Annotated in this window: 51 protein-coding genes and 1 tRNA gene (2 of these 52 cut by a window edge); 17 read left to right on the forward strand and 35 right to left on the reverse strand. The window is 70.5% G+C overall.

Annotation, left to right across the window (positions count from 1 at the left end; translation table 11 throughout):
* The 5 genes from rhaI to IE250_RS06615 form a co-directional block, all read right to left on the reverse strand.
* Positions 1-689, reverse strand: partial view of an L-rhamnose isomerase gene (rhaI, locus tag IE250_RS06595; protein ID WP_189668509.1) — the 5' portion only. Its footprint begins 487 nt before the window's first position; only the first 689 of its 1176 coding nucleotides appear in the window; it begins with the start codon at positions 687-689; its stop codon lies off the left edge, out of view.
* 226 nt (positions 690-915) lie between these two features.
* Positions 916-1935 carry a rhamnose ABC transporter substrate-binding protein gene (rhaS, locus tag IE250_RS06600; protein ID WP_189668510.1) on the reverse strand — a complete coding sequence of 340 codons (1020 nt, stop codon included), beginning with the start codon at positions 1933-1935 and terminating at the stop codon, positions 916-918.
* Positions 1936-1946: 11 nt separating this feature from the next.
* On the reverse strand, positions 1947-3011 hold the full coding sequence (locus IE250_RS06605) for an ABC transporter permease (protein ID WP_229872210.1): 1065 nt from the start codon (positions 3009-3011) through the stop codon (positions 1947-1949).
* Positions 3008-4084 carry an ABC transporter permease gene (locus IE250_RS06610; protein WP_229872211.1) on the reverse strand — a complete coding sequence of 359 codons (1077 nt, stop codon included), beginning with the start codon at positions 4082-4084 and terminating at the stop codon, positions 3008-3010. Before IE250_RS06610 ends, IE250_RS06605 begins: the two co-directional genes overlap by 4 nt.
* On the reverse strand, positions 4081-5598 hold the full coding sequence (locus IE250_RS06615; RefSeq protein WP_189668511.1) for a sugar ABC transporter ATP-binding protein: 1518 nt from the start codon (positions 5596-5598) through the stop codon (positions 4081-4083). Before IE250_RS06615 ends, IE250_RS06610 begins: the two co-directional genes overlap by 4 nt.
* A gap of 204 nt (positions 5599-5802) precedes the next feature.
* On the opposite strand from IE250_RS06615, the gene IE250_RS06620 reads away from it, so the two are divergent.
* Positions 5803-7248: an APC family permease gene (locus tag IE250_RS06620; protein ID WP_189668512.1), complete on the forward strand. Its 1446-nt coding sequence runs from the start codon at positions 5803-5805 to the stop codon at positions 7246-7248.
* A 58-nt stretch (positions 7249-7306) separates the two neighbouring features.
* Here the strand turns inward: IE250_RS06620 and IE250_RS06625 are convergent, their stop codons facing one another.
* A complete protein-coding gene (locus tag IE250_RS06625; protein WP_189668513.1) occupies positions 7307-7681 on the reverse strand; it encodes an L-rhamnose mutarotase in 375 nt (124 codons plus the stop codon).
* Positions 7682-7769: 88 nt separating this feature from the next.
* Between IE250_RS06625 and IE250_RS06630 the strand changes: the two genes are divergently transcribed.
* The gene (locus IE250_RS06630; RefSeq protein ID WP_189668514.1) at positions 7770-8786 is read left to right on the forward strand and encodes a LacI family DNA-binding transcriptional regulator; all 1017 of its coding nucleotides are present in this window, start codon (positions 7770-7772) and stop codon (positions 8784-8786) included.
* A gap of 37 nt (positions 8787-8823) precedes the next feature.
* Here the strand turns inward: IE250_RS06630 and IE250_RS06635 are convergent, their stop codons facing one another.
* Entirely contained in the window at positions 8824-9711 is an 888-nt protein-coding gene (locus tag IE250_RS06635) for an alpha/beta hydrolase (protein WP_189668515.1), read from the reverse strand.
* 330 nt (positions 9712-10041) lie between these two features.
* Between IE250_RS06635 and IE250_RS06640 the strand changes: the two genes are divergently transcribed.
* From IE250_RS06640 to IE250_RS06660, 5 genes are all read left to right on the forward strand, one after another.
* Positions 10042-11022: an ABC transporter permease gene (locus tag IE250_RS06640; protein WP_189668516.1), complete on the forward strand. Its 981-nt coding sequence runs from the start codon at positions 10042-10044 to the stop codon at positions 11020-11022.
* Entirely contained in the window at positions 11019-11954 is a 936-nt protein-coding gene (locus IE250_RS06645) for a carbohydrate ABC transporter permease (RefSeq protein WP_189668517.1), read from the forward strand. The genes IE250_RS06640 and IE250_RS06645 overlap by 4 nt, the downstream gene beginning before the upstream one ends.
* 69 nt (positions 11955-12023) lie before the next feature.
* Positions 12024-13598 (forward strand): ABC transporter substrate-binding protein, encoded by a 1575-nt coding sequence (locus tag IE250_RS06650; protein ID WP_189668518.1) that lies wholly within the window; start codon positions 12024-12026, stop codon positions 13596-13598.
* A 90-nt stretch (positions 13599-13688) separates the two neighbouring features.
* On the forward strand, positions 13689-14645 hold the full coding sequence (locus tag IE250_RS06655) for a hydroxyacid dehydrogenase (protein WP_229872212.1): 957 nt from the start codon (positions 13689-13691) through the stop codon (positions 14643-14645).
* Between the two features lie 59 nt (positions 14646-14704).
* Positions 14705-15739: a LacI family DNA-binding transcriptional regulator gene (locus IE250_RS06660; protein ID WP_189668519.1), complete on the forward strand. Its 1035-nt coding sequence runs from the start codon at positions 14705-14707 to the stop codon at positions 15737-15739.
* A gap of 90 nt (positions 15740-15829) precedes the next feature.
* Here IE250_RS06660 and IE250_RS06665 read toward each other — a convergent pair whose 3' ends face one another.
* From IE250_RS06665 to IE250_RS06710, 10 genes are all read right to left on the reverse strand, one after another.
* Positions 15830-18157: a rhamnogalacturonan lyase gene (locus tag IE250_RS06665; RefSeq protein WP_189668520.1), complete on the reverse strand. Its 2328-nt coding sequence runs from the start codon at positions 18155-18157 to the stop codon at positions 15830-15832.
* Between the two features lie 203 nt (positions 18158-18360).
* Positions 18361-18804, reverse strand: a complete 444-nt coding sequence (locus IE250_RS06670) for an SRPBCC family protein (RefSeq protein ID WP_189668521.1) — start codon at positions 18802-18804, stop codon at positions 18361-18363.
* 76 nt (positions 18805-18880) lie between these two features.
* Positions 18881-19537, reverse strand: a complete 657-nt coding sequence (locus IE250_RS06675; RefSeq protein WP_229872213.1) for a Poxvirus protein I5 — start codon at positions 19535-19537, stop codon at positions 18881-18883.
* Positions 19538-19545: 8 nt separating this feature from the next.
* Positions 19546-20421 (reverse strand): carbohydrate ABC transporter permease, encoded by an 876-nt coding sequence (locus IE250_RS06680; protein ID WP_229872214.1) that lies wholly within the window; start codon positions 20419-20421, stop codon positions 19546-19548.
* A gap of 8 nt (positions 20422-20429) precedes the next feature.
* Complete coding sequence (locus tag IE250_RS06685) at positions 20430-21419, reverse strand: carbohydrate ABC transporter permease (protein WP_373301611.1); 990 nt, start codon at positions 21417-21419, stop codon at positions 20430-20432.
* A 2-nt stretch (positions 21420-21421) separates the two neighbouring features.
* Complete coding sequence (locus IE250_RS06690; RefSeq protein ID WP_189668524.1) at positions 21422-22747, reverse strand: ABC transporter substrate-binding protein; 1326 nt, start codon at positions 22745-22747, stop codon at positions 21422-21424.
* A 229-nt stretch (positions 22748-22976) separates the two neighbouring features.
* Positions 22977-23852 (reverse strand): cupin domain-containing protein, encoded by an 876-nt coding sequence (locus IE250_RS06695; RefSeq protein WP_189668525.1) that lies wholly within the window; start codon positions 23850-23852, stop codon positions 22977-22979.
* A 69-nt stretch (positions 23853-23921) separates the two neighbouring features.
* Positions 23922-25031 (reverse strand): Gfo/Idh/MocA family protein, encoded by a 1110-nt coding sequence (locus IE250_RS06700; RefSeq protein WP_189668526.1) that lies wholly within the window; start codon positions 25029-25031, stop codon positions 23922-23924.
* Positions 25032-25167: 136 nt separating this feature from the next.
* Positions 25168-27057, reverse strand: coding sequence for a rhamnogalacturonan lyase (locus IE250_RS06705; RefSeq protein ID WP_189668527.1), 1890 nt, complete (start codon positions 27055-27057; stop codon positions 25168-25170).
* A 448-nt stretch (positions 27058-27505) separates the two neighbouring features.
* On the reverse strand, positions 27506-28999 hold the full coding sequence (locus IE250_RS06710; protein ID WP_189668528.1) for a mannitol dehydrogenase family protein: 1494 nt from the start codon (positions 28997-28999) through the stop codon (positions 27506-27508).
* 183 nt (positions 29000-29182) lie between these two features.
* Here IE250_RS06710 and uxaC point away from each other — a divergent pair, with 183 nt between their 5' ends.
* Complete coding sequence (gene uxaC / locus IE250_RS06715) at positions 29183-30610, forward strand: glucuronate isomerase (protein ID WP_229872215.1); 1428 nt, start codon at positions 29183-29185, stop codon at positions 30608-30610.
* Positions 30611-30734: 124 nt separating this feature from the next.
* On the opposite strand, the gene IE250_RS06720 is transcribed toward uxaC, so the two are convergent.
* Entirely contained in the window at positions 30735-31340 is a 606-nt protein-coding gene (locus tag IE250_RS06720) for a hypothetical protein (RefSeq protein WP_189668530.1), read from the reverse strand.
* 217 nt (positions 31341-31557) lie between these two features.
* On the opposite strand from IE250_RS06720, the gene IE250_RS06725 reads away from it, so the two are divergent.
* Positions 31558-33678, forward strand: coding sequence for an alpha-glucuronidase (locus IE250_RS06725; RefSeq protein ID WP_189668531.1), 2121 nt, complete (start codon positions 31558-31560; stop codon positions 33676-33678).
* A gap of 22 nt (positions 33679-33700) precedes the next feature.
* Here the strand turns inward: IE250_RS06725 and IE250_RS06730 are convergent, their stop codons facing one another.
* The gene (locus tag IE250_RS06730; protein ID WP_189668532.1) at positions 33701-34213 is read right to left on the reverse strand and encodes a pyridoxamine 5'-phosphate oxidase family protein; all 513 of its coding nucleotides are present in this window, start codon (positions 34211-34213) and stop codon (positions 33701-33703) included.
* 172 nt (positions 34214-34385) lie between these two features.
* On the opposite strand from IE250_RS06730, the gene IE250_RS06735 reads away from it, so the two are divergent.
* Both IE250_RS06735 and IE250_RS06740 read left to right on the forward strand, forming a co-directional pair.
* Entirely contained in the window at positions 34386-34628 is a 243-nt protein-coding gene (locus IE250_RS06735; RefSeq protein WP_189668533.1) for an AbrB/MazE/SpoVT family DNA-binding domain-containing protein, read from the forward strand.
* Entirely contained in the window at positions 34625-35020 is a 396-nt protein-coding gene (locus tag IE250_RS06740) for a type II toxin-antitoxin system death-on-curing family toxin (RefSeq protein WP_229872216.1), read from the forward strand. The genes IE250_RS06735 and IE250_RS06740 overlap by 4 nt, the downstream gene beginning before the upstream one ends.
* On the opposite strand, the gene IE250_RS06745 is transcribed toward IE250_RS06740, so the two are convergent.
* The 7 genes from IE250_RS06745 to eda form a co-directional block, all read right to left on the reverse strand.
* Positions 35017-35355 carry a YnfA family protein gene (locus tag IE250_RS06745; RefSeq protein WP_189668534.1) on the reverse strand — a complete coding sequence of 113 codons (339 nt, stop codon included), beginning with the start codon at positions 35353-35355 and terminating at the stop codon, positions 35017-35019. The genes IE250_RS06740 and IE250_RS06745 overlap by 4 nt on opposite strands.
* Before the next feature lie 48 nt (positions 35356-35403).
* Positions 35404-35670 (reverse strand): hypothetical protein, encoded by a 267-nt coding sequence (locus IE250_RS06750; RefSeq protein ID WP_189668535.1) that lies wholly within the window; start codon positions 35668-35670, stop codon positions 35404-35406.
* A 126-nt stretch (positions 35671-35796) separates the two neighbouring features.
* Positions 35797-36717, reverse strand: a complete 921-nt coding sequence (locus tag IE250_RS06755; RefSeq protein WP_189668536.1) for a hypothetical protein — start codon at positions 36715-36717, stop codon at positions 35797-35799.
* A gap of 87 nt (positions 36718-36804) precedes the next feature.
* Positions 36805-37512, reverse strand: a complete 708-nt coding sequence (locus tag IE250_RS06760; protein WP_189668537.1) for a DUF624 domain-containing protein — start codon at positions 37510-37512, stop codon at positions 36805-36807.
* A 22-nt stretch (positions 37513-37534) separates the two neighbouring features.
* Positions 37535-38527, reverse strand: a complete 993-nt coding sequence (locus IE250_RS06765; protein WP_189668538.1) for an SDR family oxidoreductase — start codon at positions 38525-38527, stop codon at positions 37535-37537.
* 58 nt (positions 38528-38585) lie between these two features.
* Entirely contained in the window at positions 38586-39686 is a 1101-nt protein-coding gene (locus IE250_RS06770) for a sugar kinase (RefSeq protein ID WP_189668539.1), read from the reverse strand.
* Positions 39686-40363, reverse strand: a complete 678-nt coding sequence (eda, locus tag IE250_RS06775; protein WP_189668540.1) for a bifunctional 4-hydroxy-2-oxoglutarate aldolase/2-dehydro-3-deoxy-phosphogluconate aldolase — start codon at positions 40361-40363, stop codon at positions 39686-39688. Before eda ends, IE250_RS06770 begins: the two co-directional genes overlap by 1 nt.
* 69 nt (positions 40364-40432) lie before the next feature.
* On the opposite strand from eda, the gene IE250_RS06780 reads away from it, so the two are divergent.
* Positions 40433-41182 carry an IclR family transcriptional regulator gene (locus tag IE250_RS06780; RefSeq protein ID WP_189668541.1) on the forward strand — a complete coding sequence of 250 codons (750 nt, stop codon included), beginning with the start codon at positions 40433-40435 and terminating at the stop codon, positions 41180-41182.
* Between the two features lie 155 nt (positions 41183-41337).
* Here the strand turns inward: IE250_RS06780 and IE250_RS06785 are convergent, their stop codons facing one another.
* Positions 41338-43899 (reverse strand): ATP-dependent Clp protease ATP-binding subunit, encoded by a 2562-nt coding sequence (locus IE250_RS06785; RefSeq protein ID WP_189668542.1) that lies wholly within the window; start codon positions 43897-43899, stop codon positions 41338-41340.
* Positions 43900-44205: 306 nt separating this feature from the next.
* Between IE250_RS06785 and IE250_RS06790 the strand changes: the two genes are divergently transcribed.
* From IE250_RS06790 to IE250_RS06800, 3 genes are all read left to right on the forward strand, one after another.
* A complete protein-coding gene (locus IE250_RS06790; protein WP_189668543.1) occupies positions 44206-44826 on the forward strand; it encodes a hypothetical protein in 621 nt (206 codons plus the stop codon).
* Positions 44827-45004: 178 nt separating this feature from the next.
* Entirely contained in the window at positions 45005-45700 is a 696-nt protein-coding gene (locus IE250_RS06795; protein WP_189669196.1) for a hypothetical protein, read from the forward strand.
* Positions 45701-45816: 116 nt separating this feature from the next.
* Positions 45817-46395: an alpha/beta hydrolase family protein gene (locus tag IE250_RS06800; protein ID WP_189668544.1), complete on the forward strand. Its 579-nt coding sequence runs from the start codon at positions 45817-45819 to the stop codon at positions 46393-46395.
* A 9-nt stretch (positions 46396-46404) separates the two neighbouring features.
* Here the strand turns inward: IE250_RS06800 and def are convergent, their stop codons facing one another.
* Positions 46405-47094, reverse strand: a complete 690-nt coding sequence (gene def, locus IE250_RS06805) for a peptide deformylase (RefSeq protein ID WP_189668545.1) — start codon at positions 47092-47094, stop codon at positions 46405-46407.
* 178 nt (positions 47095-47272) lie between these two features.
* A complete protein-coding gene (locus IE250_RS06810; protein WP_189668546.1) occupies positions 47273-48892 on the reverse strand; it encodes an FAD-binding oxidoreductase in 1620 nt (539 codons plus the stop codon).
* 319 nt (positions 48893-49211) lie between these two features.
* Here IE250_RS06810 and IE250_RS06815 point away from each other — a divergent pair, with 319 nt between their 5' ends.
* Positions 49212-49424 (forward strand): tyrosine-type recombinase/integrase, encoded by a 213-nt coding sequence (locus tag IE250_RS06815; protein ID WP_229872217.1) that lies wholly within the window; start codon positions 49212-49214, stop codon positions 49422-49424.
* Between the two features lie 162 nt (positions 49425-49586).
* Here the strand turns inward: IE250_RS06815 and IE250_RS06820 are convergent, their stop codons facing one another.
* Positions 49587-50132: an RDD family protein gene (locus tag IE250_RS06820; RefSeq protein ID WP_189668547.1), complete on the reverse strand. Its 546-nt coding sequence runs from the start codon at positions 50130-50132 to the stop codon at positions 49587-49589.
* A gap of 243 nt (positions 50133-50375) precedes the next feature.
* Here IE250_RS06820 and IE250_RS06825 point away from each other — a divergent pair, with 243 nt between their 5' ends.
* Positions 50376-51269, forward strand: coding sequence for a nitroreductase family deazaflavin-dependent oxidoreductase (locus tag IE250_RS06825; protein ID WP_189668548.1), 894 nt, complete (start codon positions 50376-50378; stop codon positions 51267-51269).
* A gap of 349 nt (positions 51270-51618) precedes the next feature.
* Here the strand turns inward: IE250_RS06825 and IE250_RS06830 are convergent.
* The 5 genes from IE250_RS06830 to IE250_RS06850 form a co-directional block, all read right to left on the reverse strand.
* Positions 51619-51691 (reverse strand) — tRNA-Thr (locus IE250_RS06830).
* Between the two features lie 126 nt (positions 51692-51817).
* The gene (locus tag IE250_RS06835; protein WP_229872218.1) at positions 51818-53362 is read right to left on the reverse strand and encodes an alpha/beta hydrolase; all 1545 of its coding nucleotides are present in this window, start codon (positions 53360-53362) and stop codon (positions 51818-51820) included.
* A gap of 63 nt (positions 53363-53425) precedes the next feature.
* On the reverse strand, positions 53426-54079 hold the full coding sequence (locus IE250_RS06840; RefSeq protein ID WP_189668549.1) for a hypothetical protein: 654 nt from the start codon (positions 54077-54079) through the stop codon (positions 53426-53428).
* A gap of 192 nt (positions 54080-54271) precedes the next feature.
* The gene (locus IE250_RS06845) at positions 54272-55942 is read right to left on the reverse strand and encodes an enoyl-CoA hydratase-related protein (RefSeq protein ID WP_189668550.1); all 1671 of its coding nucleotides are present in this window, start codon (positions 55940-55942) and stop codon (positions 54272-54274) included.
* A 148-nt stretch (positions 55943-56090) separates the two neighbouring features.
* Positions 56091-56837, reverse strand: partial view of a DNA polymerase III subunit delta' gene (locus IE250_RS06850; protein WP_189668551.1) — the 3' portion only. The gene runs 390 nt beyond the window's last position; only the last 747 of its 1137 coding nucleotides appear in the window; its start codon lies beyond the right edge, outside the window — the gene reads right to left on this strand; the stop codon is at positions 56091-56093.

Below are 56837 nucleotides of genomic sequence, written 5' to 3' on the forward strand. Positions count from 1 at the left end.
ATGAACTCGATGTTCGTGCCGGGGGCGTGGTGGCCGGTGTCGAGCACCACCTTCGCCCGGTCGCCCAGCGCCATGACGTGCAGCAGCGAGGTGCCCCAGTCCGGGACGTCGGTGACGTAGAACGCGGGCTCGAAGAACTTGTACTCGAGCACCATGTGCTGGTCGTCGTCGAGCGCGTCGTAGATCTGGCGCAGCGACTCGGCGATCCGGTCCTGGCGGGCCCGGATCGAGTCCTGGCCGGGGTAGTTGAGGCCGTCGGAGAGCCAGACCTTGAGGTCCTTGGAGCCCGTGGCCCGCATCACGTCGATGCACTGCTTGTGGTGGTCGACGGCCTTGGCCCGGATCCTGGGGTCGGGGTGCGCGAGCGAGCCGAGCATGAAGTCCTCGTCCTGGAAGACGTTGGAGTTGATCATGCCGATCTGCACGCCGAGGTCCTCGGCGTGCCGCGCGAGGGCCCCGAAGTCGTCGACGAGGTCCCAGGGGATGTGCAGGCTGACCCGCGGCGCGACGCCGGTGTACTGGTGCACCTGAGCGGCGTCGGAGAGCTTCTCGAACGGGTCCCGCGGCACGCCCGGCTGGCTGAAGACCTTGAACCTCGTGCCCGAGTTGCCGAAGGCCCAGGACGGCAGCTCGATGGTCTGCTGCCGGAGCGCGGACTTGGCCGCCTCGACACGTGTGGATGCCGCCATGGCGTTCTCCCTCTCCGCGCACGCCCTCGTGCGCACCTTGAAACGATTCAGTTGGAGCCTATTCCGCCGACGCCGGACGGTCAAGGCGTCGGCTCGAGCAGCACGTCGCCCCGGAGGGCCACGACGCCCCGCGGTACTGGTCCGACGGCAGGATGGGAGGCAGACAGGTCGGACGTACGGGTCACCGGAGCGACCCGTACGTCCGACACGCAGCCTACCGATCAGGTCAGAAGTCGAAGTCGGCGATGTTGCTCTTGTCGAACACGTACGGCTCCCCGAGCAGCACCTCGCCGTCGGCCCCCACGGTGAACTCGCCGAGGCGGCCGGCCTCGAAGGTGTCGCCCTCCTCGCCCGTGATGTCCCCCGCCGCGAGGGCGGCGGCGGCCTGCGTCGCCAGGTAGCCCAGGTCGTTCGGGTTCCACAGCGCGAACGCCTCGACGGTGCCGTCCTCGACGTACTCGCGCATCTGGTTCGGCGTTCCCAGGCCGGTGACCGCCACCTTGCCCTTGTACTCCGACGTCGACACGTAGCGCGCCGCTGCGGCGATGCCGACGGTCGTGGGCGAGACGATCCCCTTGAGGTCCGGGTGCGACTGCAGCAGCGCCGCCGTCTTGTCGAACGAGGTCTGGTCGTCGTCGTCGCCGTAGGCGGTCTCGACGAGCTCGATGTCCGGGTAGTCGGAGGCCAGCTTCTCCTCCATGAGCGCGATCCACGCGTTCTGGTTGGTCGCGTTGGCCGAGGCGGACAGGATCGCGATCTCGCCCTCGCCGCCGATCTGGTCCGAGATCAGCTCGAGCTGCTTGTCCGCGATGCCCTCGGCGGAGGCCTGGTTGACGAACAGGTCACGGAACTGGGGCTCCGTGTCCGAGTCGAACGTGACCACCTTGGTGCCCGCCGACCGCGCCTCCTCCAGCGCGTCGCCGATCGCCGTCGGGTCGTTGGCCGAGACCACCAGCGCACTCACGCCCTGCTGCGCCGCCGTGTTGATGAACGGCACCTGGGCGTCCGGCGAGGCGGCGTCGGGCCCGACCTCCTCGACCGTGGCGCCCAGCTCCTCGGCCGCCTCCTCGGCGCCGGCCGTCGACGCCTCGAAGTACGGGTTGCCCAGGTTCTTGGGCAGCATGGTGATGGTGACGTCGTCGCCCCCGCCACCGCCACCACCACCCTCGTCGCCGGAACCGCATGCGGTCAGGCCCAGCGCCAGCACGGCGGCCGTGCCGGCCGCGAGCACAGATGTGAACTTCATCGTTCGTCTCCCTATGTTCCTTGCCCGACGGCGGAGCCGCCATCGGGGTCCCCGTGAGCCCCCGCAGCGAAGCGAGGAGGCTCGTGGGGTGCGATGGCGGCGCTCCGCCGTCGAACTCTCAGTCCGCCCGCTATGCGCGGTGCGACAACCGACACGACGAGCGCCGAGCCGATCACGATGTTGATGACGTTGACGGTGACGCCCTCCAGGCGCAGCGCGCTGCCGAGGACACCGATGAGCAGGACTCCCGCGACCACGCCATGGATCGCGCCCCGCCCGCCGAAGATCGAGACTCCGCCGAGCAGCACTGCCGCGACGACCTGCAGCTCCATACCGGTCGCGTTGTCGCCGCGGGCGCTGCCGTAGCGGAGCGTGTAGTACACGCCCGCGAGCGCCGACACCGCCCCGGACAGCACGAACAGGATCAGCAGGGTGCGCTTGACGTCGACGCCGGAGAACCGGGCGGCCTCGCTGCTGCGGCCGATGTCCAGCACGTCGCGACCGAACGGCGTCGCGTGCAGCACCACCGCGAACACGGCGATCATCAGGAGGAGCCCGAGGGTGATCACCGGGTAGGGCGACTCCCCCAGGTTCTCCGTGGCACCGTCGGTCCAGGACTCGGGGAACCCGGTGACCGCCGTCGTGCCGAGGAGGCCCACGGCGAGGCCGCGGTACAGGGCGAGCGAGCCGATGGTGACCGCCAGCGAGGGTAGGCCGGCGTATGCGACCAGGGCCCCGTTGACTGCCCCGCACACCGCTCCGAGCAGCACCGATACCAGCAGCGCCACCCACAGGCCGAGCCCTGCCTGGTGCAGCAGCCCGAACGTCACGCTGGAGAGCCCCACCACGGACGCCACCGAGAGGTCGATCTCTCCCGTGGCGATGATGAGCGTCATGGGAAGCGCGATGAGCAGCACCGGGGCGACGTCCAGCACCAGGTAGGTGATGGTGAGCGGGCCGTCGAAGCCCTGGACGGCCGCGGACGCGACCACCCAGGCCACGACCAGGATCAGGATGGTCAGCATCTCGCGGGTGAGCAGCGCACGCTGCCACCACGGGCGGGCGTGGGTTCTCATGCGGTCGCCTCCTCGCGGTCGTCGGGGCCTGCGTCGTTCGGGCCGCCTCCGGGCGGGGCGGAGCCGGGCGGGGCGGAGCCGGGCGGCGGTTCGGCGTCTCGCGCGGCTGCCAGGCGGCGCGAGCGGCGGTTCGCGAGCACCCGGTCCAGAGCGATCGCGCCGATGATGAGTGCGCCCACCACCGCGCGCTGCCAGAAGTCGGGGATGCCCACCACGGGCAGCGCCCGGTTGATGGTGAGCAGCAGCATCGCGCCGAGCGCGGCGCCCACGGCGGTGCCGCTGCCGCCGAAGATCGCGACGCCGCCCACCACGACTGCGCCCACCACCTGGAGCTCCAAGCCGGCTCCCGCGCCCGAGGAAACGGTCCCGTACCGGGCGGCAAACATCACGCCGGCCAGCCCGGCGAGCGCCCCGTTCAGCGCGAACGCCCACAGCAGCCGGCGCCGGACGGGCAGGCCCTGCAGCGCGGCGGCGTCGGGGTCGGACCCGATGGCGTAGAGCTGGCGCCCGCCGCGCGCGGTGTACAGGTAGTAGGCCACGGCCACCAGCACTATCGCCGCGATGAAGGTCAGCACGGGCACGCCGAGGACCTGCCGCGTGCCCAGGCCGAGGAAGGCGCGCGGCATGTCGCCGGCGTCGATCCGGTCGCTGCCCGCCCAGGTGAGCGTCACCCCGCGGTACACGTAGAGGGTGCCGAGCGTGATGACGAGAGCGGGCACGCGGGCGAACGCCACTATCGAGCCGTTGAGCAGGCCCAGCAGCGTGCCGGCCGCGACCGCGACGAGCGCCACCACGACGATCGGCAGGTCCGGCGCGTCGATGAACAGGCGCCCCGTCAGGTACGCGGTGAGCCCCAGCACCGATCCGACGGACAGGTCCACGTTGCGCGTGATGACCACGACGGCCTGTCCCACCGCGAGCACCACGAGGATCGAAGGGGTGAGCAGCAGGTCCCGCCAGCCGCCCGCGCTGAGCAGGAACCCAGGCTGAATCGCGGTGGTCACACCGATCACGACCAGGAGGGCGAGGGCGATCCCGGCCTCGCGGCGGCGGAGGAGAGAGAGGACGCTCATGCTGCACTCTCGCTCTCGGACGCACCCGGCGTGGCGGCGCGCATCACGGCTTCGGGAGTCGCTTCGGCGCGGCTCAGCTCGGCGGCGATACGCCCCTCGCGGACCACGAGCACGCGGTCTGCCATGCCCAGCACCTCCGGCAGCTCGGACGAGATCATGAGGACAGCCAGCCCTTCGGCGGCCAGCGTGGACAGCAGCCGGTGCACCTCGGCCTTGGTGCCGACGTCGATACCGCGGGTCGGCTCGTCGACGATGAGCACCTTCGGGCCGGTGGCCAGCCACTTCGCCAGGACTACCTTCTGCTGGTTGCCGCCGCTCATGGTGGTGGTCACGGCGTCCAGCGCCCCGGCCTTCACCTCGAGCCGGCCGGACCAGTCGCGGGCGAGGCGCGCCTCGGCGTCGGGCAGCAGGATGCCCAGGCGCGCCAGGCGCCGTCGCGAGACCGCGGACACATTGCGGGCCACCGACGACTCGGTGACCAGGCCTTGCAGGCGCCGGTCCTCGGGGACGAGGGCGAGGCCCGCGGCGATGGCCGCGGCCGGGTCGCCCTGACGCAGGTTCCGCCCGCCGACGACGACGCGCCCGGCGTCATAGCGGTCGACGCCGAACACCGCCCGGGCGATCTCGCTGCGTCCCGCGCCGACGAGGCCCGCGAGACCGACGATCTCGCCGGCCCGCACCTCGAAGGACACGTCGTGGAAGGTGCCGGTGGACTCCAGCCCCTCGACCTGGAGCACCACCTCGCCGGGCGTGCTCGGGACCTTGGGGTAGAGCTCGGCCACCTCGCGCCCGACCATGCGCCGCACCAGCTGGTCGGGCGTGACGTCGGCGACGGCGTCTGTCGAGACGTGCTCGCCGTCGCGCATGACGGTGACGGTGTCGCAGAGGTCGGCGACCTCGTCGAGGCGGTGCGAGATGAAGACGACGGCGTGGCCGGCGTCGCGCAGCCCCCGGGCGACGGCGAACAGGCGGCGCACCTCGACGGCGCTCAGCGCCGCCGTCGGCTCGTCCATGACCAGGAGGCGGGCGTCCAAGGAGATCGCCTTGGCGATCTCGACGATCTGTTGGTCCGCGATGGACAGGCCCTCGGCGGGGCGGTCCGGGTCGAGATCGACGCCGAGGTTCCGGAACAGCTCGCGTACCCCCTCGCGCATCGCGCGGCGGTCGATCCGGCGGAACCGGCCGAGCGGCTCCCGGCCGAGAAAGATGTTCTCGGCGACGGTCAGGTCCGGGAAGCTCGCGGGCTCCTGGTGGATGACGGCGACGCCTGCAGCCTTCGCCTCGGCGGGACCGTGGAAGTCGACGGGCTCCCCGTCGAGCTCGACCACGCCCGCATCGCGGCGGTGCACGCCACCCACGATCTTGACCAGTGTGGACTTGCCCGCACCGTTCTCGCCGACGAGGGCGTGGATGCTGCCAGGTTGGACTATCAGGGTGCCGGAGCGGAGCGCTGCCACAGGCCCGAAGGACTTGGCCACCCCTTCCAGGCGCAGCGTCGGTGTTGCGTTCGGCATGTCTCTCCGTCGAGCTGTGCGGGCGGTCGGCGATGACCGCGGTCTGGCCGTTGAATCGTTCAAACGGCTTAACCGGAACATAGACCGGCTCGGTCAGGACGTCAAGAACTTGCGGCGCGTCCGTTGCCCAAGCGTTGCGCTTGCGGAACTCTTGAGCGATCAGGGGTGATACCTACCCGCGGTACTTCACGGAGGTGACCGGACATGAGCCAACCAGTGGCCGATGAGCACGCAGCTCTCGGCGAGGAGCCAACCGAGCTCAAGCGGGTGATGGGGCCCAAGCTGCTCCTGCTCTTCATCGTGGGCGACATTCTCGGCACGGGCGTCTACGCGCTCACGGGAGATGTGGCCGCCGAGGTCGGCGGTGCGGCGTGGGCGCCGTTCATCGTCGCTTTCCTCGTGGCGCTCATCACCGCGTTCTCCTACCTGGAGCTGGTGACCAAGTACCCGCGGGCAGCGGGCGCCGCGCTCTACACGCACAAGGCGTTCGGCATCCACCTGCTCACGTTCATGGTCTGCTTCACGGTCATGTGCTCCGGCATCACCTCGGCATCGACCGCGTCACGCGCCTTCGCGTCGAACCTGGCGGTGGGCTTCGGGCTGGACGAGACCAACGCGACGCTCGTCATCACCGTCGCGCTGATCTTCATGGCCGTGGTCGCCGCCGTGAACCTGCGCGGCGTCGGCGAGAGCGTCAAGGCCAACATCTTCCTCACGCTGGTGGAGCTGTCCGGCCTGCTGCTGGTGATCATGATCGGCTTCTACGCCGTCTTCGCCGGCCGGACGGACTTCAGCCGCACCATCATCTTCGACGACCCGGGGGACAAGGGTGCCTTCTTCGCCGTCACGGCGGCGACGTCGCTGGCGTTCTTCGCGATGGTCGGCTTCGAAGACTCCGTGAACATGGCGGAGGAGACCCGCGACCCGGTCAAGAACTTCCCGAAGATGATGATCACCGGAATCGGCATCACCGGGGTCATCTACGTGCTCGTGGCGCTCTTCGCCGTCGCGATCGTGCCGGTGGGCACCCTGGCCGACAGTGACACCCCGCTGGTGACCGTGGTGGAGACGGCGGCTCCGGGCATACCGGCCGGCGACATCCTGCCGTTCATCTCGATGTTCGCCGTCGCCAACTCGGCGCTCATCAACATGCTCATGGCGAGCCGGCTGCTCTACGGCATGGCCAAGCAGGGCGTGCTTCCCGAGGTCCTGGGCCGCGTGGGTGTACGCCGCCAGACGCCGTGGGTTGCCATCCTGGTCACGACTGCCATCTCGTTCGGGCTGATCTACTTCGTCAGCCGCGACCCGGAGAACGACGTCGTCGCCGCCCTGGGCGGCACCACGGCCCTGCTCCTCCTGGCCGTGTTCGCCATCGTGAACGTGTGCGTGCTGGTCCTGCGCAAGGACACCATCGACCGCAGGCACTTCGTGGCGCCGACCGTGCTGCCGATCATCGGCGCGATCGCCTGCGCGTTCTTCGTCGGCCCGTGGACGGGCCGGGACGTTCTCCAGTACCAGATCGCCGGCTGGCTGCTGGGCATCGGCTTCGTGCTGTGGATCCTGATGTGGATCACGAACCGGCTGCTCGGCCAGCGCACCGCGATCACCGACCTCGAGGCGATCAACGAGCCGGAGGGCGGCGTCAACTGACGCGATCCCCGAAGTGTCAGGCGTACAGGTCACCCGGGTGGCCTGTACGTCTGACGGTTCAGGTGGTGGCAGTGGTCGGGAGGCCCAGTGCCGCCAGCTGGCCCTCCAGGTGGAACACCTCGTCCAGCAGCACGAACCCGTCGTCCGGGTTGCCCTCGTCGACGAAGAACCCGGACATCGCAGCCTGCCACCTCGCGTTGACCTCGGTCGCGGCCATCCCGCGCTGCGCCGCCGCGTAGTCGTCGGTCTCCAGGATCCCGACCAGCAGCCCGTCATCACGCAGGAACAGGTAGTAGTCCCGCCAGCCCGTATCGCGCAACGCCTCCAGCATCTCGGGCCAGACGGCGGCGTGTGCCGCCCGGTACTCGGGGATACGGTCTGCCCGCACCCGGGACGTGAAACAGACGCGTGCGCCCGCTGATTTGCTCGACATGTCCGGTCCTCCGGTTCCTGAGCCCGCCGAAGGGCGACCCACCGTCATGAAACGGTTCATAATGTAGCCCGAAGCAAGGAGGCGCTCCATGACCCAGCAGGCCGCTCACCGACGAGCATCCATCGCCGACGTCGCCCGCGTCGCCGGCGTCTCCGTCGGCACGGTCTCCAACGTGCTCAACCGGCCCGAACGCGTGCTGCCGGGGACCCGCGAGCGGGTCGAGGCCGCCATCGAAGAGCTGAGCTTCGTGCGCAACGGATCCGCCCGGCAGCTCCGCGCGGGGACCATCACCACGGTCGGCGCGATAGTCCTCGACATCGCCAACCCGTTCTTCACGGACGTCGCGCGCGGCATCGAGGAGCGCCTGGACCGCGACGACTTCACGCTCATGGTGGCCTCGTCCGACGACGACCCGGACCGCGAGCAGCGCTACCTGCGCCTCTTCGAGGAGCACGGCGTACAGGGCGTCATGGTGGTGCCGGCCACCAACGACATCGAGCATCTCCTCGCGGTCCGCCGTCGCGGCACCGGGGTCGTCCTGCTGGACCGCCCGTCGTCCGACCCGACCATCTCCTCCGTGGCCGTCGACGACGTCCGCGGCGGCGAGCTCGCCGCCACGCACCTCCTGGACCAGGGGCACACGCGCATCGCGTTCCTCAACGGCCCGCACACGATCCGGCAGTGCGCCGACCGGCACGACGGCGTGGTCAAGGCGCTGGTGGCGGCCGGGCTGGATCCGGCGTCGGCCCTGCTCGAGGTCACGGTGACCAGCCTCAACGCGGAGGGCGGGGAGGCCGCGATCCGCGGGCTGCTGGAGTCGGGCGACCAGCCCACCGCCGTCTTCTGCGTCAACGACCTGGTCGCGCTGGGCGTGCTGCGCACGCTCCGTACCGAGGGCATCGCCGTCCCTACGGACATGGCAGTGGTGGGGTACGACGACGTCGCGTTCGCCGCCGAGCTGTCCACACCCCTCACCTCGGTGCGCCAGCCGACCCACGAGCTCGGCGCCCGCGCCGCGGACCTCCTGCTCAGCGGGCCCGACGCCGAGGCCGAGCACGTGATGTTCCAGCCGACGCTCGTGGTGCGGAGCTCGAGCTCCTCCTGACCCGGCTGCTCTGCCTTGCCCGGTCCACTCCACGCGATTACTTCGGCTGGGCCAGGCCGGCGAGGAACTCGCCCGAGATCGCGGCGAAACGCGCCGGTGCGTCCCGGCGCACGAAGTGCGATGCGCCGTCGACCACCGCGAGCCGGGCGCCGCTCCCGACGAGCAGCCGCCGGTGCCTGGCCGTCATGCCGACCTCCGGCGAGACTCCCCCGGTGACGACCAGCACGTCCACCCTGGCGGCTGTCAGCCGGCGCACGAGGTCGGGCCAGGGCGGCGTCGGGATGACGTGTCCGTGGCGCACGAGCACAGGATCGGCGTCGTGCTGGGCATGGGCCCAAGCAGGCAGCTCGGCCGGGTCCCAGCCCGGGTGCGCGACGCCACCCTCGGCCGCCAGCTCTGCGAGTGACCGCGTCTGCCGGGCCACGAGGTCGCGATACGCCTGCTCGGCCACCGCCCGGTCCTGGCGCGACGTGACCGGGAGCCGCCAGAACGGGTCCTCGAGCAGCACCCCGGCCACCCGCTCCGGACGCAGGGCAGCGGCCGCCGCGACGACGCCGCCGCCGGCCGAGTGCCCGAACAGCACGAGCGGCTCGGTCACACCAGCGCCCGAGCCCGACCCCGCGTCCGACCCCGCGCCGTCCGAATCCGCACCCACGCCCGAACCCACGGCCAGCTCGTCAAGGACCGCCACAAGGTCCTCGGTCAGCCGGTCGCCCGCGTGCAGCTGATCGGCGGGGTCCCAGCGCGGCGAGCGGCCGTGTCCACGCAGGTCAGGAGCAAGCACTTCCCAGCCGGTCGCCGCCCAGGCGTCGGCCGCGCCGTGCAGGGTCGGGCCGCTCTCCATCATCCCGTGCACGGCGACCACCGTCCCGCGCCGGGTCCCCCGCGCGGGGGTGCGCGTCACATGTAGCCCGGCGCTGGTCACACGCGTTCCTCCCGTCGTGCGGGCACCACGACTTGAGGTCGCGGCGCTGCGCTGCGCCAACCCAGGGAAAGCGCGTTCCAATTCGAGTCAGATGCTTGCACACCCGACCCCCGGTGTCGACACCTTCCGGGCCATCAATCGGCAAGAGCGACGGAACGCGCTTTCCATTCTTTCTTGACATGGCCGTCGCGGCGCCCCTAGCGTGCACGGTGCAAGGGCAGAGCTACCGAATCCGCCACCGAATCTTCGAAGAAGAAGAGAGCCAGCCGTGGACCCACGCGCACACGACCGGACATCACCGGCGTCCCTCCACGGCGGAGGTGCGCGGCGATGAGTGCCGACCTCGACGCCGCGACGAACAGCCTCGCGGACCCCCGAACCGCACGCAGCGGAAATCGCCAGAAGAGGCGCGGCCGCGACTACGGCCTCGTCCTGCTGGCCGCCCCCGCCGTCATCCTCCTGGTGGTCTTCGCCTACGGCCCGATGGCCGGGCTGATCGTCGCGTTCCAGGACTTCAACGTGGCCGACGGCGTCTTCGGGTCGCCCTGGGCCGGCTTCGAGAACTTCGAGTTCTTCTTCACCTCGGGCGGCGCCGGCCGGATCCTGTGGAACACGCTGTTCCTGAACATCCTGTTCCTGGCCGCGACCCTCGGCTCGGGCGTCCTGCTCGCGATCATGCTCAACGAGATCCGCGGCCGGGTGACCAAGCGGTTCTTCCAGTCGGTGATCTTCGTGCCGTACTTCGTGTCGCCGATCGTCGTGAGCATCTTCCTGCAGGCGTTCCTCGCGGGACCGAGCGGACGCGGCGGCCTGGTGAACGACCTCACCGACGTCTTCGGGCTGCCGTCCATCTCCTGGTACACCGAGCCCGGGCCCTGGCCGTGGATCCTGACCGTCGTCAAGGTCTGGCAGATGGGCGGCTACATGAGCGTCATCTTCCTCGCGGCCATCACCGCGATCCCCGAGGAGGTGTACGAGGCCGGCGTGATCGACGGCGCGAGCCGGGCACAGATGGCCCTACGGATCACGGTTCCCCTGCTCAAGCCGACGGCGGCGATCCTCCTGGTGCTCGGCGTCGGCCGGATCTTCTACGGCGACTTCGGCACCATCTACGCGATCGTCGGCGACAACGGCACCTTGTTCTCCACCACCGACGTCATCGACACCTACGTCTTCCGGGCGCTGCGCACCATCGGCGACTTCGGCACGACCGCCGCGATCGGCCTGTTCCAGTCGGTCATCGGCTTCGTGCTGGTCGTGGCCGCCACCCTGGTCCAGCGTCGCTACGCGAAGGAGACCTCGCTGCTATGACCACCGTCGAAGCCCCCGCCCGCCCCCGCCCCCGGCCCGTGTCGACGACGCCGCCCACCGGCCCTCGCGTCCGGCAGCGGCAGCGCCCCGAGACCTTCACGGTCGTCAGCTACGCGGGCGTGATCGCGTTCGCCATCGTCTGCATCGTGCCGTTCTGGATGGTCGTGGCCGGCTCCTTCACCGCGGAGTCGTCGCTGTCACAGACCGGGTACTCGTTGTGGCCGGACCCCTTCTCGCTGGACGCATACACCACGATCTTCGCCGGGTCGCGAGTCTGGCTCTCCTACGGCGCGACGATCTTCATCACCGTGGTGGGCACGGTGATCGCCGTCATCGCGACGTCGGGCATCGCCTGGGTGATCGCGCGCGGCCTGCCCCTGGTGAGCCGGCCGCTGGCGGTGTTCGCCTACATCCCGATGCTGTTCACCGGCGGCCTCGTGCCCATGTACATCCTGATCACGCAGGTCCTGCAGCTCCGGGACTCGTGGTTCGCCGTCATCCTGCCGATGGCCATCGCGCCGTTCCTCGTGTTCGTGCAGGTCAGCTTCTTCCGGGCGACGCCGCAGGAGATCCTCGACGCCGCACGGATCGACGGCGCCGGCGAGCTGCGGATCTTCTTCCAGGTGGTGCTGCCGCTCTCGAAGCCGGTCATCGCCGTCATCGCCCTCTTCTACGCGGTGGCGTTCTGGAACGAGTGGTTCCACGCCCTGCTCTTCATCAGCGAGCCCGCCAAGTACCCGTTGCAGCTCGTTCTCCAGAACCTCATCACGAGCGTCGCCAACGCGGCCGACCTCGGAACGGTGTCCGCTGCGCCCGTCTACCAGATGCGGCTGGCGATGACCGTCATCACCATCGGCCCGATTCTCCTCGCCTACCCCTTCGCCCAGCGCTACTTCGTCAAGGGCCTCACGCTCGGCGCCACCAAGGGCTGAACCCGGCACCACCCGTCGCACCCCGTCGCACCCCGTCGCACGACCCAAGTCTTTCGAGAGGAAAGCACCATGGCACAGCTCATCGATGCCGCTGGACTGTCATTGCCCGTCTCCCGCCGAGGATTTCTCGCCGGAACCGGCGGCCTGCTCGCCGCCGCCACCCTCGCCGCCTGCGCCCCCAGCGGGGGTGGAGAGGCCGCCACCTCCACCTTCGGCCACCTGCTGCCCGGTGACGTACCCGCGCAGTGGGACCGCATCCGCGCCGCGGTCAACACCAAGCTCAAGGCCGATCTCGGCTTCGAGTTCAAGCCCGAGTTCATCAACTGGACCAACTACGCCTCACAGTCCCTGCTGAAGTTCACGTCGGGCGAGGACTTCCAGACGGCGCTCTCGGCGCGCTGGCTCAACATCGCCCAGCTCATCGAGTCGAAGGCGCTCGAGCCGCTGGACGAAGCCCTGGCGAGCGGCAAGTACCCGAACCTCATGGCCGCCGTCGACCAGAGCGCGTTCGACGCCAACCGCTGGCCCGACGGTTCGGTCTACGGCGTGCCCGCGGTCAACAGCGCGGCCCGCATCCACCACGTCGTGGCGCGCGGCGACCTCGTCGACAAGTACGCAGGAGGGAGCATCGAGACCTTCGACCAGCTCGAGAAGTTCTGGTACGACGTGCAGCAGAAGGAGGGCATCCCCGGGTACATCAACCGGAACTCGCCCTTCGACGTGCTCGGCGCCCCGACCGGCGTGCTCTACGCGCAGGGCTGGGAGACGCCCGACTTCCTCCCGCTCTACTTCTCCAGCGACTCCCTCATGTTCGTCCCGTCCCGGGACGCGGCGACGACGGGCTCGACCGACGCGGTGCCCTTCTGGGAGTACGAGCCGTACCTGGAGTCCCTGCACCGCGTCCGCAAGTACTACGAGGACGGCATCATCAACGGCGACCGCCTCAACGCCGACCCGGCCACCCTCAAGTCGCAGTTCGACGGCGGCGGCGCAGCCACGTGCTGGGGCATCACCGACGGCGCGGACACGTCCGGGCACCTCGACCTGCTCGAGCAGGCGGTGAAGGGAGCCTCGCTCGTGACCCTGCTCCCGTTCAGCGAAGGCCTGTCGGCGAAGCCGAACCAGACCTTCCAGGCCGACAACCTCGTGGTCGTGAACGCCGCGGCGGCCGACGCCGAGAAGGCACTGCAGCTCCTGGACTGGGTGTCCATCCAGGAGAACCACGACCTCCTGCAGTACGGCGAGGAGGGCACCGACTGGAAGGCCGTGGGCGACGACGCCTACGAGCAGGTCGGCGACTACGCGAACTTCCCCGGATTCGCGATGAGCTGGCGCGTCCCGCTCGAGCGGAAGTACTCGCGGATGTCAGAGAGCGAGACCACCTGGTTCGACTGGTCCAAGGAGTACGACAACTTCACGCTCGACCCGTTCGCCACCTTCATCCCCGACCTGGCCGAGGTGGAGAAGGAGCACGCCCAGATCACGGCGGCCATCGCCGAGTTCGCCAACCCGCTGTTCGCCGGCGCGGTCGACGTCACCGAGGGTCTGGACAAGCTCAAGAGCGCCCTCGACACGGCCGGCCTGCCGAAGGTCCAGGAGGAGCTCAACAAGCAGGCCGACGCGTACCTGGCGGCGCAGAAGTAGCCGCGGGTCCGTCTCTACAGACCGTCCCGGGGCCGGGTGTACCTCCCCCGACCCCGGGACGTCCCACATGAATCCCACCTGAGGAGCAGAGTGATCGAGTACGCAGTCGCGGTCGGGTCCGACCGCCTGGCCGGACGGCTCTTCGGCCCGTCGTTCGAGGCGTTGGCAGACGTGCCGGCGAACCGCGTGGGCGACATCCTCACCGAGCTCGACTCGGACGCCGCCCGCGAGACGCTCGCCCGCGCCGAGGTGCTGCTGACAGGATGGGAGACGCCGCACCTCACGGCCAAGGTGCTGCGCCACGCACCCCGGCTGCGGCGGGTGATCCACCTGGGCGGCTACGCGGCCGGGCTGTTCCCGGACGGGGCGGCGGGGATCACGATGTCGGACGTCGGGGTGGCCAACTCGGTGCCCGTCGCCGAGTACTCGCTGGCGATGATCCTCCTGGCCAACAAGGACACGTTCCGCGCGCAGCGGCTGTACCGGGAGCGCCGGGCCTTCATCGACCGCGAGGCCGAGTTCGAGGTGTCCGGCAACTACCGGCGGACCGTCGGCGTGGTGAGCGCGTCCCGCACCGGGCGCGCCCTGATCGAGCTGCTGCGTCCGTTCCCGGCGCTCCGCGTGCTCCTGTACGACCCGTACGTCACGGAGCGCGAGGCCGCGGAGCTCGGCGTCGAGCCGGTGACGTTGCCTGAGCTGATGAGCCGCAGCGACGTCGTGACGCTGCAGACGCCCCTGCTGCCCGAGACGGTGGGGCTGATCGACGCCGCCCTGCTCGCCCGCATGCCTGACGGGGCCACGCTGATCAACACCGCGCGCGGCCCGATCGTCGACGCCGAGGCGCTCGAGCGCGAGCTGGTCGGCGGCCGGATCAGTGCGGTGCTCGACGTCACCGACCCCGAGCCGCTGCCGGCGTCGTCCCCGCTGTACGACCTGCCGAACGTGCTGCTCACTCCGCACATCGCCGGTTCGATGGGCACCGAGCTGCGCCGGATGGGTGACATGGCGGCCGCTGACCTCGCTCGATACGCGCGATCCGAACCGTGACGGATACGATCTCAGGGCTACCAAAAGTGTCCACCGACGCAGGGAATCGAGAAGCGACGATGAACGACCCGGCTCCGTCTCGGGCCGCGCGCCTTGCCGACGTGGCCGAGCTCGCCGGAGTCTCTGCGGCGACGGCGTCGCGCGCCCTCAACGGGAGCGACCGCGGCGTCCGCGAGGTCAACCGGGTCAGGGTGCTCGAGGCGGCCAAGACGCTCGGGTACACCACGAACTTCGCCGCGCAGGCCGTCGCCAAGGGCCGCTCCCGGGGGGTGACGCTGGTCGTCAAGGGCATGCCCGACGACTTCGCCAACCCGATCACCGCGGGCGTCGTGGCCGCCGCGCAGCGGCGCGGCCTCCCGTTCACCCTGATCTCGGCCGGCACCGACCCGGCCGACCTGGTGGAGGCGGTCAACCTGGCCCGCGGCCACCGGCCCGAGATCCTGATGATCGCCGGCGGGCGAACCAAGGACGACGCCACGCTCCCCGCGCTCGTCGAGGCGCTGCAGCGCTACGAGGCCGAGGGTGGCCGGGTAGTGCTCGTCACGCAGGAGGGCCTGCCCTTCGACACCGTCGCCTACGCCAACCGGCAGGGCGGCTACGACATGGCCACCGCGCTGGTGGGCCTCGGGTACCGCCACTTTGCCGTGATCTCCGGGCTCAAGCACGGCCTCACGCAGCGTGACCGCACCGAAGGTTTCGCGGCAGGGCTGGCAGACGCCGGCATCGAGCTGTCCGCCGACCGCGTCCTGATCGGCGAGTTCGACCGGGACGCCGCCTACGCGCTGACGGGCGAGCTGCTGCGGCGCAACATCGCGGTGGACGCGATCTTCGCCGTGAACGACGCCATGGCCCTGGGTGTGCTCACCTTCCTGCGCGACTCGGGGGACCCGAAACGCATAGCGGTGGCCGGGTTCGACGACATCAAGGCGCTGCGCGACGTGACGCCCGCCCTGACCACCGTGCGGCTGCCGTGGGAGCAGGTGGCCGATGAGGCGCTGGCTCTGGCCCTCGGACCACGCGGTGACGAGCCCCGCACCACGGTGGTCAAGGGCCACGTGATCGTGCGCGAGAGCACCCCACCCGTCACCCACTGACGTCTGGGTCTCGACAGGCTCAACCCCGGTGGTCGAGCCGGGCCACCGGTGGTCGAGCTTGTCGAGACCTGGCGGCTACCTCCGCAGGCCTCAGCCTCGGCCCGGGATCGGGACCTCTCTCCAGTCCGTGTCCGAGGCCAGGTAGAAGCCCGGGTACGACGGCTGGTTGTACGTCGTCTGCTGCCGCGCCACCTCGACGCGGTACTGCCGGTCCTGCATCAGCGTGTAGAGCGCGATGTCGCTCGGCTCGGTCGACATGAACAGCCGCAGTGCGCTCGAGTCGGTGGTCCGCACGAGCACCTCCTCGCGCCAGTCGCCGAGCACGTCGGCGACGAGCGACGGGTTGCCCTTGGTGCCGTTGTTGGTCAGCGTCCCGTCCAGGGTCGCGACGGTGCCGCGCGACCAGTCCACGATCGTCGGCGTCTGGTCGCCCGAGCCCGCGACGATCTGCGTGGTCCCGTCGCCGGCCCACCGCACGGACTGGTTGGTCCCCATGGTCGACGTCGACACCTGCTCGCCCGTAGCGCTCAGCGTGCCCGACCCGAGGGTGCCGTCCGGCATGGACGCCCACACCTCGATGCCCGGCACCTCGGGCCGTACGTCGCCGATCATCGACCGTCCGGTGTCCCGGCCGGAGTACTCGCCGAACAGCACCTCGCCGGTCGCGGCGTCGCGCATCGCGGAGCCGTAGGGAGCCCACGTGCCGCCTTCGTGGCAGGTCCAGATCTCCAGCCCCGGCCGCGCCGGGTCGATGTCGGTCACGTGCATGGCGTCACCGTGGCCCAGCCCGGCGCGAGCCCCGGGGTTCGCGGAGCCCTCCGGCAGCGTGTCGAACGACGAGTACAGCAGCGAGCCGTCGTCGTCGAGAGTCGCCGAACCGTAGACGATCTCCTGCTTGCCGTCCCCGTCGACGTCGGCCGCCGAGAGCGAGTGGAAGCCCTGCGTCGGGAGGCTGCCCCACTCGGGCGAGGTGCCCGGCACCCCGTGGGGGCTGTCGTTGAACGGGTTGGACATCGGCGTCCAGCCGGAGTCGGCGAGCCAGCGCTGGGTCAGGTGCCGCCCGTCCCAGTCGTACGCGGCGATCGTGGAGCGCGTGTAGTAGCCGCGCGCGAAGATCGCACTGGGCCGGCCCTCGGAAAGGTAGGCCACACCCGACAGGAACCGGTCCACTCGGTTGCCTGGCTCGATCCGGGCCATCGCGTAGTCGCCCCAGCGGAGCCCGTCGTCGGTGCGGCCCGGCTCGTAGTCGACGGTCTCCAACGGACGGCCCGTGAGCCCGTCGAACACGGTGAGGTACTCCGGACCGCTCACCACGAAGCCCTCGAACAGCCGCAGCTGGTTCCGCGTCGAGCGGGACGGCGCGTAGACGTCGATGAAGTGGTCGGCGGCGGCGCGCGCGTCGGCGTCGGACAGCGGATAGGTCCACCGCGCGTCGATGCCCCACGCCTCCTCCAGCGTTGCGGGCCACTGCCCGCTGGTCACCTCGGGGCGCGCCGACCAGCCACGGAACATGTCCACGAGGTGCTCGTAGTAGTCCCCGGCCGACATCCGGTAGTCGTCGGCGTTCGTCACGCCGGCGTCCTGGTCGTCCCGAGGGATCGGGAGGTAGCGCCAGCCAGCAGGCTTCCCGTCGTCGTACATGGTGACGCGCGTGCCGGGCGCGGTCTTGACCATCAGCTCGGCCCTGCCGTCGCCGTCGTAGTCGTAGACGGGGAACTGCGTGTAGTGCGCGCCCGCGCGGATGTTGACACCCAGGTCGATGCGCCAGAGCTGCTTGCCGTCGAGCTCGTACGCGTCCAGGTACTGGTTGCCTGTGTAGCCCACCTGGGAAACGTCCTTCGAGTTGGACGGGTCCCACTTCACGACGATCTCGTACTCGTCGTCGCCGTCGAGGTCCGCGACGGACGCGTCGTTGGCCCGGTACGTGTAGGCCTCGCCCGCGGGCGTGACGCCGTCGGCCGGCTTGTTCAGCGGGATATCGAGGTGCCCGTCGCCCCATACGGTGGCCGACGCCGCCCTGCCCGCGCTTGGCCCGCTCAGCGGCACCACGCGGTACCGGGCGTCGGCGGTGCCCCCGGCGTCGAGATAGCTGGTCGAGCCCGTCACCTTCGCGATCCGCCGCCCGTCGCGGAACACCGCGAAGCCCGGGCCCTCGAGCCCGGAATCGCCGTGGCCGGTGACCTCGGGCGCGAGCAGGCGCCAGCTGAGAAACACGCCCTCGCTGGTCGCGGCGGCCACGAGCCCGCGGCCGAGGCGTTCGGTGCCCGACGCCGTCCCGTCCTGGTCGCCCTGGGTGGTGGTCGGCACGTTCTCGGGGGCGGACGAGGCGCCCGCCGACGCCGCGGCGGTCACCCCGCTCAAGCCGAGGCAGAGCGCTGTCGCCAGGACCGCACCCGCCCGGATTCTCCTCGGGACCATGTTCGAATTCCTCTCTGAATTCTGCGCTGGAGGGTGCACTGCGGCGACATAGCCGTGGGGCACCGCGCGGCCATGAACCGATTCAAGACCAGGAACGAGGCTGGCGTTAAATCGGTACAAGGTCAAGGCCTGGAGCGCTACGGGCTACGCAAGGACGTCGCTGCATCGAGCCCCGGAGGTCGCGCTCCGTCGCCGGGTACGTCCTACGCGCGGCGCTCGACGATCTGTGCGAGCCGCGCGAGGTCCTTGTTCGTCGCGCGCCGCATCGCGGCCTTCATGATCGGCGCGGCAACCGAGGCGAATCCCGAGGGCCGGCCTGTGTTGCGCAGCGTCATGCGAGTGCCGACACCCGCGGACATCCAGGTGTACTCGGTGCGCATGGGGAACGGGCCCTGCGCCGTCGCCATCACCAGGCGCTCACTGGGGACGAGCTCCTCGACCCGATACGTATAGGCGATGCGGCGGCCGAGGAACCGCGCGACGAAGTCCATCTCCGAGCCGACCCTGACCGGTGGTTCGGTGCGCCACTCGACCGAGTCGATGTTCGCGTACCACTCGGGCGCGTTCGACGGGTCCGCCGCGTAGGCGGCCACCCTGGCGAGGGGAGCGTGGATCACGCGCTCGACACGGACGTCCACAGCTGCCATAGCGACCCTCCAGCCGGCTTGCCCCCGCTGTCAGTCTAGGCACGGCGGCGGGGGCAGCGCCCGGGATCGTCGCGCGCTAGAGCCTGCCCAGGCGCCGCGTCTCGACGGCGACCGCCGCCAGGCTGAGCAGACCGCCCGTCACGAGGACGAGGGGCGCGAGCATCCACACGAGGACCACGCACATCACCAGAGCGGCGAGCAGCAGCACCGACCCGCCGACGTCGTCCCGGGTGCGAGCGATCCCGCACGACAGCTCGTGCCACGGGCCGGCCGAGGCCTGGGCGGTGAGCGAGCCCGGGCCCGGATCGTGGTCGGACCACGCCGCCGCGGCGCGCACCACCACGACCGCGGCGCAGGCCGCTGCCGCCCACGTGACCCAGCGGACCACCGACCCGCCCGGGAGCTCCCCCGACGCCGTGAGCCCGGTGTTGGCCCAGACGACGACGGCGGCCAGGGGCACGAGCACGCCCACCGCCCACAGGCTCCGCACCGCCGCGAGCCAGTCCCGCGCAAAAGCGCTGACAGAGGTGCTGTACCCGCCGAGGTGGCGGCGCAGGTGCGCCGCGCCGGCCGCGAGCGCCGCCGGGGCCGTCACGACGGGGAGGCTCCCGACCAGAATGAGGAGCCCGATCAGCAGGGTCTCCCCGAGCAGCGCGAACCACCCCTCGCCGGCCATGCGGGGACCGAGGCCCCGCTGCGCGGTGGGCTCGTCGTCCGGCTCCTGTGTGTTCATGGCGTGGCTCAGCCCTTGAGGCCCTGCGTCGCGACGCCGTCGACCAGGTACCGCTGGAACACCACGAAGAACAGCAGCACGGGCACCAGCGCGAGCACGGCCATGGCCATCTGCGCGCCGTAGTCGGACACCGACGTCTGGTCCACGAACAACCGCAGCGCGATGGGCAGGGGGTACGTGTCCGGCCGCTTGAGGTAGAGCAGCGGACCGAGGAAGTCGTTCCACGACCAGATGAAGGCGAAGATCGCGCTGGTGATCACGGCTGGCCGCATCAGCGGGAGCAGCACGAGCCGGAAGATTCCCCAGTGCCCGCACCCGTCGATCCGCGCGGCCTCGTCGAGCTCCCGCGGCAGCCCGCGCAGGAACTGAACCATGAGGAACACGAAGAACGCCTCCGTGGCCAGGAACTTCGGCGCGAGCAGCGGCAGGAACGTGTTCACCATGCCCATGGAGTTGAACAGGATGTACTGCGGGATGATCACCACGTGGAACGGCAGCAGCATCGTGCCGATCATGACCGCGAAGTACACGCCGCGCCCGGGAAAGCTGATGCGCGCAAACGCGTAGGCCGACACGGTGGCCGAGGCGATGATGCCGACCACCGACCCGACCGCGAGGATCAGCGAGTTGAGGGCGAAGGTCCAGAACGAGACCCCGCCGATCCCGCCCAGAGCCGACGCGTAGTTGTCGAGAGTCCAGGTCTCGGGCCACAGGTTCACGTTGCCGACGATGTCTCCGTTCGGCTTGAACGAGCTCATGACCATCCACACGCCGGGGTACAGGATCACCACAGCGATGGCGATCACGAGCACGTGGAACACGACAGACCTCGTGCGCTTCTGCCTGGTCGCGACGGTGCTCGCGGTAGCACTCACAGCTGTCATCGCAGTCGTCATCGCACGTCTCCCGTGTAGTGGACCCAGGCACGCGAGGTGCGGAACAGGATGGCCGTGATGATCCCGACGACGAGCACGAGCACCCAGGCCATGGCTGAGGCGTACCCCATGCGGAACTCCGTGAAGCCCTTCAGGTAGAGGTAGAACGTGTAGAAGAGCGTCGAGTCGGCGGGCCCACCCGTACCGCCGGAGATGATGAAGGCCGAGCTGAAGACCTGGAACGCGCCGATCGTCTCGAGCAGCAGGTTGAAGAACAGCACCGGCGACAGCATCGGCAGGGTCACCGACAGGAAGCGCCGGATCGGTCCGGCGCCGTCGACGGCTGCCGCCTCGAGCAGCTCCGCCGGGATCTGCTTGAGGCCGGCCAGGAAGATCACCATCGGGGCGCCGAACTGCCACACCGCCAGCAGGATCATCATCGGCATGGTCATGCTGGGATCGCCCACCCAGCCGCCGGCCGGGAACCCGAAGAGCTGCTGGATCTGGTCCGCGACGCCGTCGTCGATGAACATCGCGCGCCAGACGATCGCCACGGAGACGCTGGCCCCGATGAGCGACGGCGCGTAGAACATCGAGCGGTAGGCGCCCTGGCCGCGGTGCTTGGCGTTGAGCAGCGCCGCCACCGCCAGCGCCGCGGCCAGCTTGACCGGCACACCCACGAGCACGTAGATCGCGGTGACCTGCGCGGACTTGAGGAAGCGCGGGTCGGCGAACAGAGCGGTGAAGTTGTCGATGCCGACGAACTCAGGCGCCCGGAACAGGTTGTAGTCCGTGAACGCGAGGTACAGCGACATCAGCATCGGGCCGGCTGTCAGCAGAACGAACCCGAGCAGCCAAGGGGACAGGAACGCGTAGCCGGCCCGCGTATCGGCCCGGCTGCGCGGCGGCTTGGTGGCGCCGCCCCGCGCGGGGGCCGACGATGCCGTCGCCCCCCGCGCGCTCCCGCGCCCGGCCTGGCGGCCGCGCTCGGTAGTGGTAGCCGACATGGTCACTCCCCGCCGAGGTTCGCTTCGGCGCTCTGGAACCACTGGTCGGCGAACTCTGCCGGCGTGACGTTGCCGTACGCGAGCTCCTCACCGAGGCGCTTGAACTCGGCCTCGACGACGCCGTAGCCCTCCGCCGGGAGCGGCGTCTCGGCCGTGACCCGGTCGGCCATCTCTTCCTCGTAGGTGACGATCTTCTCGTCGATCGAGCCGTCGGCCAGCTCCATCGCGTCCTTCTGGGCCGGCACGGCGGGCACGCCCTTGGACGTGCCGAAGATGCTGCCTACCTCGGGGTCGTTCACCAAGAAGTCGATGAGCGCGGCCGCGGCGTCCGGCTCCTGTGTGTTCGCCGACGACGAGAGCAGCATCGACGGCTTCCAGAACTGCTGCGAGCCCTCGGCGCCCGTGGGCACCGGCAGCAGGCCGAGGTTCTCCGTACCCGCGCCGGCCGCATAACCGGCCAGCATGTTGTCCCAGGTGATCTCGGTAGCCGCCTGGCCGACCTGCATGGCGGTAAGAGGCTCGACCTGCTTCGCCCGCTCGACCGGGAAGAACACGCCGTCGTCACGCAGCGGCTGGGTGCGCTCGACCCACGCGACGAGGTCGGCCTTGTCGAAGGCCGGCGAGCCGTCCTCCGCGAACGGAACCTTGCCCTGCTGGACCAGCCACTGGATGAAGATCCAGAGGGCGCCGGTGTAGTCCGTGCCGCCGTAGACCTGCGGGTCGTGATCGGCCCCCGCCTCGCTGACCTCACGGATCCAGGCGTCGTACTCGTCCCAGGTCAGGCCCTCCGCCGGGGGCTCGACGCCCAGCTCGTCCAGGAGGTCCTGGTGGTAGAACATGCCGAGTGTGTTGGTGCTGGTCGGGATACCGAACTGCTCGCCGTTGACCGAACCGGAGCCGAGCAGCGTCTCGTCGTAGTCGCCGGTCTCCAGGTTGACGCCGACCTGGCTCGACAGGTCGAGCAGCTGGTTGTTCGACGCGTACTGGTGGATGTAGGCGAGGTCCATCTGGAACACGTCGGGCAGGGTCTGGCCGGCCGCCTCGGTGGTGCGGGCGGTCCAGTAGTCGTCCCACGCCTGGAACTGGGTCTGGACGTCGATGTTCGGGTACTTCTCCTCGAACAGCGTCACGGCTTCCTCGTAGCGGGCCGCGCGGTCGTCGTCGCCCCACCAGACGAGGGACAGCTCGATGTCCCGGTCGGTGGCGACCGGCGCGGCTTCGGTGGAGGCTGCGCTTCCTCCCGCGCAGGCCGAGAGGGTGAGTGCGCCGGCCGCGGCGATCGCGGTGGCCCGGAGCGCTGTCCGGATGGTCGTACGTGTGCGAACCACGTGAGCCTCCTTGCTCTGAATTCAAACCGGGCCCGACAGGGGCGCCGACCACGTCTACACCGACGCTTGAATCGATACAATACCCGTCTGCACAAGGTTGTCCAGGGGTAAATGACAGGAATCCGTAACGAAATACCCCGCTACGGCCCCGGCCTAGCCGTGCGCCGACCAGAAGCGAAGCAGTTCCGCGGCGGTCCCGCGAGACCCGCAGACCCCGCGGAGCCGGCCGCTACTTCGCGGTCGACCAGACCTGCAGGCGCCCGCACATCCCGTAGCGCCGCGGTCCGGGCTCGGCGTCGCGCACGGCTACCCGGCCAAGCTCCAGGTGCCCGACGACGGCGGCCTCCACCGCCCCCGGATCCGCGCCCGACTCCGGGGCCAGCGCGGCCAGGGCCCAGTCGGTCTCGGCGACGGCGCGTCCCACCGACTCCGTCCACACCTCGCGCCAGCCCGCCGCCCGTGGGGCGACCAGCTGGGCCGCGGCCACGTACAGGGCGTCGAAGGCAGCCGCCCGGTCCCGCTCGACGGCGACCCTCAGCGCGCGGAACCCCACGAGCGCCAGGTTCCGACGGGCGCGCGCGGCGGCCGCCACCACCGGATCGTCCTCGGCGGGGCCCGCCACATCGACGTCGTCCAGGTCCGCGCTGAGCAGATCCGGGCCGAGCAGGTCGGGGCTGGGCCGGTCGGGGCTGGGCCGGTCGGCGCCGCGCGACGGCACCGGGAGCGTCGCCGCGTCGCGGTAGGCCACCGGGTCCGCGAGGACCTCCGGCGGGAAGGTCAATACGGCGTCCCCCGCCTCGGGCAGCCCTGCGTTCGACATGACGACGAGCACCTCGAGGCCGCCGTCGTTCACCGCACGGTGGATCACTCCGGGGCCGAACCAGACGATCCGGCCGGGCGCGAGCTCGTGCTCGGCGAAGCCCTCCGGGCCGAGCGTCTGCACGCGGCCGCGTCCGGCGAGCGTCACGTAGGCCTCGGTCGAGGCCGTGTGGAAATGGGGCGAGCCGGAACCGCCGGGGGCGTCCGGCGCGGGCCAGTCGTAGACCCGCAGGTGGGACACCGATGTACCGCCGGGAAATACCGGGCCGCTGGTCGCTTCGGTCATGTCCTTCGCCTCTCTGCGCTGACCCTTCCAGCCTGCATCAAACCCCGGCCACCCGCCCCCAGGCGGCGCTCACCGTGCGAGTGCTTCTGCCCCGATGTCCTTCACCGGTGTCCACGCCGGGCCCGTGCCGCGCATGGACTCGTGGAACGGGTCGCCCGGGCCGATCTCGCCCGCCCGTACGACCGCGCCCGTGAACGCGGACCGGTAGATCGCGGCGACCAGCTCCAGCGTGCCGCGGGTGTCAGACACGGTGACGGGCGGCGCCTCGCCCGCGGCGAACGCCCGGTAGGTCGGCACGAGCTGGGCGAGATGCCCCGAGGGCAGGGCCTCGGGGTCCGGCTGCCACAGCTGCCCGACGTCGTCCCGGCCCGGCGCGGGCGTGAACGTCCAGTCGGCGTCGGAGTACCCGTACAGGTGCGAGAGCTCGATGGTCGCCGCCTCGGTGTCGAACCGCAGGTCGGAGGTCTCCCGCGGGGACAGGAGGGAGTTGGTGATCGTCGCCATCGCACCGTTCTCGAAGCGGACGATCGCCATCGAGACGTCCTCGGTATCGACGTGCCGGGCAAGGCGGCCGGCCATCGCCGTCACCTCGGACCACGGCCCGAGCGTCGCCAGCAGCAGGTCGAACTGGTGGATGCCGTGGCCCATCGTGGGGCCGCCCCCTTCGGTGTCCCACCGGCCGCGCCACGGCACCTCGAAGTATTCCGGGGCGCGGAACCAGAGGGTGTCACAGGTGGCGACGAGCGGGCGGCCCAGCGCACCGTCGTCGAGCAGCCGGCGCAGCTGCCGGGCGCCGTGCCCGAACCGGTGCTGCACGACCTGCGTGAACTTCGCGGTCGAGCCGGCCTCGGCCTCCGCTATCCGGTCGATCTCCGCGAGGGAGAGCGTGGCGGGCTTCTCCACGACCACGTGCACGCCGGCCTCGAGCGCGGCCACCGCAGCATCCACGTGCGCGCCCGGCGGGGTGCACACGTGCAGCACGTCCGTCTCGGCGAGCACGTCCTCCAGGGCGGATCCGTGCGCCGCGACGTCGTACTTCCGGGCGAACTCCGCCGCCCGCGCCGGATCGAGGTCGACGGCGTGCGCCAGGACGGCGTCCACCCCGTGCTCCGGCAGGCCCGCGATCGCCTCTGCGTGGGTTCCGGCGATGGCACCTGTACCCAGGATCGTGACTCTCATGGTTCTCCGTCCTCGTCGACGCATGAGCCTGAATCGTTTCATGAACCCGTCGCCGCCACCAACCCGGTTGTGGGCGTGATCGTTGCGCCTAAAACAGGCAGACAGTCGCAACGATCACGCCCACAACCAAGGAGCGTCAGTTGCCGATGAAGTAGCTCGGGTGCGGCGGCTGGTTGTAGGCGACGTTCTGCCACGCCACGGCGAGCCGGTACTGCCGGTCGTCCATGAGCGAGGGCAGCACCTTGTCGGTGGGGTGGCTGGTGCTGAAGATCCGCAGGGCGCTGGAGTCCGAGGTGCGGTAGATCAGCTCCTCCCGCCAGTCACCCATGATGTCGGCCTGCAGCGCCGGCGTGGCCTTGGTGCCGTTGTTCGTGCTGGTGCCGGAGAACGTCTCCAGCCGGTTCAGCCCGCTGCCGTTCCACTCGGACACCGTGGGCGTGTTCGACGTGTGGTCGGTGATCTCGCGCTGCGTGTCGCCGTCCCACCAGGTCACGAAGTTCGCCACGGGCGGTGAGGAGCTCAGCACGCGGCCCGAGACCGACCGCAGCCCGCCCGTGGGCGAGGCCCCGCTGTTCCACGCCTCCGCGCCGGGGCTGCTCGCGTCGATGTCCGCGGCAGTGCCCCGCCCCGTGTCCGAGGTGCCCGACGCCGACCAGAGCACCGCGCCCGTGCGTGCGTCCCGGAAGGTCGCCGCGCGGTTCCCGTTCGAGGCGGGCGACTCGTGCACGGCGAACACCTCGAGGCCGGACCGCGCCGGGTCGAGATCGCCGACGTGCAGGGCGTCGCCGTGGCCGAGCCCGGTGTTGTAGAGGGCGGAGCCGTTGTCGTCGATCGTCATGGAGCCGAACACGATCTCGTCGCGGCGGTCGCCGTCGACGTCGGCCACGGAGAGCTGGTGGTTGCCCTGCCCCCTGTACTGGCTGCCTGCCGAGTCGGAGTCGAAGACCCAGCGCCGGGTGAGCTCGCCGCCGGAGTAGTCGTAGGCGGCCAGGACCGTCCGCGTGTAGTAGCCGCGGGTGAACACGGCGCTCGGACGGCTGCCGTCCAGGTAGGCGACGCCCGCCAGGAACCTGTCCACCCGGTTGCCGTAGGTGTCGCCCCAGCTCCCGACGTTGCCGCGCGGCGGCGTGTAGCTGACGGTGTCGGCCTCGGCGCCGGTGTTGCCGTCGAACACGGTGAGGTACTCCGGGCCGGCGAGCACGTATCCGGCGGAGTTGCGATGGTCCGCGGACGCGCTGCCGATGACGCGGCCCGTGCCCGAGACCGTGCCGTCGGCCGTCTTGACCATCACCTCGGCGTCGCCGGAGGAGTCGAAGTCGTACGCGAGGAACTGCGTGTAGTGCGCCCCTGCGCGGATGTTCCGCCCCAGGTCTATGCGCCAGAGCCGCGTGCCGTTCAGCTTGTAGGCGTCGAGGTACACGTTGCCCGTGTAGCCCGACTGCGAGTTGTCCTTCGCGTTGCTCGGGTCCCACTTCACGATGAGCTCGTAGTCGCCTCCCCCGTCCAGGTCCGCGACGCTCGCATCGTTCGCGCTGTAGGTGTAGGCGACGCCGTCGGGTGTGGTGCCGCCGGCCGGCCGCTGGATCGGAACGTCCCGCTGGCTCGCCGCCAAGGGCGTCACCTCGGGCGTGGCCCAGGTCTGCACGCCCCGGGTCACCTCGGCCACCCGGTAGGTGCTGTCCTTGCCGCCGTCCGGGTCCACGAGGTTCGTGGCGCCCGTGACCGGCCGCTTCGTGATGCGCTCCCCGTCGCGGTACACGTGGAACACGATGTCGGCGGGGTCGTCGGCGCGCAGGCGCCACCCCACGTAGACGCCTCCGTCGGTGGGCAGCGCGACGGGCGCCCGGCCTTCCACCTCCTGGACGGGCAGCTCCTGGCCGACGGCGGCAGCCGCGCCCGCCGCGGTGACCGTGCCCGTCGGCTCCGCGCCCGCTAGGGCTGCCGCGCCGAGCGGTACCGCGAGTGCTCCGGCCGCGGCCAGAGCTGCGATCACTGCCAACCTGTTTTGCGATCTGACGTTCCTCATTGCGGCTACCTCCATGTCGTCGAGGTGGTGCGCAGTCGCCGGAGCGTCGCGCGGGCGCTCGGCGGCGCACCGGAGGAGCCCTCGACGGGGTGCGCTCGAGGGCGGCCGACAACGCCGTCGGACCCATGAAACGTTTCAGGCAACAAGGGACTTTTCGCCCGCAATCGAGGGTGACAGACCCCCGCAACCAGGTCAATAGCTCAGAGAAACCGGTTCCCCGTTGCCAGGGCGGGGTTGGCCGACAGACCGGGTGGACGACCTCGTAGGGAGAGCTGTTTCCCGGGCACGCTGGGCCGCGGGAAGCGCTGCCGAGGGTGAGCCGCAGTGAGTTCGGTCCACTGATGGTGAGCCACAGTGAGTTCGGTGCGGCGCCACCGACCGAACTCAGGGCAGCGCCGAACTCAGAGCAGCGCCACAGCGCGGCGCGGCCCCCTGCCACCCCGGCCCCTCAGAGCAGCACTGCCTCGATCTCGGCGGCCACGGCGTCCACGAAGCTCTCCGGGGTTCCGGCGGGCAGCAGCCCCGGCAGCGCGAGCAGCGCCCGGATGTCCTCCTCGGCACCGGCCAGTCCCTCGACATCGCCCAGGCCATCGGCACCGCCCGGCACCTCCGCGGCGAGGACCAGCGCCGCCAGCTCCTCGGCCCGCGGGTCGTCGATACCCTCACCGGACCGCGTCCGGCGTCGGACGAACTCCGCCCACGCCGCCAGGCCGAACGCAACGCCCTGGGGCTCCCAGCCCGCGGCCAGCGCGTCCGCGAGGACGCCACCCCACCGGTACGGGATCTTCTGCGTGCCGTCCATCGCCACCTGGCCCGTGGTGTGCCCGGTGTGCGGGTTGGCGAACCGGGACAGGATCTTCTCGCCGTACTGGTGCAGGTCGAGCCCTTCGGGCGGGGTCAGCGTCGGCAGCGCGTCCTCGAAGAGATACTGCCGGGCGCGCTCGGCGATCACCGGGTCGGTCACGGCTTCCGCGATCGTGGTGTGTCCCGCGAGCCACCCCGCGTACGCGACCAGCGAGTGCGTCCCGTTGAGCAGGCGCAGCTTGGCCTGCTCGAACGGCGCCACGTCCCTCGTCAGCGTCGCGCCCGCAGCCTCCCACGCGGGTCGTGGCCCGGCGAACCGGTCCTCGATCACCCACTGCGCGAACGGCTCGCCCACCACGAGCCCTTCGTCGCGCGCGCCGAGCGCCTGCCCGACGTGGTCGCGCTGCTCCGCGGTAGTCGCCGGCACTATCCGGTCGACCATGGAGCACGGGAAAGTGACACGCGCGTCGAGGAACGCGCGCAGGACGTCGCCCTCGGGACCGGGGAGGCCGGCGTCCGCCGCATGCCGCACGAGGCGCTCGAGAACGCGGCCGTTGTCCACCATGTTGTCGCAGGTCAGGACGGTGACCGGTGCCGCGGAGGCCGCGCGCGCCGCGAGGCCCCGCACGAGCAGGCCGATGGCCGATGTCGCCGGCCGGACCGGCTCGCTCGCCTGGCGGTCGGACCGCAGCGCCGCCAGGTCCTCGGCCACCGCGTCCACGTCCAGGGAGCCGGCGGGGGTTCGGGCGTAGCCCTTTTCCGTGATCGTCAGGGTGATCACGTGCGTGGAGGGCGCCGCGAGCGCCGCCAGCACCCGCTCGGTCTCCTCGGCGGGGTAGGCGACGTCGACCACGGACCCGATCAGCTCGATCGAGGACTCCTGCTCGCCGGCGGTCAGCACCGCGTACACCCCGCCCTGGGGCCGCAGCTGGTCGCGGACCGTCGCGGACCGCTGGGTCACGCCGAGGATTCCCCAGGAGGTGTCGCCGGTGGCGATCGCCGCGCGTTCCGTGTACACCGCCTGGTGCGCCCGGTGGAACGCACCGATGCCGAGGTGGACCACCCCCACCGCCGTCGGCATCACGGGTGCGTCGATGCCTACCGGGACGCGGTCCCGGTGCAGGCGGTCCTCAGTCATCGCGTGTCTCCTTAACCTGTGCCACGAGCTGCGTCGGGTTCATGAACCGCAGCGCTGCCACCAGCATGACGAGCATCGTCGCGGTCCTGACGAGCACAAGCATCGTCGCGGCGAGGATACCCGGCACCCCCTAGGATGAGAAACCGCTTACCCGACCCGGCAACGATGCCTCAGGAGGACCCTGTGACCGACACCTGGACGCTGCACCCCGACCGGGCGCTGCCCGCCGACTCCGTGACGCGCCCTATCGCCCGTGAGATCTACCTGGCGGTGCGGGACCTACCGATCGTGTCGATGCACGGCCACGTCGACGTCGCCGCGTTCGCCGACGACGAGCCGTTCCCCGACCCCGCCCAGCTCCTCGTGGTCCCCGACCACTACCTGACGCGGATGCTCGTGTCGCAGGGTGCGAAGCTCCCCGAGCTGGGCGTGGGACCGGCCAACGGTCCCGGGTTCGAGCGCGACCCGCGCGAGATCTTCCGGCGCTTCTGCGCGGGCTGGAAGCACTTCCGCGGCACGCCCACGCGGTACTGGATGGAGCATGAGCTCGTCGAGATCTTCGGCGTGACGGTGCGCCCCTCGGCCGACACGGCGGACCAGGTCTACGACCAGATCGCCGAGTGCCTCGCCGACCCCGCATTCCGCCCGCGCGCGCTGCTGGACCGGTTCGGCATCGAGACCATCGGCACCACCGACCCCGCCTGGAGCACGCTCGACGCGCACGCCCGCCTCGCCGCGGAGCTGCCGGGCCGGGTGCTGCCGACGTTCCGCCCGGACCCGCTGCTGCACCCGGCCCGGCCGAGCTGGCGGGAAGACCTGGAGCGGCTCGCGACGGCGTCGGGCATCGCGACTGACACCTACGCGGGCTACCTGGCGGCGCTCCGCGATCGCCGCGCCGCGTTCGTCGCGGCGGGCGGCCTCGCCACGGACCACGGCCACCTCAGCGCGGACACCACCCCGCTGCCCGACGACGCCGCGCGCACCCTCTTCGAGAAGGCGCTGCGCGGCGCGGACGGCTCTGGGATCAGCATGGCGGAGGAGGCGGCGTTCTCCGCCCACATGCTGTTCCAGATGGCAGCGATGTCCGCCGAGGACGGCCTGGTCATGCAGTTCCACCCCGGCGTGCTGCGCGACCACGACCCCGCCGTCGCCGCCACGTTCGGGCCCGACAAGGGGTACGACATCCCCGTCGTCACAGAGTTTGCGCACGGCCTGCGGCCGGTGCTGGAGGCGTTCGGGAACTCGGAGAGCTTCCGGATGATCGCCTTCACCGTGGACGAGGACGTGTACTCGCGCGAGCTCGCGCCGCTGGCCGGCGTGTACCCGGCGCTGCGGCTGGGCGCGCCCTGGTGGTTCCTGGACGCGCCGGACGCGATGCGCCGGTTCCGGGAGGCCGCCACGGAGACCGCCGGGTTCTCGAACATGTCGGGCTTCGTCGACGACACCCGCGCGTTCTGCTCGATCCCCGCCCGCCACGACCTTGCCCGCCGGGTCGACGCCGGCTACCTCGCCCGGCTGGTGGCGGAGCACCGGCTCGACCTGGACGAGGCCGTGGACACGGCCGCTGACCTGGCCTACCACCTGCCGAAGGCGGCCTACGCGGCCAGATGAGGCGTGCGCGATCGGAAGACTGACCGGCGGCAACGGCCTTGGCTTCCGCAACGCTGACACACCAGAGCTCCTGGTAGAGAGCGACGGGGCTGGATGCCCCACTCTCTACCAGGAGCTCGCTGGTTCACGGTGGGCACTCCTCCTCGGGCATCTCGGGGCCGCACATGCCCATGTCCCACTCTGACTGGAGGATGAGTTCCTTCCCCTCCGGCGTCTGGTAGTGGAAGCGGAGGTCACGCACCATCACTCCGCCACCGTCCGTAGTCAGGGTGAGGTAGAACTCGTCGACCGGATCCGTACGGTGGCCGAACCGGGCGCACGGGATCGTGGCCTCGTATCCCACGACGTCCTCTCGGATCTCAAGCTTCTCGATCTCCCCCCATGACTCAGGAGACACCGGCTCCGTCGGCGAGCCGATAATTGCAGGGTACGGCGCGAACGTTGCCCCATCGGAGGTGACGACGTACGTCTCGACCGAGGTCGGTTCAAGCCCGGGGTCGGCCGCCCACGTCACGTCCGTGATCGTCAGCGGCCCTTCTCCGGTCATGACACAGGGCGTGAACCCTCCGAACGACGCCGTCCATGGATCACCCGGCCGAACACCGTCCGGGATGTCAAGGTTGCCGCCCCCAGCCCCCACCAGCACCCGCAGCGGGTGCTTTCGGTCGTCCCCGTGCACCACCGGCTCGCCCAGCCCGCAGCCGGTGAGCGTGAACACCACGACACCCATCGCCGCAGCCAGCCCTGCCGCATGCCCATTCCCCCTGGAGGGCGCCCCATATCCCGTCACCCGCACACGCTCCCATCCCTGGTCGAAGGTGCAGTCACCTTGGTGGGCACGCCTCGTCGGTCTGACCGATCATCGCGCGTCTGGCACGTGCCGTCGGCGCTAGGGTAAGTACGCTCCGCAAACCTGCCCATCAACCGCAAGCCGGACGGGACGGTCCATGACTGGTGTAGCACCCCACGCGGCCTGGCTGCCCGACGACGCGTTCGCTGCGATCGGCAGTCGCCGGGTAGTGGTGGCCGGCGACGGCGCACTCACGGCCACCATCGCCGAAGAGGTGGCGGCGGCGACCGCGCGGTTCGGCGGGGCGTTCTCGCGCCTCGACGTGGGCGACGGCGTGTCCGATGCCGAGCTGGTGCTGACGCTTGCGCCGTCACTGGTCGAGCCGGTCGAGACCATCGAGGTCTCGACGCGCGATGCCTCGGCCGGCAGCGGCGCTGCCGCCGAAGTCTCCGGGATCGACGAGAGCTTCCGGTTCATGCGTGAGGCGGGCGCCGTCGTCGTGCAGGCGGGGACCGATGCCGGGCTGCTGCACGGGCTGTTCCACGTGGTGCGCCTGGGCGAGACGGCCTTCGACGGGCCGGACACCGACGAGACGCATGCCCCGGCCACGGACCTGCGGATGCTCGACCACTGGGACAACGTCGACGTGCACCCCACGATGGGGCAGGTCGAACGTGGGTACTCCGGCGGCTCGATCTTCTACGACAACGGTTTCGTCCGCGCCGACCTGTCGCGCGTCGAGCGATACGCGCGGCTGCTGGCCGCCGTCGGGATCAACCGCGTGGCGATCAACAACGTGAATGTGCACGAGCACGAGGCGCGCCTGCTGACCGACGACCTGGGCGACGTCGTCCGCGTGGCCGCCGTCTTCCGGCGGTGGGGCATCCGGGTGCACCTGTCGGTGTCGTTCGCCTCCCCCGTCACGCTCGGCGGCCTCGACACCTCGGACCCGCTCGACCAGGACGTCGCACACTGGTGGGTGCGGGCCGCCGCGCGCGTCTGGGACGCGATCCCGGACTTCGGCGGGTTCGTGGTCAAGGCGGACTCCGAGGGCCAGCCCGGCCCGTTCGCCTACGGCCGCACCCACGCCGACGGCGCGAACATGCTGGCCGCCGCCGTCGAGCCGTACGAGGGCCTGGTCCACTGGCGGGCATTCGTCTACGACCACCGCCAGGACTGGCGCGACCGGTCGACCGACCGCGCCCGCGCCGCGTACGACCACTTCCACCCGCTGGACGGCGCTTTCTCCGAGAACGTGGTCGTGCAGGTCAAGTACGGCCCGCTCGACTTCCAGGTGCGCGAACCGCTCTCCCCCGTCCTGGCGGCGATGCCGCACACGCGGGTAGCCCTGGAGCTCCAGGTCACCCAGGAGTACACCGGCCAGCAGCAGCACGCCGTGTACCTCGGGCAGCAGTGGAGCCAGCTTCTCGGGTTCCGCTTCTGGGAGCCCGACGGCGTGGGCGGTGGCTCGCCCACCGTGGCCGACCTCGCCACCGGCCGCGGCAAGGCCGCGAACGACCCAGGCACCGGCAGGTGGCGCAAGCCCGCCGGCGGGTTCGCCGCCGTCTCCAACGTGGGCGACGACGAGTTCTGGACCGGGCACCCGTTCGCCCAGGCCAACCTCTACGCGTACGGGCGGCTGTGCTGGGACCCGACGCTCGACCCGGGCGCCCTGCTCGACGAGTGGGTGGGACTCACCTTCCCGGGTGCGCCCGACGCCGTCGGGGAGGCCGTGCGTGCGGTGCTGGACCGGTCGTGGGAGACGTACGAGCAGTACACGGCGCCGCTCGGCGTCGGCTTCATGGTGCGCCCGGGCCACCACTACGGGCCCGACGTCGACGGCTACGAGTACACCCCGTGGGGCACGTACCACTTCGCGGACCGGGACGGCATCGGCGTGGACCGGACCGTGCGCACGGGAACCGGGTACGCGGGGCAGTACCCCTCGCCGTGGTCGGCCACCTACGAGTCGCTTTCGACGTGCCCCGACGAGCTGCTCCTGTTCTTCCACCACGTGCCGTACACGCACGTGCTGCACAGCGGCAAGTCCGTGATCCAGCACATCTACGACACCCACTTCGAGGGCGTGTCCAGGGTGGAGGAGATGATCGGCGAGTGGTCCAAGGTGTCGACGCTCGTGGACCCGCGGGTCTCCGAACGGATCTCCGAACGGTTCGCCGAGCAGCTCCGCAGCGCCACCGAGTGGCGCGACCAGGTGAACACCTACTTCCTGCGGAAGTCGGGCATCCCTGACGAGCGGGGACGCACGATCTACTGATCGGCCCGGTGCCGTCGACTGTTCATGCGCGCCGCGGCACGTGCCGGGTGTGGCTGAAAGTGCCCTTGCCGAAGGCCAGCACCTTGGTCGGGTCCACGGCGAACACGAGCGCAGGCCCGCCGATGTCGTTGCGGAACACGTCCTCGCCCCACTCGAACTGCCACCGGCCGTCCCACTTGGTGCGCCATGCCGCCGCGAGCCGCTCCAGCGCCTCCGGGTCGGTGACCCTGGTGGCCGGGCCCTCGACCACCACGTCCAGCCCCTCGTCCCACGTGTTGTTGCCCGTGGTCAGCACGACGTTCGGGTTGGCCGCGAGGTTGACGGCCTTCTGCTCCTCAGGGCCGGTCGCGAAGTGCAGCGCGCCATCGAGCCAGACGGCGACGAGCGGCGTGACGTGCGGGCGCCCATCGGCGCGCACGGTGGTCAGCCAGGTGATCTGGGCGTTCTCGAGCACCTCCTGGGTCGCGTCCCAGCTGGTCGGCTCGGCGTCGGTGTCGCTGAACCGGGCATCGAGTGTGGTCACCGGGTCCTTCATGATCGCGCTCCTCAGGGTCGTGTTGCCTTACGGTGTCCGACCGGGAGCGCACCGGGAAGTCATCGCACGGGTCCCCCTTGGGCCGGTCTCGACTGCGCGGCTACGGCGGGTATCGGAACTGTCCCGAGGGTGGGATAGTTGGATAGTAGGAATTTCTCATCCGGAGGCTGCCATGACGATCCTGACTCTTCGGCCCAAGAACCAGGTGACAGTCCCCAAGGACATCGCCGAGGCCGCTGGCCTGCGCGTCGGTGACGCCCTCAACTTCACCGTCGTCGACGGTGCGGTGGTGATTTCCAAGGTCGAGCTCGGACGACCGGCGGAGGACACCCGCCCCACGGCCGAGGACTGGCTCGCCGCGGCCGACTATGTCGGCAAGCGTGACCGAGAGCTCCTCAACCGGCTCGCACAGTGACGCACCTCGTCCCGGCGCACATCGCGCTGCGGATGTTCGAGGTCGCGGAAGGGATCAAGCCCATGGTCCGCGACCTCGGACTCCACGAGTCGTCGTTGGCACGCGCGAGCATGACCTCGTACGGTCAGGAGCTCTACCCTGGCATCCACCTCAAGATGGCGGCCACGCTCGATTCGGTAAACCGGAACCACCCACTCGTCGATGGCAACAAGCGACTTGCGTGGATCGTCGTCGCTGCGACGTATCGCGTGAACGGCTACCCGACGCTGGCCGGCACGGTGGAGGAGCATGAGGCGCTGGTGCTGAAGGTTGCGTCCGACCACCCAGAGCTGGACTGGATCGCCGACAAGCTGGAGTCGATGTTCGACCAGGCGCCCGAAGCCGACGTCTAACCGTCGGCCGCCCGCGGGGCGTACATGATGACCGCGACCCCGGCCAGGCAGATGAGTGCCCCGGCGACGTCCCAGCGGTCCGGCCGGAAGCCGTCGACGGCCATGCCCCAGACCAGGGAGCCCGCCACGAAGACACCGCCGTAGGCCGCGAGGATGCGGCCGAAGTGGGCGTCGGGCTGGAGGGTGGCGAAGAACCCGTACAAGCCCAGGGCGATCACACCCGCACCTACCCAGAGCCAGCCCCTGTGCTCGCGGACGCCCTGCCACACGAGCCAGGCGCCGCCGATCTCGAACACGGCCGCGGTGATGAACAGGATGATCGAGCGGGTCACCATGCCACGACGGTAGACCTCCGAGCCCGCTCGAAGATCAGCCGTCGGACCTCAGCCGGCGTCGAACCGGTCCTCGCCCTCCCGGTCGGGGTTGTCCTCGGGATACTCGCCGGGAATCGCCTTCTCGCCTGCCGGGTCCTTCGTCGGGCGGTCCACGTCCTCGTCCACGTCGTCGTCCGACGAGGGAACAGAGGGTGACCCGGGGTGGGCCTGCGTGGCCTGTGTGACGTCGTCCGGAACGGGATCAACGGGCCGCCCGGGGCTGCCGCTGCCCGGTACGACGTGCTTCCGCTCGTTCTCGCTCGCGTGCTCGCTCATGCTCGCTCCCCTCAGGGCCGAAGGTGGTGCGGCGGCGTGACCGCGGAGACCACCATGCCGCCGCCCCTCGACACTACGGCGCCTACGTCTGGCTCGCACCAAGAACGTCGGCGACGCTTCGGCGGGCTACAGCGGCGTGTCCCCCGCCCGCTTCAGGTCCTGGACCCGGGCGCCCGCCGGCAGGCCGATATCCCAGAACTGGATGGTCTGCAGCACCCAGAAGAGGACGAAGACCAGCATCATCACGGTCTCGACGACGAACAGCGTCTGCGGGAACAGCACCGGGAAGTACCGGTCGAGCACGAACATCGTGACGAGGCCCGCCACCATCACCGTGGCCAACACCACGGCTATCCACCGGTACCAGACCCGGTAGGCCGCGGCCGACATGCCGCGCAGCCGTTCGAGCGCCTGGGCGGTCACCGCGGGGTCGGAGGCGTTGATCCAGGCGACGGCGACGAGGCAGGCGAACAGCAGGAGCGCCGCGGTGTAGTGCGCCACCTCCAGGAAGCTCGCCGGCCACACCAGGAGCCACACCCCTGTGGCCGCCCACGTCAGCCAGGTGAGCCACAGGTCCAGTCCCTCGGCGCTGCCGAGGTCGTAGCGGCGGGGCCAGGTCGAGAGCAGCAGGACCAGGCCACCCACCAGGAGCAGCGTCCCGATGTTGTTGCCGACCCGTTCGGGCACGTCGAGGCAGTAGGGCTCACTGGTGCACATCTCGGAGTCGAGCGGCGTCGGGACGAGCGCCACGACGAACGCGAACATGCCCGCGAAGTTGAGCAGCACCTCCTCGGCGCCGCGCCGGCCCTTGATCGCGATGAGGCACGTCCCGATGCCCACCAGCGTGCCCACGAAGATGCTCTGCACCGGCGAGTAGAAGTACGCACTGATCGACGAGTGCCACCACTCCTCGCCCGATGCGAGCCGCCCGTGGTCGGTGATGATCTGCATGGTCAGCGACACGAACAGCACCAGCACCACCGCCACGATCGCCACTCGCAGATAGCGATAGGTCAGCCGTACCGGGTCCCCCTGCTTGATAGCCATGCGCTCACTGTGGCGCAATCGGCCCAGATCGGACAATGTTGCCCCGCCGTACGGTCGCCGCGAACGCCCGAGCCTTCGCCCGGCCCGTCAGCCCGTGCCCGAGTCCGTGAACCGCTCCTCGATGTCGGCCATCAGGGGCCGCGCGTTGCGCAGCACCAGGGCGAGCCAGACCACCGCGAGCAGGCCGAACACCGCCTCCGTGGTCAGCACGACGATGCCGGCAGCGAGCACCAGCAGCGAGAGAGTGCCCAGCGTGACGAGCGGCCGCGCCCCCAGGAAGTGCGCAGCGAGCCGGGCCGCGTCCCGGGTCCGGAACCCGAAGAACGACACGATCACCAGGGCGTTCACCATCCACAGGACCAGGCCGGCCGCCACCACGACCAGCGCGCCCGCGTACCAACCGGGCACTCCACCGGCGCCGACGTTCGCCAGCCCCAGGATGATCACGACACCCACGACGAGCCCGGATGCCCACACTTTCAGTGCGTCCGCCCAGTTCAGCCGATATCCGTGCCAGAACGACGACGCCGGTGTGAGCCCCTCGGCCTTCGCCCGCGCGCGGAGCGCGTACAGCCCCGCCGACACGGCGGGCCCCATCGGCACCAGGCACAGCGCGAACAGCGGGGCGTTGCCCGGCGCGCGTTCCAGCAGCAGCGACGCCAGTGCCCCGGGCAGGACGGTGACCACGAGCAGCGCCTCGACGATCAGGTGCCAGTAGACGAAGGCCGTTGCGCGGCCGAGGATGCCCTCGCCGAGCTCGCGCCGCTCACCCTCGCCGGGCCCGCCGGGGCTCATGCCGCGTCTCCGTTCGGGCTGCTCAGAGCGAGCGGGCGTGCGCCGCGAGCCGGTCGAAGGCTACGTCGAGGTCGGCGTCGACCACCTGCGCCTCGGGGTGCGCGTCGAACCACGACATCTGCTCCGCCGCGCCGACGTCGTACGTGATGGTGGTGCCGAACTCGGGCACGAGCGTCCGCACCTTCGAGATGTCGAAGACCATCGAGTGCGCCTTGTCGCCGAGCAGGCCTGGGCCGAGCTCGGGCAGCACGCGGGCGATCGTCTCGGACGCGACGTGCACCAGGTCCGGGCTGCGCACGCCCGCGGCCTCGGCCAGCCAGGTGTAGATCTGGTCCCACGTGGGCGCGTGCGTGCCGGTGATGTGGAAGGTGTCCCCCACGGCGAGCGGGTGGCCGAGCAGCCCTACGAACCCCACGGCGAAGTCCTCGGTGTGCGTCAGCGTCCACAGCGACGTGCCGTCGCCGTGGACCACCACGGGCTTCCCGGCGCGCATGCGGGCGACGTCGGTCCACGCGCCCGACGTCGGCAGCAGGGTGCGGTCGTACGTGTGCGACGGCCGCACGATGGTCACGGGGAACCCGTTGTCCTGGTACTCACGCACCAGCAGGTCCTCGCACGCGATCTTGTCGCGCGAGTACTGCCAGAACGGGTTGCGCAGCGGCGTGGACTCCCGGACGGGTAGCCGCGACGGCGGCGTCTGGTACGCCGACGCCGACGAGATGAACACGTACTGCCCGGTCCGGCCGGAGAACTGGGCGACGTCGCGCGCCACGTGCTGCGGGCTGAACGCCCGGAACTGGGCGACCACGTCGAACTCACGGCCGCCCAGCGCCGCGGCCACTGCCTCGGGGTCGTTCGCATCCGCGACCAGCGTCTCCACCCCCGCAGGGACCTTGCGGGCCGAGGACAGGCCGCGGTTGAGCACCGTCACCCGGTGCCCGAGCCGCGCGGCCCGGGACACCGAGGCATGGCTGATGATTCCGCTTCCACCGATGAACAGGATGCTCTTGGACATGGCGCCAATCCTTGCACCCCGCCCGGCGTCCGACGGGAGATCGTGCGGTTCGGCGCCGCTAGCGCTGTACGCGCGCGCTGCCTCCGCCGGCCAGCTTCGCCACCTCGGCGAGGGTCACCATCGTGGTGTCGCCGGGGGTCGTCATGGCCAGCGCGCCGTGCGCGGCGCCGTACTCGACGGCCTCCTGCAGTGAGCCGAGCTCCATGAGCCCGTACGCGAGACCGGAGGCGAACGAGTCGCCGCCACCGACGCGGTCGAAGATCTCCAGGTCCGCCCGGTGCGTCGCCTCGGCGAAGCCCTCCTTGCGTGACCACGCGATCGCGCCCCAGTCGTTGCGCGACGCGGACCGCACCCCGCGCAGGGTGGTGGCGATCACCTGGAAGTTCGGGTAAGCCTCCGACGCCGTCTCGATCATGGACCGGAACGCGCCGGTGTCCAGGTCGGTGAGGTTCTCGTCGACGCCCTCGACCTCGAAGCCGAGCGAGGCCGTGAAGTCCTCCTCGTTGCCGATCATCACGTCCACGTGCTGGGCGAGGCGCCGGTTGACCTCCCGCGCGCGCTCCTCCCCACCGATGCCCTTCCACAGCGAGGGCCGGTAGTTCAGGTCGTAGGACACGATCGTGCCGTGCCGGCGGGCAGCGGCCATCGCTGCCTCGGCCACGTCCGCCGACGACTCCGACAGCGCCGCGAAGATGCCGCCCGTGTGCAACCAGCGCACACCCCGGGAGAACAGCGCGTCCCAGTCGACGTCGTCGGGCCGCATCTGCGAGATGGCGGTGTGGCCGCGGTCGCTCACGCCCACCGCGCCGCGCGCGCCGAAGCCGCGCTCGGTGAAGTTGAGGCCGTTGCGCACCTCGCGGCCGATGCCGTCGTACGGCACCCACTGCACGTACTGGGTGTCGAGACCGCCGGTCAGCATGAAGTCCTCGACCAGGCGTCCGATCTCGTTGTCGGCGAGCGCGGTCACGATCGCGCCGCGCAGGCCGAAGCAGCGGCGCAGGCCGCGCGCCACGTTGTACTCGCCGCCGCCCTCCCACACGTCGAAGCTCCGGGCGGTGCGCACCCGGCGGTTGCCCGGGTCGAGACGAAGCATCACCTCACCGAGGGCGACGACGTCGTACGCGCTCTCGGCGGCGGAGCGGACGTTGAGCGAGGTCATCAGGTCTCCTTCGAGGTGATCGTGGCGGCGGCGTCGATCTGCGCCGCGAGCGCCACGGCGTCGCGGGTCCGGCGGGTGATCTCGGTCCAGTCGCCGGCGGTGACGAGCGTGCGGTCGACCATCCAGGAGCCGCCGACGGCCAGGACCGGCTTCAGCGTCAGGTAGTCGCCGAGGTTGGCCGCGCTGACGCCGCCTGTGGGCACGAACCGCAGGCCCGGGAACGGCGCGGAGAACGCCTTGATCGCGGCCGGCCCGCCGACGACGGACGCCGGGAACAGCTTGACGACGTCGATCCCCAGGTCGAGTGCCGCCATGATCTCCGACGGCGTGGCGACGCCGGGCAGCACCGGGATGCCGTGCTCCTGCGCGCGCCGCACGACGGCGGCCGACAGCCCCGGGGACACGATGTAGCGGGCGCCGGCCGCTACGACGTCGTCCACCTGCTGCGCGCTGGTCACGGTGCCCGCGCCGACGACGACGTCGGGCTGGTTCTTCGCGACCGCCCGGATGGCGTCGACGCCGCCCGCGAGCCGCAGCGTGATCTCGGCGACGGGGAGTCCGCCCGCGACGAGCGCGTCGGCCATGCGGGCGCCCTCGTCGGCGCCGTCGACCACGACTACCGGCACGAGCCGGTGGGCGGCGAGGGTCTCGAGGACTGTGCTGTCCGCGGATGACATCAGGGCTCCGTTTCGCTATGGTGAATGCTAATTGTTTACTGCGAAACGCATGCTACGTGAGGGAGCCCGATGGATGCCAGCCCGCTCGGAAGCGTCGACAAGGCGCTCCTCGCGCTCGACACGCTCGCGGGCTTCGGCGCCGCGGGCGCCCCGCTGGCCACGCTGGCGCAGGCGGTCGGCGTCAGCAAGCCGACGCTGCACCGCACGCTCGCCGCGCTCCGTCATCGTGGGTACGCCGAGCAGACGCCGGACGGCGCCTACCGCCTCGGCCCTGCCGCACTGGCCCTGGGCAGCTCCTACCTCGCCGAGGAGAACCTGCCCGCGCTGCTGCGCCCGGCCCTGACCGCGCTCAGCGAGAAGATCGACGAGCTGGTGCACCTCGGCGTGCTCGCCGGCCGCGAGGTGGTCTACCTGGACAAGGTCGAGCCGCAGCGCGCGGTCCGCGTCTGGTCGGCGGTCGGACGGCGGCGCGCGGCCGCGACGACGGCGCTGGGTCGTGCGCTCCTGTCGGCCCAGGAGCTTGACGACGCCGCGCTCGCCCGGTTCGCCGGCACGGACACGAGCCCTCAGCGGCTCCGGGACGCGCTGGCCGAGGCCCGGACGAGCGGGGTCGCCGGGGAGACCGAGGAGAACGAGGCCGGCATCGCCTGCATAGCGGTCCCGCTGCTGCGCGCCGGACGAGCGGTCGCCGCGGTGAGCATCACCGCCCCCGTCGAGCGGCTGCGCGGCGCGGCACGCGACGAGCGGATCGCGGCCCTACGGGACACCCTGCCGGCCCTCCTCCCGCCGCCCCTCACACTGCCGACAACTACCCCCTGACCCCCCTTCGTTGTGGGCGCGACCGATGCGACTATGCGTCCGTCTTAGGCGCAACGATCGCGCCCACAACAAACCGGGGTATGCGAAAGGCCCGGCCACCCCCGCTTCGGGGGTGACCGGGCCTTTTGCTGTCGGTCCGGAGAACTACCGGGCGGTTACGCCCCGCCGGCCGCCATCTGGCCCGACGGCGGCAGGTCGCGCGGCACCAGCCCGGCGCCCGCGGGCACCGACTGGGGCTCGGCCGGTGTCGGACGACGACGCTCGTCGCGCTCCACACCGCGGAACGTGAACTCGCCGAGGATGCCCTCGCCCACGCCGTCGACGATCACCAGCTGACCAGCCGTGAGCTCGCCGAACAGGATCTTCTCGGACAGCGTGTCCTCGATCTCCCGCTGGATCGCCCGCTTGAGCGGACGAGCGCCGAGCACCGGGTCGTAACCCTTCTCGGCCAGCAGACCCTTCGCGACGGGCGTGAGCTCGATGCCCATGTCCCGGTCACGCAGGCGCTTGTCGAGCTTGGCGATCTCGAGGTCGACGATCTGGATGATCTCGTCCTGCGAGAGCTGCGGGAACACGACGGTGTCGTCGACGCGGTTGAGGAACTCAGGCCGGAAGTGCTGCTTGAGCTCGTCGTTGACCTTTGCCTTCATGCGCTCGTAGGAGGTCACCAGGTCGCCGCCGGAGTTGAAGCCGGTCTGGAGGCCCTTGGCGATATCCCGCGTGCCGAGGTTGGTGGTCATGATGATCACGGTGTTCTTGAAGTCGACCACTCGACCCTGCGAATCCGTGAGGCGACCGTCCTCGAGCACCTGGAGCAGCGAGTTGAAGATGTCGGCGTGCGCCTTCTCCACCTCGTCGAACAGGACCACGGAGAACGGCTTGCGGCGCACCTTCTCGGTGAGCTGGCCACCCTCGTCGTAGCCGACGTATCCGGGCGGGGAGCCGAACAGCCGCGAGACCGTGTGCTTCTCCGAGAACTCGGACATGTCGAGCTGGATGAGCGCGTCGTCGTCACCGAACAGGAACTCGGCGAGCGCCTTGGCGAGCTCGGTCTTACCGACACCCGTGGGGCCGGCGAAGATGAACGAGCCACCGGGACGCTTCGGGTCCTTGAGGCCGGCCCGCGTACGGCGGATGGCCTGCGAGAGGGCCTTGATCGCTGCCTCCTGGCCGACGACCCGCTTGTGCAGCTCCTCCTCCATGTGGAGCAGGCGGCTGGACTCCTCCTCGGTGAGCTTGACGACCGGGATGCCCGTGGACATCGCCAGCACCTCGGCGATCAGCTCGTCGTCGACCTCTGCGACCGTGTCGAGGTCGCCCGACTTCCAGGCCTTCTCCTTGTCCGCGCGGACCTGCGTGAGCTGCTTCTCCTTGTCACGCAGACCGGCGGCCTTCTCGAAGTCCTGCTCGTCGATCGCCGACTCCTTCTCGCGGCGCGCCTCGGCGATGCTCTCGTCGAGCTCCTTGAGCTCCGGCGGCGCCGTCATGCGGCGGATGCGGAGGCGAGCGCCGGCCTCGTCGATCAGGTCGATCGCCTTGTCCGGAAGGAACCGGTCGTTGATGTACCGGTCGGCCAGCGTGGCCGCGGAGACCAGCGCGGAGTCCGTGATGGACACGCGGTGGTGCGCCTCGTAGCGGTCGCGCAGACCCTTGAGGATCTCGATGGCGTGCTCGAGCGACGGCTCGGACACCTGGATCGGCTGGAAGCGACGCTCCAGGGCCGGGTCCTTCTCGACGTACTTGCGGTACTCGTCGAGAGTGGTGGCACCGATCGTCTGCAGCTCACCGCGAGCCAGCATGGGCTTCAGGATGGAGGCGGCGTCGATCGCGCCCTCGGCGGCACCCGCACCCACCAGGGTGTGGATCTCGTCGATGAACAGGATGATGTCACCACGCGTGCGGATCTCCTTGAGCACCTTCTTGAGGCGCTCCTCGAAGTCACCGCGGTAGCGCGAACCGGCCACCAGGGCGCCCAGGTCCAGCGTGTAGAGCTGCTTGTCCTTCAGCGTCTCCGGGACATCGCCCTTGACGATGTCCTGCGCCAGGCCCTCGACGACCGCCGTCTTGCCGACGCCGGGCTCGCCGATCAGCACCGGGTTGTTCTTGGTGCGGCGGGACAGGACCTGCATGACCCGCTCGATCTCCTGCGTGCGCCCGATGACCGGGTCCAGCTTGCCTTCGCGAGCGGCCTGGGTGAGGTTGCGGCCGAACTGGTCGAGCACAGCCGAGCCCGCGGGCTGGCCCTCCTGGGGACCGCCTGCCGAGACCGGCTCCTTACCCTGGTAGCCGCTCAGCAGCTGGATGACCTGCTGGCGCACCTTGTTCAGGTCGGCACCCATCTTGGTGAGCACCTGTGCTGCCACGCCCTCACCCTCGCGGATGAGACCGAGCAGGATGTGCTCCGTGCCGATGTAGTTGTGGCCCAGCTGCAGCGCCTCGCGGAGCGACAGCTCAAGAACCTTCTTGGCGCGGGGCGTGAACGGGATGTGCCCGCTCGGCGCCTGCTGCCCCTCACCGATGATCTCGGTGACCTGGGTGCGGACGCCGTCGAGCGAGATCCCGAGGGACTCGAGCGCCTTGGCGGCTACGCCCTCACCCTCGTGGATGAGGCCGAGCAGGATGTGCTCCGTGCCGATGTAGTTGTGGTTCAGCATCCGCGCCTCTTCCTGGGCGAGGACGACGACCCGACGGGCGCGATCCGTAAATCTCTCGAACATGTGCTGCTCCCTCACGAGCGGCGTACACCTGCACCGGCGGTACCAGGCCTGACCGCAACGACTCTATGTGGTCACAACGCGCCCATGGGCCCGTAGATGCCCATGTTCGCCAGGGGCGTGACGATGTCGACCACTCAGAGGCCCTCGAGAGGCAATGAGCGACCCATCGCGGGACGACACGCCCGGGCACGGGCTCTGGGCGGCGAGTCCCCGCTGAATCCGGGCCGATTCTGCCGGAGGTCGTTGACGCCTCCCCGCACACCCGGCACTCTCGTGTGAGACGCGCACCCGCCCCGGGGAGGCCACATGGCGGAGGAACCGAGCCCGACCCCCGAGTCCTGGGAACAGATAGTCGCGCGCTTCGCGCGCTTCTCCGGCGTCGTCGGCGAGGTTGACGACCCCCTGACCTGGGGCCTCGACCTCGTCGAGGAGGAAGTCACCGGGGTGTCCGACAGCGCGGACCCCACCGAGGAGCGCTTCCTGCGCTCCTACCGCACGTTCTCCGGCGAGACCGTCGAGGTCGAGACCCTCCGCGTGGCCGCCACGCCGGCGCAGATCGAGGACATCGTCCGCGCCGCCTGCAGCGGCGCGCTGGTCGCGCCCCTGCACGCCGACGTCGATCCGGCTGCCCCGCCCGAGATCACCGACGTGACGGACCTCGCCGAGTCCTACCAGGACTACCGCAGCGCCATGCGCGCGATAGTCGCCGAGGTCGACGACGTCCCGTGCGAGACCCGCCCGTTCCGGGTCGACGGCACGGCCAAGCGCTGCATGCGCGTCACCGTGCGCAAAGTGACCGCCGTCTATTCCCCGGCCGCCGACCGCGCCGTCGTCGTCACCGGTCCCGCCGACCTGGTGGACCGGGTCGACGTCGTCACGCGCCCCATCCGCAACCTCCTCCATGGCGAAGAGGGCCCCCGGTTCTGAACCGGTCTCACCCCCGGCATCACCCGGCCTCGACCGCGGAATCTGACCTCACGACGGTAGGATCGCCGCTGTGATCCGCGCCACCGCCTCTGCCGCAGCATCGCGGACGACGGCATGTCGCGCCCCGGCGCGTCGCCTGTTCCAGCTGGCTCTCCTCCTATTGACGGCGTTTGCCCTGGTGAGCACCGCGGTAGGGCAGCGAGCCGCCGCCGACGAGCAGCCGCGCGGCGACGACATCTGGGTGAGCGCGGACGGCGTGACGTTCCAGAGCAGCCGCGAGAGCGACGAGGTCGCCTACGTGGTCCGGCCCGTGGGGTCCGACACCGAGCGGTCGTACTCCCGCAATCTGACCCAGGACGAGCAGGACAGCGGCTGGGCCGGGTTCTGGGAGGCCCGCTCGGCCTACCCGAACGGCTACTGCGTGGTCTGGGTCGAGGTCGAGGACTCGAGCAACTGGCGTGAGACGGGCAACAGCACCGCGTGCTCGGCCGCCGAGCCGACATCGACCCCCACCCCGACGTCCACCGCCAAGAAGAACGACAAGCCCAGGCCCGCCACGGCGGAAGAGCCGACGCCCGTTCGGGGCAATGCGGCGGTGACGCCGACGTCGACCCCTACGCCGAGCCCGACACCGACCCCTACGCCCAGCGCGACGACGTCCCCGTCGACCTCGAGCACGCCGACTCCGTCGCCGTCCCACACGTCCCCCGAGGCGGCGCTGCTGCAGAACCTCCAGGATCAGCCGGCGGTCCGCGTGCGGGCGGACGCCGAGGGTGACGAGATGATCTCGCCGCTCGGCTGGGTCGCCGTGCTGGGCGGCGGCGCCGTGCTCACCGCCGGCGGCGTGCTGCTGCTCTGGCGCCGCCTCGTCTGAGCCGGAGGTGCAGCGTAGGGTGCGGGCCGAGGAACGAGGCACGCGCCCGGAGCGAAACCGCAGGCTCAGGCGATACCAATAGAGCCTGAGCCGGGGCGCCCAGGCACACTGGGCTGGTGACCACACCCGCAGGCCTCCTCCTGACGCCCGGCGCGGGCGCGAGCCGTGACAGCCCGGCGCTCGTCACGGTCGAGCGCACCCTGGCCGACGCCGAGCCGCCGCTTCCCGTACGCCGCGTCGACTTCCCGTACCGCCTCGAGGGGCGCCGGATGCCGGACCGCGCCCCGGTCGCCGTCGCGCACCTGCGGAGCGAGGCCGCCGCGTGGGCGGAGGAGCTCGGTATCGGGACGGACCAGCTGCTCCTTGGCGGGCGGTCGTACGGCGGGCGGATGTGTTCCATGGCGGTGGCGGAGGGCCTGCCCGCCGCGGGCCTGGTGCTGCTCAGCTACCCGCTGCACCCGCCGGGACGGCCGGAGAAGCTCCGCGTTGAGCACTTCGGGCGGATCGAGGTGCCCACGCTGTTCGTTTCCGGCGACAAGGACCCGTTCGGCACGCCCGACGAGCTCGCCGAGCATGTCGCGGCGATCCCGGGGCCGGTCACCACGGTGACGCTGTCCGGCGCGCACGACATGCGCGGCACCGCACGCGAGGCGGCGGTGGCGGAGGCCGTAGCCGAGTGGATCACCTCGCTGTGAGCGGGCTGGTCAGCGGCCGCCGGCCGGCTTCTCCGGGTAGTCCGGCGGGGTCTTGTCCAGCTCGATCGCTATCTCGCGCCGCTCCGCGATGATGTGCGGGCGCTCCTCGTCGCGCTGCTCCAGCGCGTCGGCCTGCAGGTCCTCGCTCAGGTGGTCCCAGTACAGGGTGCCGTCGAGGTGCTGCGACTCGTGGATGAGGCAGCGCGCCAGGTACCCGGTGCCCATCAGCTGCACCGGCCCGCCGAACTGGTCCACGCCGCGCACTGTCGCGGCGCCGGGACGTTCGAGCGGCTCGTACGCGCCGGGAACCGACAGGCAGCCCTCTTCCTCGGTCTCGGGCTCTGCCTCCAGGTCCATCTCCAGCACCGGGTTCACCACGTGCCCCACGTGCCGGTCGCCGGACGCGTCCGTGAGGTCGTACACGAAGACCCGCAGGTCCACACCCACCTGGGGAGCCGCGAGGCCAACGCCCTGCGCCGACTCCATGGTGGCGAACAGGTCGTCGATCAGCCGGGCGAGCTCCGGGGTGGAGAACTTCTCGACGGTCCGAGCCGGGGTGTGCAGCACCGGCTCGCCGATCTCGGTGATGCGCAGCACTCGGCCGCGGTCCACCTCGGGGGCCGTGGCGGGGTAGTCGTCGACCGGCTCTCCGAGCAGGTAGGTGACGGGCTTGCGCCGTCGGGGGCGGGTCCATGCCATGGCACTGAGGGTACCTTCGACGCATGCGCTCCACGCCCGGCACTGGCCGGCTGGGCGGGCTTAGGCAGCCCGCTCGGCGGCGCGGCTAGGCCGGTCGCGCCAGCCCGCGCAGCGCATGCCTGACGATGGCCCACGCACCGTCGGGCGTGGTCCAGCCTCTGCCGGCGTCGTCCCGCGGTCAGGAGAACCGCGTGTAGAAGGCGTTGCGGAACAGCTCCTCAGGGTCGTGCTGCCGCTTCAGCGCGAAGAACTCGTCCAGGGTCGGGTAAGCCTGCACCACCTGCTCGCGCGTGTAGTGCGGCTGGTACGGCAGGTAGAACGTGCCCTCGTGCTCCAGGGTGAGCGTCACCAGCCGCCGTGTCAGCCCCGCCATGTCGGCGTTCCCGGCGTCGGACAGGTCCTGGCTGAGATACAGGACAACCGACAGCCGGTCGCCCGGCGCGTACGACAGCAAAACCTCGTCACGGTGCACCACCCGGACGGACGCGCTCAGCAGCTCGGCGTCGTGGTCAAGCAGCACGGGCGCAGCGGCTTCGAGGAACTCGCCGAGCCGGTCCGGCTCCACGAAGTACTCGTGCAGGACGTCGGTCCGGTCCGGCAGCTTGTGGTTGAGGAGCCCGAGACCGTTGTACGTGGCCTGGGTCCGGGCCACCAGGCAGGCCTCGGCGTCGCGCAGCGCCGCGTTGCGCGAGCGGGTGCAGGGCTGGAAGCTCGGCAGCACATGCTTCTGCGCGGCCCAGCGCGCCTCCTGGAAGACGCCGCCGTGCCTGGCGAGGTTCAGGGCGAGCCTCCCCACACGGGAGTCCTGCGTGTCCTTCAGCAGCGGGATCGGCTCGGCGACATTCCCGGGCGTCCCTCCGGTGTCACTGTACGTGTAGAGGATGGCCTCGGAGAGAAAGGACGACGGTGCCGTGGACAGGTGGGCGTACATAAGGCGGGCGTTCTCGTCGGGCACGACCTCCTCGAGGTAGGTCCGCGCGAGGTCCCCGCTCGGGATCACGCGCTGCTCCAGCTGGTACATGCTGTCCTGCACGGTCTCCAGCTCGACCTCGGTGATCACTCCGAACAACCCGTAGCCGCCGATCACCGCGCCGAACAGCTCCGGGTCGCTCGCTCGGTCGATGTCGCGGACCGTGCCGTCCGCGGTGACGAGCCGCAGGGACCGGACGGTCCCCGCGAGCGAACCGCGCCGGAAGTCGACCCCGTGCGCGTTCACCGACACCGTCCCGCCCACACTGAGGATGTCGATGCTCGGCATCGCGGTGACGGCCCGGCCCTCGGCATGCAGCGTCTCGAGCACACTGCGCCACGTGGCACCCGCTCCCACCCGCACCGTGCCGGCTTCCGCGTCCACGGTCACGGCGTCGAGCCCTCGCATGTCGAGCAGGAGGCCGCCCGGGTAGGACGCCTGCCCGCCCATCGCGTGCCGTGTCCCCGACACGGATACCGCCAGGTCGTTCTCCCGCGCGTACGCGACCGCCTGGACGACGTCGTCCTCGCTGCCGGGGCGTGCGACGCCGTGCACGGGGACCTCGTTCAGGCAGCTTGCGTCGTTCACGACACCGCCGATCTGGGTCAGGCCCGGGGCGGTGTGCGGCGACGGCGGCATGGCGGGGTCGGTGCCCGTGGTCCCGAACGCGACGGGGCGCACCTCGGCGGTGCACTCGCGAGGTCCCGCCGGTGCGGAGGAGTACCGGTCCCCCGCGGCGAGGCCGACGGCGAGGACAAGAGCCAGAGTGGCGCCCAGGACCCATCGCCGCGCCCGCTGTGCCCGGCGTGCCGGGGCTGGTCTGGCCATGGGAGCTCTCCTCCGTCAGCACGCGGGGCGGCGGTGTCCTTGTGTCATGTCATGCCGAACTCTGGGTGAGCATATGCAGACGTCTGTGCGGGTATCACTCGAAGAACCGCAGTCCCAGTGTCTTCACAGAGTCTGACCCGCATGGTCGCACCACACCCGGATCGCGTCACCGTGGACATGGCTGTCCTTCGATCGTCCGCGACCTCGCGCGCGACAAGGCGCCGCACGAGCTGCTGCTCACCACGTCTACCGGGGCGATGCTCCACAGGACGGCTGTGCTGCGCACCCTCGACTGGGAGCGACCGGTCAGGGCCGCCATTTGCACGACCTGCGGCACACCGCCGCGTGCCTATGGATCACGCGCCGCGTCGACCTCGCCACGGTGCAGGCGTGGTGCGGTCACGAGTCCGCAGCGACCACGAACCGGTACCTGCACTTCCTCGGCACAGGGGCCGATGTCGCCGGTCTGGAACGCCTCAACGACGGCACGAAGTACCCGGGGAGTACCCGGGCCAGGGAGGACGCCTCCTAGGCAACGAAGAAACCCCGCTTGACCTGGGCCGTTTGGCCTGGTCGAGCGGGGTTCTTGCCACGCGGTCACTTCGGTGAGTTTCTGGTGAGCCGGCCACCGAGCCCGCGACCAGCGCTCGTCAGCACGCGCTGCGCTACGAGTCGGGCACATCGCCTCACCGGACTAGCCGACCTTGACCACTCTGGCGCCGCCCGCCACGCGGTCGTGCCACCCCTGGCGGTTCGCGGCGTCCTTCTGGATCGTCACGGCGATCGCCACGATCGCCAGAACGGTCGCGACACCGGAGATTAGGCCACCGACGACGGGAATGAGACCGAGGAGCCCCAGTGCCGTGAACGCGTTGCGCTTCAACGACGCCTGGATCGTGGGCCTGCCGCCTTGGGGTCCTCGGACCTCGAGCCTGAGGAGCATCTTCCCGAAGGTCCAGCCGGTCTGAGATTCCAGCACTGTGAAGTAGCCCCAATAGATCGCGGCCACGAGAACGGAGGTGACTGCGCCTGCGTACGGGTCGTCCTGTCCGATTCCCCAGTAACCAGCGTCAGCCTGCATGAGATCTCCGACCACGATGATCGAGACGACGACGAAGCTCACGATGAACAACATCGCGAAGTCGATGGCCCGGGCGAGGGCACGGTCGACCAAGGGAGCCGGCCGAGTCTCGGCCGTGTTGGGCACGGGGCTCTTGCGAGGTTGAGTGGCACCGGTCATCGCCCTACCCCTTTGCGCAGGTGGTGCAGGTCAGCCGTGGACGGCTCTGACCTTGAGTCAAGTCGTGGTGTCACCTACGGCCGACACGTTGGGCTCAACGTCCCGCCATTCGAGGACTTCCGGCACGTCCGCGGCGTTCCTCGGCGGCCCACCATGATTCTAGGAGACCTGTCGTCTCGACCATTCTCTGTCGGGGCAGGGCTCTCCTCAACAAGGCGCTCGAACAGCGCGAGGAGGTGCGTGATGCGAACCGCAGTTGTTACCCAAAAGGGCCACGAAATCCACCAGGGCCACGAAGGTGTTCCCGCCAGTCGCGGCCGAAGCCGCGCCCTGCAACCTGTAGGCAGATTCGTTCTGCACCTGCTCGAGATGTGCATGGTGATGTGCGCCGGCGCCATCGCGCTGGGCTTCCTGTTCTTCGGCACTGCCGCGTTGCTCGGATACACCGATCTGCTGCAGCGGGCGCCCGCGCTGTCCGTCCTCGTGATCGCCATCAGCCTGTCGCTGCCCATGGCCGTTTGGATGCGGTTCAGGGGCATGGCTTGGCGACCCACTTTGGAGATGTCCGGTTCCACGATGGTCTTCGGCCTGCTACTCATCGTGGCGTACTGGACTGACCTGGTCGCTCGAGACAGCCTGGTCGAAGTGCAGACGAGTGCGGCCTGCCCGCTGATGCTCGCTGTCATGCTGTTGCGGCCCCGTCTGTACGCGGGCCACGCTCACGGTGGGGGGAGGCCGGCGACGCGCGACGGTCCGTTCCCGCGCGGCTTCGCCCGGTCCAACCGTCTAGTGGCGAACCCGGTCATCCGACGGTTCGCAGGCTCCATCGGGCCGCTGACTCTCGTGCAGCACCGCGGACGAAAGACCGGGAGGACATACGCCACGCCCGTGATGTCGTTCACCACCCACGGCGGTCTCGTCGTCGGAGTCATGTACGGCAAGCGTTCGGACTGGGTCAGGAATGTTCTCGCTGGGGGTGCCGTGGAGGTCAAGCGACGCGGCCGAACAGACCGGTACCAGAGCGCGCGACTGCTGGGACAGGGTGAAGGTCTCCACCTCCTCCCGAGCATGCTCCGTGGTCCCTTCCGACTGCTCCGGGTACGCCACTTTGTGTACCTCACGGATCTCGCCGCATAGGCGCACGGCGGTCTCCCCGTGATTATTGCGAGGAGTCGCCCTTCAGGCTCTGGCCCGACGTCGCACAGCCGATCACGACGTCGGGCCTTCACCTGTAACGCAAACTCACTTCGGCAGACCTCGCGTGGACCTCTCGACGATGCAGGCGCGGTGCGGACAGGAGTCCGCTACGACCACGAACCGGTACCTGCACTTCCTCGGGGCCGGGGCCGACGTGGCAGGCTGGATCGCCCAAACGAGGTTCGGAGTACCCAGGGAGTACCCGCCGCGACGAGGGCGCCTCCTAGGGAAGCGAAAACCCCGTCCGACCGAGGCTGTTACGCCTGGTCGGACGGGGTTTACACAGCGGAGCCGCCTGTGAGAATCGAACTCACGACCTTCTCATTACGAGTGAGACGCTCTACCGACTGAGCTAAGGCGGCGTGCGCACCGCGATGCCGGCTGTAACCGGATCGGTGAGCGGCCCTCACTGTACCCAATGGACGGCCCAGGTTTCAAAGTGAAAGCGTGTGACGTCCTCGACGCTGCGAATCCGAGCGAACAGCAGGTCAGCAGGTGAGGCCGTCCTCGGGCACCTTGCCGTCCACCAGGTAGTCCTCGACGGCCCCGCTGATGCAGGAGTTGGACCGGCCGTACGCCGTGTGACCCTCCCCCTCGTACGTGACCAGCACGCCCGACGAGAGCGTGTCCGCCAGCGACTCGGCCCAGCGGTACGGGGTGGCGGGGTCGTTGGTGGTGCCGATGACGACGATCGGCGGCGCTCCCTTCGCGGCGGGGTCGAACTCCTGCTTCGCCGGCGGGTACGGCCAGTCGGTGCACTCGATGCCGGAGTACCCGAACGACTCGCCGAGCGTGGGTGCCGCGTCCTGGATCTCCTCGGCAAGCTCCCGCATCTTCGCCATGTCGTCCTCGGCGCGGGCGTCGGCGCAGTTGATCGCGCGGAACGCCTCCTCGCTGTTGGACTTGAACGTGCCGTCGTCGTTGCGGTCGTTGTAGACGTCCGCCAGGTAGAGCAGGTCGTCGCCGGTGCCCTCCCAGAGAACCTCCTGCAGGGCCTGCGTGAGGAACGACCAGGAGGCCTCGTCGTACATCGTCACGGCCACGCCGTAGAAGGCGAGCTTCTTGGTCACCACCCGCCCGGACGACGTCGGTATCGGGTTGGGTTCGGCGTCCTCGACCATGGCCTGGATCTGCTGCAGACCGCTCGTGACGTCGCCGGTGAGCGGGCAGTCGCTGCTCGCCTGGCAGTCCGTCACGTAGGCGCGCAGGGCGCTCTCGAAGCCCTCCGCCTGCTGCAGCGCCACCTCGTCGGAGCCCAGCGTGGTGTCGAGCGCCCCGTCGAGCACCAGGCGCCCGGACCGGTCCGGGAACAGGCCGGCATAGGTGGCGCCGAGCTGGGTGCCGTAGGAGAAGCCGAGGTAGTTGAGCTTGTCGTCGCCCAGCACGCCCCGGAGCATGTCCATGTCGCGGGCAGCGGACTGCGTGTCCACGTGCTCGAGCAGCGGCCCGGTGTTCTCCGCGCAGGCCTGGCCCCAGTCCCGCACCGCGTCCTGCCGGTCGGCCAGGCCCGCTTCCGTGTAGGGGTAGTCCTTGCTGAGGAACTCGTCCTTGCGCGCGTCGTCGTAGCACTCGACCGGCGTCGACTTCCCGACGCCGCGGGGGTCGAAGCCCACGATGTCGAACGACGTCCGCAGCGACTGCCCGAACCGCGCCGGGTCACCCACGAAGTCCACTCCCGAACCGCCCGGCCCGCCCGGGTTGACCAGCAGCGACCCGGTCTTCTGGCCCGAGGCGGAGATCCGCTTGAGCGCGATCTCGATGCTGCCCTCCCCGGGGTCGTGCCAGGAGAGCGGAGCGGACGCCGTGGCGCACTGGAAGCCCTCGCCGCACTCGGTCCACTCCAGCGACTGGCCGTAGTAGTCCTCGTAACCCTCGGGTGCGCCCTCCGTCGCCGAACCATCCGACTTGCCCACGTCTTCCAGCGCCGTCTGCACCTTGGGCGGTGCTCCGCAGGCGGCGAGGAGAAGAACAGTGGTGAGCAGCGTGGCGACGGCGGCCGCGGGCTGACGACGACGGCGGGCGGGGCGAATCACCCGGACAACCTATCTGTTGTGCTCGGAAGATTTCTTACCGGCTGGCGAACCAACACGCGACCCTCACGAGTCGAGCCAGGCGACCGGACCGGGCTCTCCCTCGGCGCTGCGGGGCAGGAGCTGGACCTGGCCCTTGTCGCCCAGCATGACCGGCACCGGCTGGCCCGTGTCGGCGTCAGCGGGCGCCTCGACCACCGTGGTCGTGGGCACGAAGTCCATGGTGCACATGCCGTCGCTCGGGGGCACGAGGGTCACTGCGAGCATGCCGTCCGCGGCGGCGACGTCGGCGGACTTGTCGCCCGGGCCCGAGCCGATGGTCGCCTGCGGCTCCGCGAAGGTCGGGCAGGAGCTCGACCCGTTCGTCACCACATACAGCAGGCCGGGTTCGGGTGACCACGCGACGCCGGCCGTCGAGTCGGTGCTCCCTTCCAGGCCCGGAGGCAGACCGCGGCCGGAGCTGCCGGCGACGACCTCCATCTCGGCGGCCTCCGGCAGCTTGCCGTCCTCGCCTTCTCCGTCCGACGGGCTGGGGCTGGTCATGTCGCTCTCCTCGGGGGACGTGGTCGCCGTCGACCCGCCCGCTTCGGACCCGCCGACGTCGGACTGCGCGCAACCCGACAGTGCGAGCGCGGCCGTCATGCCTATGCCCAGGGCCGTCGCACCCGCGCGCGCCAGAGCCCGTGCCGCCGTGCCCGACCGGTTCATCCGCCTGCTCATCATCCCCAGATCCTTCCACTCGCCACTAAGAACCCCTGGTGGAAGGGGCGCGGGACTGCGCCCCCTCCACCCCTGTCATGTGGCGAACGGTGCGGGTCTTGCACCCCGCTGCCGACGCATCGGCAAAAGGCCAGGTGACCGGTAGCCATACCGATCACCTGGCCCTTTGCCGATCATTGCGCGAACAGCGGCTCACACGCGGGCCGAGGAGAAGCGCAGCTTCTCCGGGGTGGCGTCCGCGGCCGTCTTGCGGAGGAAGGCCCGGCGGTGCACCGAGAACGCGTTGCGGTCGTCGAAGAAGTCGCGCGCCATCTCGGCCAGCTCGATGGTCTTGTAGTACGACAGCGGCCGGTCGGTCGCCCGCCGCTCCGCACGCGCGGCCAGCATCCAGCCGAGCGTGGCGGGCTCCTCGTAGCCCTGCGCGGCCGAGGACAGCCAGGTGGTGAACTCGCCCCACTCCCGCGGCCCGACGGCGCTGATCAGCCCGATGCGGGCCGCCTCGGCCACGGAGATCGGCAGCTTGCGGGACAGGAGCAGCGACGCACGGTGCTCCCCCACGCGCGACGGCATGCTCCAGGAGTGCAGCTCGGAGCCGTAGATCCCCATGTCGTAGTACGGGTTGAGGACCACGCCCTCGCGGGCGAGCGTCACGTCCGCGCACAGCCCGGCCATCACGCCGCCCGCGCCGGCGTTCGCGGTGAACGCCGCGACGGTCAGCTGGTCAGCGGTGGCGATCGCGAGGCACAGCTCGTCGATGGCACAGATGTTGTCCCAGGCCTCCGCCGGCGGGTCCGGCGACGCGTCGACGGTGCCCAGGTGGATCCCGTTGGAGAACGCGTGCTCGGTGCCCTTGATCACGAGCACCCGCGTGTCCTCCGTGAGGGCCTTCTCGACGGCGCTCGTCAGGCGGCGGCACTGCTCCGAGTACATGGCGCCGCTGTAGGAGCGGAACGTCAGGTACCCGACGGAGCCGTCACGCACGTACGTCGTCTCCGCCAGGGCGTCCGGGACGCGGCGGAACGGGGCGCCGCTCGCGTCGATCACCTGCGCGGCCGGCAGCTTGGCGCCTCGTCGGCCGCTCAGCGCGGCGGCGTAGCCGACCCAGAGCGTCCCGACACCGCAGGCGATCGCCACGGCATCGAGGTTGCGGCCCACCACCGTGCCGGGTGGGGCGCCGGTGTGGTCCTGCGACGCGACGGCGTCGAACACGCAGACCGACCGGCCGTTGATGTCGGCGGGGGCGCCAGGGGCGCCGTCGGCCGCCGCGACGAGCCGCTCCAGCTCGCTCGCGGGGCGGCGCCAGTCGATGCGGAAGTCCTCGCGGCGCAGCAACGGCAGCTCACCGTCGACGGGCACGATCCGCAGGCAGGCCTCCGCCGGGATCGGTCGCTCGCCGTCGGCCACCTTGCGGACGACCTCGCCGATACAGGCCATCGCCGCGTCCGCGACGCGGCTGTTGTAGAGCGCGCTCTTGGCGATCGGCTGGTCCGGCATGTCGAAGACGGCGGTGGCCCACACCGGACCGGCGTCCAGCTCCTCGACCGCGGACAGGGCGGTGACGCCCCAGCGCTCCCGGCCGTCGCGGATCGCGTGGTCGAGCGAGGAGGGCCCGCGGTCGCCCACCGGGCCCGGGTGCACGATGACGGTCGGCCAGCGGTCGTAGATCGTGTCCGGCACGCGGTGCTTGAGGAACGGGCACAGGATGAGGTCCGGGTCGGCACGCTCGACCGCGCGGGTCATGGCGGCACCCGACTCGAAGGTCGGCGCGATCTCGACGCCGACGTCGTGCCCCTGCTCCCTCAGGGAACACCAGACCCGCTGGGTGAGACCGTTGAAGGCAGAAACCAGCAGGAGGATCCTCATCGGGCGGTGGACTCCTTGTCGCACGGGAAACTCTGTGGGGGGCGCCCCGCAGCCTAGCCAGGGACGGCATTCGGGACAATGCGCCACAGTGGTGCAGATTCACCCGTGCGAAATCTTCACAGGCGCCGGAGCGCCTCGTATGCGCGCCCTACCCCTGCGGGCGCAGGGCTATCGCCATCGCCTCCAGCGCCAGCAGCGGCGCCACGTTGCCGTCCAGGCGGGTGCGGGCCACCCCGATCGAGTCCATGCGCCGCACGGTCTGCTCGGGAGTGGAGTCGGCGGCGAGCGCGCGCACCGTCTCGGCGAGCTCCGCGTTCACCAGGTCGACCTCCGCCCCGAGCTGCACCACCAGCACGTCCCGGTAGAGGGACAGCAGGTCCACCATCGCGCGGTCGAGCACGTCGCGCTGATGCCGCGTGGCGCGCCGTTTCTGGTCGTCCTCCAGCTGCCTGAGCTGAGACCGCAGGCGCGGCGGCAGCGTCTCGCCGTCGGCCACGCCCAGGGCACGCAGCAGCTCGGCCTTCTCTGCGGCGTCCCGCTCCTGCGTGGCGGACACCGCCTCCGCCTTCGCCACGTCCACGAGCTCGCCCGCTGCGAGCACGGCGTCTCCGACGCCGCGGATGCGCCGCGCGATGCTCAGCACGGCCGTGCGCCGCTCGCGAGCCCCGGCGTCGCGCGCCAGCCGCTTCGCGAGGCCGACGTGGCTCTGCGCCGCGCGGGCCGCGCTCAGCGCCACCGCGGGATCCGCGCCGTCGCGCCGCACCAGCAGGTCGGCGACCGCCTGCGGCGGCGGCACGCGCAGCACCACCGCCCGGCAGCGGGACCGGATGGTCGGCAGCACGTCCTGGGACGACGGCGCGCACAGCACCCACACCGTGTGCGGCGGCGGTTCCTC

This window comes from Promicromonospora soli, assembly GCF_014653785.1.
Taxonomy (GTDB): domain Bacteria; phylum Actinomycetota; class Actinomycetes; order Actinomycetales; family Cellulomonadaceae; genus Promicromonospora; species Promicromonospora soli.

Bases quoted from the DNA above. Each gene is read 5' to 3' on its own strand.
- rhaS (WP_189668510.1), bottom strand. From the start codon at position 1,935: ATGAAGTTCACATCTGTGCTCGCGGCCGGCACGGCCGCCGTGCTGGCG.
- IE250_RS06605 (WP_229872210.1), bottom strand. From the start codon at position 3,011: ATGAGAACCCACGCCCGCCCGTGGTGGCAGCGTGCGCTGCTCACCCGC.
- IE250_RS06610 (WP_229872211.1), bottom strand. From the start codon at position 4,084: ATGAGCGTCCTCTCTCTCCTCCGCCGCCGCGAGGCCGGGATCGCCCTC.
- IE250_RS06615 (WP_189668511.1), bottom strand. From the start codon at position 5,598: ATGCCGAACGCAACACCGACGCTGCGCCTGGAAGGGGTGGCCAAGTCC.
- IE250_RS06620 (WP_189668512.1), top strand. From the start codon at position 5,803: ATGAGCCAACCAGTGGCCGATGAGCACGCAGCTCTCGGCGAGGAGCCA.
- IE250_RS06625 (WP_189668513.1), bottom strand. From the start codon at position 7,681: ATGTCGAGCAAATCAGCGGGCGCACGCGTCTGTTTCACGTCCCGGGTG.
- IE250_RS06630 (WP_189668514.1), top strand. From the start codon at position 7,770: ATGACCCAGCAGGCCGCTCACCGACGAGCATCCATCGCCGACGTCGCC.
- IE250_RS06640 (WP_189668516.1), top strand. From the start codon at position 10,042: ATGAGTGCCGACCTCGACGCCGCGACGAACAGCCTCGCGGACCCCCGA.
- IE250_RS06645 (WP_189668517.1), top strand. From the start codon at position 11,019: ATGACCACCGTCGAAGCCCCCGCCCGCCCCCGCCCCCGGCCCGTGTCG.
- IE250_RS06650 (WP_189668518.1), top strand. From the start codon at position 12,024: ATGGCACAGCTCATCGATGCCGCTGGACTGTCATTGCCCGTCTCCCGC.
- IE250_RS06660 (WP_189668519.1), top strand. From the start codon at position 14,705: ATGAACGACCCGGCTCCGTCTCGGGCCGCGCGCCTTGCCGACGTGGCC.
- IE250_RS06665 (WP_189668520.1), bottom strand. From the start codon at position 18,157: ATGGTCCCGAGGAGAATCCGGGCGGGTGCGGTCCTGGCGACAGCGCTC.
- IE250_RS06670 (WP_189668521.1), bottom strand. From the start codon at position 18,804: ATGGCAGCTGTGGACGTCCGTGTCGAGCGCGTGATCCACGCTCCCCTC.
- IE250_RS06675 (WP_229872213.1), bottom strand. From the start codon at position 19,537: ATGAACACACAGGAGCCGGACGACGAGCCCACCGCGCAGCGGGGCCTC.
- IE250_RS06680 (WP_229872214.1), bottom strand. From the start codon at position 20,421: ATGACAGCTGTGAGTGCTACCGCGAGCACCGTCGCGACCAGGCAGAAG.
- IE250_RS06685 (WP_373301611.1), bottom strand. From the start codon at position 21,419: ATGTCGGCTACCACTACCGAGCGCGGCCGCCAGGCCGGGCGCGGGAGC.
- IE250_RS06695 (WP_189668525.1), bottom strand. From the start codon at position 23,852: ATGACCGAAGCGACCAGCGGCCCGGTATTTCCCGGCGGTACATCGGTG.
- IE250_RS06700 (WP_189668526.1), bottom strand. From the start codon at position 25,031: ATGAGAGTCACGATCCTGGGTACAGGTGCCATCGCCGGAACCCACGCA.
- IE250_RS06705 (WP_189668527.1), bottom strand. From the start codon at position 27,057: ATGAGGAACGTCAGATCGCAAAACAGGTTGGCAGTGATCGCAGCTCTG.
- IE250_RS06710 (WP_189668528.1), bottom strand. From the start codon at position 28,999: ATGACTGAGGACCGCCTGCACCGGGACCGCGTCCCGGTAGGCATCGAC.
- IE250_RS06720 (WP_189668530.1), bottom strand. From the start codon at position 31,340: ATGGGTGTCGTGGTGTTCACGCTCACCGGCTGCGGGCTGGGCGAGCCG.
- IE250_RS06725 (WP_189668531.1), top strand. From the start codon at position 31,558: ATGACTGGTGTAGCACCCCACGCGGCCTGGCTGCCCGACGACGCGTTC.
- IE250_RS06730 (WP_189668532.1), bottom strand. From the start codon at position 34,213: ATGAAGGACCCGGTGACCACACTCGATGCCCGGTTCAGCGACACCGAC.
- IE250_RS06735 (WP_189668533.1), top strand. From the start codon at position 34,386: ATGACGATCCTGACTCTTCGGCCCAAGAACCAGGTGACAGTCCCCAAG.
- IE250_RS06745 (WP_189668534.1), bottom strand. From the start codon at position 35,355: ATGGTGACCCGCTCGATCATCCTGTTCATCACCGCGGCCGTGTTCGAG.
- IE250_RS06750 (WP_189668535.1), bottom strand. From the start codon at position 35,670: ATGAGCGAGCACGCGAGCGAGAACGAGCGGAAGCACGTCGTACCGGGC.
- IE250_RS06755 (WP_189668536.1), bottom strand. From the start codon at position 36,717: ATGGCTATCAAGCAGGGGGACCCGGTACGGCTGACCTATCGCTATCTG.
- IE250_RS06760 (WP_189668537.1), bottom strand. From the start codon at position 37,512: ATGAGCCCCGGCGGGCCCGGCGAGGGTGAGCGGCGCGAGCTCGGCGAG.
- IE250_RS06765 (WP_189668538.1), bottom strand. From the start codon at position 38,527: ATGTCCAAGAGCATCCTGTTCATCGGTGGAAGCGGAATCATCAGCCAT.
- IE250_RS06770 (WP_189668539.1), bottom strand. From the start codon at position 39,686: ATGACCTCGCTCAACGTCCGCTCCGCCGCCGAGAGCGCGTACGACGTC.
- eda (WP_189668540.1), bottom strand. From the start codon at position 40,363: ATGTCATCCGCGGACAGCACAGTCCTCGAGACCCTCGCCGCCCACCGG.
- IE250_RS06780 (WP_189668541.1), top strand. From the start codon at position 40,433: ATGGATGCCAGCCCGCTCGGAAGCGTCGACAAGGCGCTCCTCGCGCTC.
- IE250_RS06785 (WP_189668542.1), bottom strand. From the start codon at position 43,899: ATGTTCGAGAGATTTACGGATCGCGCCCGTCGGGTCGTCGTCCTCGCC.
- IE250_RS06790 (WP_189668543.1), top strand. From the start codon at position 44,206: ATGGCGGAGGAACCGAGCCCGACCCCCGAGTCCTGGGAACAGATAGTC.
- def (WP_189668545.1), bottom strand. From the start codon at position 47,094: ATGGCATGGACCCGCCCCCGACGGCGCAAGCCCGTCACCTACCTGCTC.
- IE250_RS06810 (WP_189668546.1), bottom strand. From the start codon at position 48,892: ATGGCCAGACCAGCCCCGGCACGCCGGGCACAGCGGGCGCGGCGATGG.
- IE250_RS06820 (WP_189668547.1), bottom strand. From the start codon at position 50,132: ATGACCGGTGCCACTCAACCTCGCAAGAGCCCCGTGCCCAACACGGCC.
- IE250_RS06825 (WP_189668548.1), top strand. From the start codon at position 50,376: ATGCGAACCGCAGTTGTTACCCAAAAGGGCCACGAAATCCACCAGGGC.
- IE250_RS06840 (WP_189668549.1), bottom strand. From the start codon at position 54,079: ATGAGCAGGCGGATGAACCGGTCGGGCACGGCGGCACGGGCTCTGGCG.
- IE250_RS06845 (WP_189668550.1), bottom strand. From the start codon at position 55,942: ATGAGGATCCTCCTGCTGGTTTCTGCCTTCAACGGTCTCACCCAGCGG.